The sequence below is a fragment of the Pseudomonas sp. TWI929 genome (assembly GCF_039673335.1).
Taxonomy (GTDB): Bacteria; Pseudomonadota; Gammaproteobacteria; order Pseudomonadales; family Pseudomonadaceae; genus Aquipseudomonas.
The window spans coordinates 1-55,579 of record NZ_JBDJLK010000017.1 but is presented as its reverse complement, the minus strand read 5'-3'; the positions used below and the strand labels follow the sequence as shown (position 1 = coordinate 55,579).

Genomic DNA, 55,579 nt, shown 5'->3' with positions numbered 1-55,579 from the left:
GGTTTCCGGGTCGCCAAAACGGCAGTTAAACTCGATGACCTTGGGGTTGCCCGCCTTGTCGATCATCAGACCAGCGTAGAGGAAACCGGTGTAGACGTTGCCTTCCTCGGCCATGCCGCGCACGGTCGGCCAGATCACCTGGTCCATCACGCGCTGGTGCACGTCGGCAGTCACCACTGGGGCAGGGGAGTAGGCACCCATGCCGCCGGTGTTCGGGCCAGTGTCCTGGTCGCCGACGCGCTTGTGGTCCTGGCTGGTGGCCATGGGCAGCACGTTGTGGCCATCGACCATGACGATGAAGCTGGCTTCCTCGCCGTCGAGGAACTCTTCGATCACCACACGCGAACCGGCTTCACCGAAGGCGTTGCCGGCCAGCATGTCACGCACGGCGGCTTCGGCTTCTTCGAGGGTCATGGCGACGATCACGCCCTTGCCTGCGGCCAGGCCGTCGGCCTTGATCACGATCGGCGCGCCTTTCTCTTGCAGGTAGGCCAGCGCCGGCTCGATCTCGGTGAAATTCTGGTAGTCGGCAGTCGGGATCTTGTGACGCGCCAGGAAGTCCTTGGTGAAGGCCTTGGAGCCTTCCAGTTGGGCTGCGCCCTTGGTTGGGCCGAAGCAGTCTAGGCCGCGGCTGCGGAACAGGTCGACCACGCCGATGACCAGCGGTGCTTCAGGGCCGACGATGGTCAGGTCGACGTTCTTCTCGGCGAAGTCGGCCAGTTGCTCCAGGGCGCAGACGTCGATGGCGACGTTTTCGCACTTGGCTTCAATGGCGGTGCCGGCGTTGCCCGGGGCAACGAAGACTTTCTCGACGCGAGGGTCCTGGGCGACTTTCCAGGCCAGGGCGTGCTCACGGCCGCCGCTGCCGATGATCAAAACTTTCATGTCAAAACCTCGAATTCTGTTTGGCGCCGATCCCGGTTCTGATGTGGGAGCGGCCTTGTGTCGCGAAAGGGCCGCAAAGCGGCCCCGGCAATTTCTGCTGCGAAGCTGAAAACCTGGGGGCGCTTCGCACCCCTTTCGCGACGCAAGGCCGCTCCCACAAACAGGGCCGAGGTTCGGCCGGCCATCTTGATTAGTGGCGGAAGTGGCGCATACCGGTGAAGACCATCGCGATACCTGCCTCGTCGGCAGCGGCGATGACTTCGGCATCACGCATCGAGCCACCCGGCTGGATCACGGCGCTGATACCCACTTTAGCGGCATTGTCGATGCCGTCACGGAACGGGAAGAACGCGTCCGAGGCCATGACCGCGCCCTGTACCTGCAGGCCAGCATGCTCGGCCTTGATTGCAGCAATGCGAGCGGAGTTGACGCGGCTCATCTGGCCGGCGCCAACGCCGATGGTCTGGCGCTGCTTGGCGTAGACGATGGCGTTGGACTTTACGAACTTGGCCACTTTCCAGGCGAACACCAGGTCATGGATCTCTTGCTCGGTCGGCGCGCGCTTGGTGACGATTTTCAGGTCATCGGCGGTGATCATGCCGATATCGCGGCTTTGCACCAGCAGGCCACCATTGACACGCTTGAAGTCCCAACCAGCAGCACGTTCGGCTGGCCACTCGCCGCATTCCAGCAGACGTACGTTCTGCTTGGCGGCAACCACGTCGCGGGCAGCCTGGGAGATTTTCGGGGCGATGATCACTTCGACGAACTGGCGGTCGACGATGGCCTTGGCGGTTTCGCCGTCCAGTTCACGGTTGAAGGCGATGATGCCGCCGAACGCCGACTCGGTGTCGGTGGCGTAGGCCAGGTCGTAGGCCTTGCGGATACCGCCTTCTTCTTCAGGCACTACAGCCACGCCGCATGGGTTGGCGTGCTTGACGATGACGCAGGCTGGCTTGACGAAGCTCTTCACGCACTCCAGCGCGGCGTCGGTGTCGGCCACGTTGTTGAACGACAGCTCCTTGCCCTGCAGCTGCACGGCAGTGGAAATGCTGGCTTCGCCTTTTTTGGCTTCTACGTAGAACGCCGCGCTCTGGTGCGGGTTCTCGCCGTAGCGCATTTCCTGGGCCTTGACGAACTGGCTGTTGAAGGTGCGCGGGAACTCGCTGCGATCTTCAGTGGTCAGGGTGTCCTTGGCCTGGTCGATGGTGCCCATGTAGTTGGCGATCATGCCGTCGTAGGCGGCAGTGTGCTCAAACGCCTTGAGCATCAGGTCGAAGCGCTGGGCGTAGGTCAGGCCACCGGCCTTGAGGCCTTCGACGATGCCGGCGTAGTCGCTGGCGTTGACCACGATGGCCACGTCCTTGTGGTTCTTGGCTGCCGAACGGACCATGGTCGGGCCGCCGATGTCGATGTTCTCGATGGCAGTCGGCAGGTCACAACCAGGCTTGGAAATGGTGGCTTCGAACGGGTACAGGTTGACCGCAACCAGGTCGATCGGCTTGATGCCGTGCTCGTTCATGATGGCGTCGTCGGTGCCACGACGGCCGAGGATGCCACCGTGAATCTTCGGGTGCAGGGTCTTGACCCGGCCATCCATCATTTCGGCGAAGCCGGTGTAGTCGGCCACTTCCACCGCGTTCACGCCGTTGTCCTTGAGCAGCTTGTAGGTGCCGCCGGTGGACAGGATCTCGACACCGAGCTGCTGCAGCTCACGGGCGAATTCGAGGATACCGGTCTTGTCGGAGACGCTGATCAGGGCGCGGCGGACTGGCAGGCGGGTAGTCTGGTCGGTCATTTCGGGTTCCAATAACGCGGTGGAGTCAGCAAAAAAGGCGCCTCTGTTCAGGGAGCCGCCTTTTCTGGTTGGGATTCTGGCTTACAACAAGTCGTACTGCTTGAGCTTCTTGCGCAGGGTACCTCGGTTCAGCCCGAGCATCTCGCTGGCCTTGGTCTGGTTGCCCTTCACGTAGTTCATCACGCTTTCGAGCAGGGGCGCCTCGACTTCGGAGAGCACCAGGTTGTACACGTCCGTCACGGTCGCGCCTTCCAGGTGGGCGAAGTAGTTGTGCAGCGCCTTCTCGACGCTGTCGCGAAGGGTCTGGCCCTCTTCGCTCGGCGTGTTGAGGTGCTGTTTCAGGTTGGCGTTGTCGCTCACGGGCGTTGTTCCACTCACAAAATTCTCGGTCATCATCGTCATGCGGCCACCCCTTGTCCGTCCTCTGTCTCAAGGCTCTGTCGACGTTCGTTGAAAAACGCGCGAACGTTGGCGCACTGCGCTTGTGTATCTTCCAAAGCGTTGAACCGGGAGCGAAACTCCTTGCCGCCGGGTCGTGTTGCCAGGTACCAGCCAACGTGCTTGCGGGCGATACGTACGCCCATCACATCGCCATAGAAGGCATGCAGCGCGGCCAGGTGCTCCAGCAGGATGCGTTCCACTTCGTCCAGTTGCGGCGCTGGCAGGTGTTCGCCAGTGCGCAGGTAGTGCTCGATCTCGCGAAAGATCCATGGCCGCCCCTGGGCGGCCCGGCCGATCAACAGGCCATCGACCCCGGTGGCGTCCAGCACCGCCTGGGCCTTTTCTGGCGAGGTGATATCGCCGTTGGCAAAAACCGGGATCGACACCGCCTGCTTGATGGCAGCGATGGTGTCGTATTCGGCTTCGCCGGTGTACAGGTCGGCGCGTGTGCGGCCATGCACCGCCAGCGCCTGGATGCCGGCCTGTTCGGCGATTTTCGCCACGTTCAGGCCGTTCTTGTTCGCCCGGTCCCATCCGGTGCGGATCTTCAGGGTCACCGGGACGTCCACGGCGCCGACCACGGCGTGGAGGATCTCGCTGACCAAGGCTTCATCTCTCAATAAAGCAGAGCCTGCAGCTTTGTTGCAGACTTTTTTTGCCGGGCAGCCCATGTTGATATCGATGATCTGGGCACCCGCTTCGACGTTGGCCTTCGCTGCCGCTGCCATCATCTGCGCATCACCGCCAGCGATCTGTACCGAGCGTGGCTCGGGATCACCTTCATGGATGCGGCGCAGGCTCGACTTGCGGCTGTTCCACAGGCTCATGTCGCTGCTGACCATTTCCGATACCACCATGCCGGCGCCCAGGCGCTGGCAAAGCGTGCGGAAAGGCTGGTCCGTGACCCCGGCCATGGGCGCGAGGATCAGGTTGTTACGTAGTGTGTATGGGCCGATGCGTACCGCCGACATAGGTGATCCCTGTTGTGGGGCCGAATCTTGGAGTTCGAAAAAGGGTTGGCATGATACCCGCTCTCGGTGACCGGATAAAGATGGATTTGGATAAAATCTGAACAGTTGTCGGCTTATGACATTTGGTGCGGGTGAGGGCTTGGGGCTGCTTTGCAGCCCTGTCGCGACACAAGGCCGCTCCCACAGGGAATGCGAACCCCGGCCAATCCTTTATTCCGGCGAACGGAAGCTCAAGCTGTAGTTCACCGCCTTCGGCCCTGGGTCGAGGATGTCCAGGGCGATGTGGATCGGCGTCTGGCTGGGCATTTCGCCACGCCCGGCCAGTTCACCGGACAGGTACTCGCTGGGCTTGAAGCGCCGGCTGGCGATCAGTTGGCCATTGAGGTCGGCGAAGCGCAGCTCCAGCAGTGGGAACGGCTGGGCGAACGGCGCGCGGTTATAGATGATTGCGTCAACAATCAGTGCGCCCTTGAAGTCCGGGTGGCTGCGTACCACCAGGTTGCTGCTTTTGATCCGTGCGATATCGACGCGGGTGGGTACCTGGCAGCCGACCAGCGGGCAGATTTGCTGGAAGATCGGCCGGTACTGGTCCTGGCGGGCCATCTCGTCGAAATGGAACCACACATACTGGAACGCCAGCAGGCCAGCGGCCAGCAAGGTCAGCAAGCCCCACAGCAGGCGTTTTCCCCAGTTGGGCGCCGGCTTTTCCCAGCCCAGTTGAAGCGGGTCGTCGACCACATCTACCAGCGGCTCCTTGCGCGCCGGTCGCTCGCTTTTGCCGGCAAAGCCTGGTTCCAGGCGCTCGCCGGGAAGCGGTTCGACATGGTCGTCGTCGTGCACCGACAGGTGCAGCGGTAGTGGCTCATCATCCCGGGCGCTCAGGCCTTTCTCGGCGATTTCGTCTTCACTGGCGTGCAGTGGTTCACTGAACGCGTCGGGCTCATCGATTTCGGCAGCCCGGCGCACCGGCGGCTCGTCGTCGATGTCCAGGTCCAGATTGCCGCCCAGGGTCGGTTCGGTGCGATCGCCGGGGGCAGGCTCCAGGTCCAGCTCCAGCTCCAGGGGCTCCGGCGCCAGCAGTACTGGCTCAGGTTGTGCTTCGCGTTGCGGCTCGAAGGGCTCACCGGTGGCCGTACCGAACAGATCCTCGACATGCTCGTCCGGCTGCTGCTCGTCGCGACGCGCCTGCAGCCCGTCATCCAGGTTGGCTGGACGTGCCGGGGCCGGTTGGCCGCGACGTTCCAGGCGTTCCAGTTCCTTGTCGAGGTCGAGCTCGTCCAGTGCCTGGGCGGTAAGCGCCCAGTCCTCGTCAGCGGTGCTGCTGTGCGCACTGATGGCAGGTTCGGCGGCGAGCGCCGGCTCGGCCAGTGGTTCGGCAGGCGCAGCAGGTACCGGCGCAGGCACCACAGGGGTGCTGGCGGTAGCAGTGCGGTTCTGCTCCAGCAGCTGCTTGGCGGCGTTGAACACCTGCAAGCAGTGGCCGCAGCGCACCACGCCGCGTGCCACGCTCAACTGCTGGTGGGTGACGCGAAAGCTGGTCTGGCAATGCGGGCACTGGGTGACGAAACTGTCGGTCATGCGGCGATCCGGGAACTGTGCAGAAAAGTATTCTAGGCCTGCTTAACGGCGGCGACCACTGATGCGCACCCAGCCGTCGCGCACGACGATCGGGTCCAGCTCGAAGTCGGCGGCGTAGGCAGCGGCCACTTCCTCACCCTGCTCGGCGAGGATGCCCGACAGTGCCAGCAGGCCACCTGGGCGGACCAGGCCGGACAGCTGCGGTGCCAGCGACACCAGCGGGCCGGCAAGGATGTTGGCGACCAGCACGTCGGCCTGCATCGCCGGCATATGTTCGGGCAGGTACAGCGCCAGCTTGTCATCGGCAATACCGTTGCGCTGGGCGTTGTCACGCGACGCCTCGATGGCCTGCACGTCGATGTCGGTACCGACCGCTTCACGGGCGCCCAGCAGCAGCGCGGCGATGGCCAGGATGCCCGAGCCACAGCCGAAGTCCAGCACCTGGGTGCCGTCCAGTTGCTGGCCGTCGAGCCATTCCAGGCACAGGGCGGTAGTAGGGTGGGTGCCGGTGCCGAAGGCCAGGCCCGGGTCGAGCAGTAGGTTCACCGCGTCCTTTTCCGGGGCATCGTGCCAGCTAGGCACGATCCACAGGCGGCGGCCAAAGCGCATCGGCTGGAAGTTGTCCATCCAGCTGCGCTCCCAGTCCTGGTCCTCGATCACCTCGGCCTGATGCTCGGGCAGCTCGGCGCCGGTCAGCAGGCGCAGGTGGGCGAACACCTGCTCAGGATCGGCATCGGCCTCGAACAAGGCCAGCAGGTGGGTGTGCGACCACAGCGGGGTGGTGTTGAGGTCTGGCTCGAAGATCGGTTGATCTTCGGCATCCATGAACGTGACCGAGACGGCGCCTACTTCGAGCAGGGCGTCTTCGTAGGTTTCGGCTTGTTCCGGGCTGATGGCCAGGCGTACTTGCAGCCAGGGCATGGCGGGCACCTTTGGTAAATCGACAGGGGCAGCCCTAGGCTGCGCGAAGGCTGGCAGTTTACGCGAGTGCGGTGGGTTTGTAGAGAAGGCCGGGCATGGACCGTGTGGGAGCGGCCTTGTGTCGCGATCGGGCTGCGGAGCAGCCCCAGGATCTCAGTATCATGCCGAGATTGCCGGGGCCGCTTTGCGGCCCTTTCGCGACACAAGCCGCCCACAGAGGCCGTGGTACATCAGACAAAACAGAGCGAAAGCGACTCAGCTATATATGCAGGCTTCTCTTCACCTTCGATCTCCAGCGTGGCAATCGCTTTGAGCAGCCACTGACCAGGCTTCTTCTCCGTCACCTGGGCCAGCTCCAGCTTCAACCGCACCTGGCTGTCGACCTTGACCGGCTGGATGAAGCGCACGCTGTCCAGCCCGTAGTTCACCACCATCTTCAGCCCTTGCGGCAGGACCAGGATGTCCTCCATCAGTACGGGAATCAGCGACAACGTCAGGAAGCCATGGGCGATTGTGCAGCCAAACGGGGTTTTTGCCGCCTTTTCCGGGTTGACGTGGATGAACTGGAAATCACCCGTCGCCTCGGCGAACAGGTTGATGCGTTGCTGGTCGATCCTCAGCCAGGCGGAGTGGCCCAGTTCCTTGCCAACGTACTGCGAAAGCTCTGTAACCGGTACATAGGGCATCGCGGACTCTCCATGTTGTAAGTTGGTACGAAAGTGCAAGATCAGCACGGCAAGCCGTTTCAGTCAAGTTGCCTGCTTTTCGGCGAATATCGGTATATGGCTGCACGTGCTTATAATGGCCGTGATGCCCGAGGGAGATGCTTATGCTGTTGCGTGGTTTGACCTGGCTGGTGCTGTTCCAGCTGCTGGGGACGGCGATCAATCACCTGTTGGTGCCGTTTCTGCCGGGGCCGATCATCGGCCTGTTGCTGCTGTTGTTCTTCCTCATGGCCCGTGGCGAGGTAGGCAAACCGCTGAACGAGGCTGCCAGCAGCCTGCTGCGCTACCTGCCGTTGTTGCTGGTGCCGCCGGCGGTAGGCGTGATGGTGTATGCCAAGGACATCGCCGCCGACTTCTGGGCGATTGCCGGGGCCTTGCTGATTTCCTGCCTGGTGACGCTGGTGTTTGTCGGGGTGTTGATGCAAAAGCTCATCCACCGCCAGGGCAAGCGTGAGGGGCAGCCATGATGCTCGACTGGCAAGGCGCGCTGGATGCGGTGGTTCACCATCCCTTGTTCGGTATCGGCATCACGCTCGGGGCCTACCAGGTGGTGCTGGCGGCCTTTGAAAAGACCCGCTGGATCTTCCTGCAGCCGGTATTGGTGTCGATGTTGCTGGTGATCGGCGTGTTGCTGCTGTGCGGCATCGGCTACAGCGAATACCGCAAGAGCACCGAAATCATGAACATTCTGCTGGGACCGGCCACCGTCGCCCTGGCCGTGCCGCTGTACCTCAATCTGCGGCGGATCCGCCAGCTGTTCTGGCCCATCTTTACTACGCTGGTAATCGGAGGCCTGTTCGCCACGCTGTGCTGCCTGCTGCTGGGCTGGTGGTTTGGTGCCGAACACATGATCCTGATGACCATGGCGCCAAAGTCGGTGACTTCGCCGATCGCCATGCTGGTGGCCGAGCAGATTGGTGGCGTGGCGGCCCTGGCAGCAGTGTTCGTGCTGATCACCGGAGTGATCGGGGCTATCTTCGGCCCGGCGCTGTTGAGCCGCTTTGGTGTGCACAGCCCCGAGGCGCGCGGCATGTCGCTGGGTGTGACTGCGCACGCGGTGGGCACTTCGGTGGCCCTGCAGGAAAGTGACGAATGCGGCGCCTTTGCCGCGCTGGCAATGAGCCTGATGGGGGTGGCCACAGCGGTGTTCCTGCCGCTGGCGGTCAGCCTGGTGGCTTGAGGAATTGTGATGACGCTACCGTTGTTTCCGCTCAATACCGTGCTGTTTCCTGGCTGCTTCCTTGATTTGCAGATTTTCGAGGCGCGCTACCTGGACATGATTGGGCGCTGCATGAAGCAGGGCGAAGGGTTTGGTGTGGTGTGCATCCTGGAAGGCGAGCAGGTCGGCAAGGCACCGCCGGTGGTCGCCTCGATCGGTTGCGAGGCGGTGATCCGCGACTTCGTGCAGCAAGACAACGGTTTGCTGGGTATACGGGTTGAAGGTGTGCGGCGCTTCAACCTGGAGAGCACCGAGGTACAGAAGGACCAATTGCTGGTCGGGCAGGTGCAATGGCTACCGGAGCAGGCGGACAGCCCGTTGCTTGAGGCCGACGATGACCTGCTGGCGTTGCTGGTGGCCCTTGGCGAGCACCCGATGGTCGAAGCGCTGGACATGCCGCGCCCGGTGGACGGGCGCCAGGCGCTGGCCAACCAGCTGGCGTACCTGCTGCCGTTCATGGAAGAGGACAAGCTGGATTTGCTGACCCTTGACTCGCCGCAGCAGCGGCTGGGCGAGATCCAGAAGCTGCTGGAGCGGATTCAGGGTGAGTTGTTTGCCTGATGGTTCTGTAATGCCTGTGCCGGCCTCTTCGCGGGTAAACCCGCTCCCACAGGTGCCGCACAGGTTTTGAGCTCTGCGAAATACCTGCGGATTTACCCGCGAAGAGGCCAGCGCAGGCAACATCAATACTGATAGCGCAGCAAAGCCTGCGGCAGCGCATGCATGGCAAAGAACGCCAGCAACGCCACGCATGCCGGCAACACCAGCCACCACACCCGTTGCGGCAAGGCTGGCAGCGTCTGCTGGTGTTGCATCAGTGCCAGGTTAAGCGCACATACGCAACACGCCAGCAAAGCCCCGGCAAGGATGTCAGTCGGCCAGTGCGCCCCCAGGTACACCCGCGACAGGGCAATCGCCAGCGCTGGAATGCAGCCCAGCGTCACCCAGGTCAGGCGCATTCGCGGCGGCTGCCCGCGCCCGGCCAGTACTGCCATCACCAGAAAGAACGCAAACGACGCCGAACTGTGCCCGCTAGGCATGCTGTAGCTGGTCAATGGATCGCTCAAAACCTCAGGTCGGGCGCGGGAGAACAGCCATTTCAGCGTGCCATTGGCAACTGCCGTGCCCATTAGCGCGCCCGCTGCGAACATGGCATGCCGCCACTGCCGCGCCAGCAGCAACAGCCCGGTCAGCAGGCCGCCGAGGAACAGCTGGGTGCGGAAATCACCCAGCCGGGTCACCAGCACCACAGCGCCATCAATGGCCTGGCTGCGGTGCTCTTGCACCAAGGTCATCACGCCCTGGTCGAACTCATTCAGGTACGGCCAACCCAGGAACAAACTGGCCAGGGCGACGAAGCTCAGGCCGGCAACCAGCCGGGTGCCATGGCGCTGGTCGCGCAGGCTGCTGTTCAGGCTCAGGCCAATCAGCACGGCCAAAGTACCGGCGATGATGCCGGCATCCAGCCAGAAGCCTTCCGGCAGGGGCAGGCGCATGGCTGCGCCGGTGGCCCAGCCGGGCAGCAGGTAGGCTACCGACCAACCGGCGCCGGCCACCAGGCTGACAGCGATGAAGCGCGGCAGTGGCATGTCGAACATGCCTGCGACCATCGGCAGCATCGGCCGCAACGGCCCTATGAAACGCCCCACCAGCAGGCTGGCGATGCCATAGCGCTGGAAGTAGCTTTCGGCGCTGCCGATCCATTCCGGGTGATGGCGCAGTAGTGGCAGGCGGCGGATGTTCTGGTGGAAGTACTTGCCTACCGTGTACGACAAGGCGTCGCCCAAAAGGCCGCCGAGAAAGCCCAGCAGCAGCGTTTCGCCCAGGGTAAATGCACCGCTGCCCGCCAGTACCGCGACGGCGAACAGCAGCACCGTGCCCGGCACGATGATGCCGGCAATGGCCAGGCATTCGATGCAGGCCACCAGGAATATCGCCAGGCCAAGCCACTGCGGGTTGGCGCTGAGCCAGCCGGTCAGGCTGTCGAGCCATTGGCCCATGGTTCAGCTTCCTTGTTCGAGAATGAAGAAATCGCGGCCTTCGAGTTGGCCGCGGCGTAACGGGTTGCGCGTGCAGAAGCGCGCGTATTCGGCGTCGACGAAGCGATAGGGCAGGTGCTCGTCGCGCCCATGCGGGATGCCCAGGCGGGCGGCCTGGATCACCCGTGGCACGGCGTTGCCGCAGTCTTCCACGTACAGGCGCTCGGCGTCGAAGCGTTGGGCGTCCCAGTGCGGCACCTTCAGGCCCAAGGCTCGGCACAGCAAGGTCTGGCCGGCGCACAGGCGCTCATCGGTGCGCAGCTTGCCGCTGGCGTCGGGGTTGTTCAGTTGCATCTGCGCCAGGCTGTTGGGCCCCGAGAGGGCGTCCTGCCAAGGATAGGCAGACTTGATCAGCACCGCGTTGCCGGGGCCGTGGGCGCTAAAATTCAGCGAGTCGCCGCCGCGGGCGTAGTACATGTAGATGTGCCCGCCGTCGAGGAACAGCGCCTTGCGCTTTTCGGTGTAGCCGAGCGAGGCATGGCTGCCTTTGTCGGTGAGGTAGTAGGCCTCGGTCTCGATAATGCGCGCGGCCAGCCACAGGTCGCCGTGGCGATGGCGAATGACCTTGCCCAGCAGGGCCTTGGCCAAGGTCTGGGCGTCACGGTCGAAAAAGCTGTCGGGCAGGGCAGGCATGCGAGCGATTCGTGGCTGGAAAGGCGGGGATGATAGCAATGAATGGCTTAATCGAGGCTGAATCGGATGGTGATGTTGGCAGGGCCGGCCCTTTCGCGGGCACGCCCGCTCCCACAGGTACAGCATATGACTCAGGCCTTGTGCAGGCCCTGTGGGAGCGGGTTTACCCGCGAAGAGGCCACAACAGGAGAAAGAAGTTTCGATAACCCCGGTTACATCTTTCCTGCACATTGCCCCAGCCATTTTCTACCATCCGCCACCCGCCGCTGGGCGTACACCTGCGCGGCAGTTATAATCAGCCGATTTCCCCTTCGCCAAGACACCGAACCCATGACTGAGTCCGTTCTTGACTATATGACCCGCCTGGGTCGCGCTGCCCGAGAGGCCTCCCGGGTGATCGGCCGTGCCAGCACCGCGCAGAAGAACCGCGCCCTGCAAGCCGCCGCCGATGCACTGGACGCTGCCCGTGCCGAGCTGACCGCCGCCAACGAGCTAGACCTGGCCGCTGGCCGCGCCAATGGCCTGGAGCCGGCGCTGCTCGACCGCCTGGCGCTGACCCCGGCGCGTATCGATGGCATGATCACCGGCCTGCGCCAGGTGGCCAGCCTGCCGGACCCGGTCGGGGCCATCCGCGACATGAGCTACCGCCCATCGGGTATTCAGGTCGGCAAGATGCGCACGCCGCTGGGGGTGATCGGGATCATCTACGAGTCGCGCCCGAACGTGACCATCGATGCGGCCAGCCTGTGCCTGAAGTCGGGTAATGCGACCATCCTGCGTGGCGGCTCCGAAGCCATCCATTCCAACCGCGCCATCGCCACCTGCATCCAGCGTGGCCTGGCTGCTGCCGGCCTGCCGGCGGCGGTGGTGCAGGTAGTCGAGACCACCGACCGCGAAGCCGTAGGCGCGCTGATCAGCATGCCGGAGTTTGTCGATGTCATCGTGCCGCGTGGCGGCCGGGGCCTGATCGAGCGCATCAGCCGCGATGCCCGCTTGCCGGTGATCAAACACCTGGACGGTATCTGCCACGTCTATGTCAGCCAGCACGCCGACCTGGACAAGGCCTGGCGCGTGGCGTTCAACGCCAAGACTTACCGCTACGGCATCTGTGGCGCCATGGAAACCCTGCTGGTCGACCAGCTGGTGGCCGAGCGCTTCCTGCCGGAAATGGCCCGCCGCTTCCAGGAGAAGGGCGTCGAGCTGCGCGGCTGCGAGCGTACCCGCGCGTTGATCGAGGCCAAACCGGCTACTGAAGACGACTGGCACACCGAGTACCTCGACGCGATTCTGTCGATCCGCGTCGTGGATGGCCTGGACCAGGCCATCGAGCACATCAACCACTATGGCTCGCACCACACCGACTCGATCATCAGCGAACACCAGGGCGAAGCCCGCCAGTTCATGGCTGAGGTCGATTCGGCGTCGGTCATGCTCAACACCCCGACCTGCTTCGCCGACGGCTTCGAGTACGGCCTGGGTGCGGAAATCGGTATTTCCACCGACAAGCTGCACGCCCGCGGCCCGGTCGGCCTGGAAGGCCTGACCTGCGAAAAGTACGTGGTAATCGGCGACGGCCAGCTGCGCGGCCAGGAGTCCTGCTGAGTTGAGCAAGGCCCAGGCAGTCCGGCGCATCGGCATTCTAGGCGGCACCTTCGACCCCGTGCACATCGGCCACCTGCGCAGCGCGCTGGAAGTGGCCGAGCTCATGGGGCTGGACGAGTTGCGCCTGCTGCCCAATGCCCGGCCGCCGCACCGCGATACCCCGCAGGTAGCTGCGCAGGATCGCCTGGCCATGGTCCGCCAAGCGGTGCAGGGCGTGGCGTGCCTGAGCGTCGATGCCCGCGAGCTTGCGCGCGACAAGCCGTCGTACACCATCGATACGCTGGAGTCGGTCCGCGCCGAGCTGCGCGCCAACGACCAGCTGTTCCTGGTGCTGGGCTGGGATGCCTTCTGTGGCCTGCCCAGCTGGCACCGCTGGGAAGAATTGCTGCAACACTGTCACATCCTGGTGCTGCAACGCCCGGATGCCGACGTAGAACCCCCTGACGAGCTGCGCAACCTGCTGGCTGCGCGTTCGGAGAGCGATCCCACCGCCATGTCCGGCCCGGCGGGAAATATTTCGTTCGTCTGGCAGACGCCGCTTGCGGTGTCGGCTACACAGATCCGACAGCTGCTGGCCAGCGGCAAATCGGTGAGGTTCCTGGTGCCGGACGCCGTACTGGCCTACATCGAGGCGCACGAACTGTATCGTGTGCCCAACTGACGGTGCCTCTGGCGCCTCATCCAACGAGTTGAACGAGTTTTATATGACCAAGCAGAAAATTTACGGCGAAGAACTGGTCGCAGTGACCAAGGCCGCGCTGGAAGACGTCAAGGCCCAGGACATCCAGGTCATCGACGTGCGTGAGAAGCACAGCCTGACCGACTACATGATCATCGCCACCGGTACCTCCAACCGCCAGATCAACGCGATGGCCGAAAAGGTTCGCGAAGCGGTCAAGGCCAAGGGTGCCCAGCCACTGGGTGAAGAAGGCAAGGGCGACAGCGACTGGGTGCTGCTGGACCTGAACGACGTCATCGTGCACATGATGACCGCTGCAGCCCGTCAGTTCTACGACCTGGAGCGCCTGTGGCAGGGTGCCGAGCAAAGCCGTGCCGCCGATGGCAAGCACCACAGCCCGGACCACGCTCACGAGTACTCCGACAAGCTCAAAGACCGCGAATAAGGAAAGCGCTGTGCGTTTGCGCCTGATCGCGGTCGGCTCGCGCATGCCGAAGTGGGTCGAGGAAGGCTGGCATGAATATGCCAAGCGCCTGCCCGCCGAGCTGTCGCTGGAGCTGGTGGAAATCCCGCTGAACACCCGTGGCAAGAATGCCGACGTCGCCCGCCTGATCCGTCAGGAGGGCGAAGCCATGCTGAGCAAGGTTCAGCCTGGGGAACGCATCGTCACCCTCGAGGTCCATGGCAAGCCCTGGAGTACCGAGCAACTGGCGACCGAGCTGGACCGCTGGCGCCTGGATGCGCGCACGGTGAATTTGATGGTGGGCGGCCCGGAAGGCCTGGCACCTGAGGTCTGCGCGCGCGCCGAGCAACGCTGGTCGCTGTCGCCGCTGACCCTGCCGCACCCGTTGGTAAGGATACTCATCGGCGAGCAGATCTACCGCGCCTGGACCGTGTTGTCCGGGCACCCTTACCACAAATGAGCCTGTAAGCAGTCCGATGTCGCAGCCGATCCGTCTCAAGGACCACGAGAAAGACGCCCGCCTGGTGCGCAACCGCGTCGTGGTCGGCGCGGTTGCGATCATGCTGCTTATTTGCGTGCTGATTGCGCGGCTGTACTACCTGCAGATCATCCAGTACGACTATCACTCGACGCTGTCGGAGAACAACCGGGTGCATGTGCAGCCGATCCCGCCGACCCGCGGGCTGATCTTCGACCGCAACGGGGTGATCGTTGCCGACAACCGGCCCAGCTTCAGCCTGTCGATGACCCGCGAACGTGCGGGTAACTGGCAGGAAGTACTGGATACCATCGTCGAAGTGCTGGAACTGACGGATGATGACCGGGCGTTGTTCGAGAAGCGCATGCGCCAGGGCCGCCGGCCGTTCGAGCCGGTGCCGATCCTGTTCGAGCTCAATGAGGAGCAGATCGCCCGCGTGGCGGTGAACCAGTTCCGCCTGCCGGGTGTTGAGGTGGTGGCCCAGCTGGTGCGCCACTACCCGCAGGGTGCGCATTTCGCCCATTCGGTAGGTTATGTGGGGCGGATCAACGAGAAAGAGCTGAAAACGCTCGACCCGGTGAACTACAGCGGCACCCACCATATCGGCAAGACCGGCATCGAGCGCTTCTACGAAGACGCCCTGCATGGCCAGGTGGGTTACGAGGAAGTCGAGACCAACGCGCGCGGTCGTGTGCTGCGGGTGCTCAAACGCACCGACCCGAAACCGGGCAAGGACATCGTGCTGAGCCTGGACATCAAGCTGCAGGAAGCCGCGGAAGCCGCCCTGGGTGGCCGGCGCGGCGCGGTGGTGGCGCTCGACCCGCGTACCGGCGAAGTGCTGGCGATGGTCAGCCAACCCAGCTTCGATCCCAACCTGTTCGTCACCGGCATCAGCTTCAAGGCCTACGCCGAGCTGCGCGATTCGATCGACCGGCCTCTGTTCAACCGTGTGCTGCGCGGCCTGTACCCACCGGGTTCGACCATCAAGCCGGCGGTGGCCATTGCCGGCCTGGACAGTGGCGTGGTCAATGCCAGCAGCCGGGTGTTCGACCCGGGCTACTACCAGCTGCCCAACTACGACCACAAATACCGTAACTGGAACCGCACCGGCGATGGCTGGGTCGACCTGGACACCGCGATCATGCGTTCCAACGACACCTACTTCTACGACCTTGCGCACAAGATGGGCATCGACCGGTTGTCCAGCTACATGAACAAGTTCGGCATCGGCCAGCGGGTTTCCCTCGACATGTTCGAGGAGTCTGCCGGGCTGATGCCATCGCGCGAATGGAAGCGCGCTACCCGTCGCCAAGCCTGGTTCCCCGGTGAAACCTTGATTCTCGGCATCGGCCAGGGCTACATGCAGGCCACGCCGCTGCAACTGGCCCAGGCCACCGCCTTGATCGCCAACAAGGGTGTGTGGAACCGCCCGCACCTGGCCAAGACCATCGAAGGCCAGCCGCCGGTGGACGACAACCCGATGGAAGACATCGTGCTGCGTGACAAGTCTGACTGGGCCAAGGTCACCCATGGCATGGAGCAGGTGATGCACAACGCCCGCGGTACCGCGCGCAAGGCTGCCGCCGGCGCCCAGTACCGCATTGCCGGCAAGAGCGGTACCGCCCAGGTGGTGGCGATCAAGCAGGGCGAGAAGTACGACCGCAACAAGCTCCAGGAGCGCCACCGCGACCATGCCCTGTTCGTCGCCTTTGCCCCGGCCGAGGCGCCGAAGATCGTGGTCTCGGTGATGGTCGAGAACGGTGAGTCCGGCTCGGGTGTCGCCGCACCGGTGGTACGCCAGATCATGGATGCCTGGCTGCTCGACGAAAACGGCCGGCTCAAGCCCGAGTTCGCGCCAGCTACCGTTACCCAGGAATCGGCCCTGTGATGAACAATTTCGATCGCATGCTCTCCAGCGAGGATGTGATGCGTCGGCGCGCCAGCTTTCTGCAGCGCATCCATATCGACGGCCCCTTGCTGGTCATTTTGCTGACCCTCGCGGCTGGCAGCCTGTTCGTGCTCTATTCGGCCAGTGGCAAGAACTGGGACCTGCTGCTCAAGCAGGCGACCTCGTTCGGCATCGGCCTGGTGTCGATGTTCATCATCGCCCAGCTGGAGCCGCGCTTCATGGCCCGCTGGGTGCCGCTGGCCTACCTGGCCGGGGTGCTGTTGCTGGTGGTGGTGGACGTGATGGGCCACAACGCCATGGGTGCCACGCGCTGGATCAACATCCCTGGGGTGATCCGCTTCCAGCCTTCGGAATTCATGAAGATCATCATGCCGGCGACCATCGCCTGGTACCTGTCCAAGCGCACCTTGCCGCCGCACCTGAAGCACGTGGCGATCAGCCTGGTGCTGATCGGTGTGCCGTTCATCCTGATCGTGCGCCAGCCCGACCTGGGCACGGCGCTGCTGATTCTCGCCTCGGGTGCCTTTGTGCTGTTCATGGGCGGCCTGCGCTGGCGCTGGATCCTCAGCGTGCTGGCGGCGGCGGTACCGGTGGCGGTGGCGATGTGGTTCTTCGTCATGCACGACTACCAGAAGCAGCGGGTACTGACCTTCCTCGACCCGGAAAGCGACCCGTTGGGTACCGGCTGGAACATCATCCAGTCCAAGGCGGCGATCGGCTCGGGCGGGGTGTTCGGCAAGGGCTGGCTGCTGGGCACCCAGTCGCACCTGGACTTCCTGCCGGAAAGCCACACCGACTTCATCATCGCCGTGCTCGGCGAGGAATTCGGCCTGGTTGGCATCTGCCTGCTGCTGATTGTCTACCTGCTGCTGATCGGCCGTGGCCTGATGATCACTGCTCAGGCCCAGACCCTGTTTGGCAAGCTGCTGGCAGGCAGCCTGACCATGACCTTCTTTGTATACGTGTTCGTCAATATCGGTATGGTCAGCGGCCTGCTGCCCGTAGTGGGCGTGCCGCTGCCCTTCATTAGCTATGGCGGAACTTCGTTGGTGACGCTGCTGTCAGCGTTTGGCGTTCTGATGTCGATCCATACGCACCGCAAATGGATCGCGCAGGTTTGAATAAGGTGAACAATTTCATGCAAGCAGTGCGTAACTGGGCTGCCCGTTGTGCGCCGTGGATCGGCGCGGTGGGCCTGTTCGGCGCTGTACAGCTGGCCCATGCCGGCGATTACCAGAACTCGCCCCAGGTGGCCGAGTTCGTTGGCGAAATGAGCCGCGACTACGGCTTTGCCCCCGAGCAGCTGATGGGCGTGTTCCGTGAGGTGCAGCGCAAACAGTCGATCCTCGATGCCATTTCGCGCCCGGCCGAACGGGTCAAGCCGTGGAAGGACTACCGGCCGATGTTCATCACCGACGCGCGCATTGCCCGCGGTGTCGACTTCTGGCGCCAGCATGAGGCGGTGCTGGCCCGCGCCGAGCAGGAATACGGCGTACCGGCGCAGTACATCGTCGCGATCATCGGTGTGGAAACCTTCTTTGGCCGCAACACAGGCAACTACCGGGTGATCGACGCCCTGTCGACCCTGGGCTTCGATTACCCGCCACGGGCCGAGTTCTTCCGCAAGGAACTGCGCGAATTCCTGCTGCTGGCCCGCGAAGAACAACTCGACCCGCTGACGCTCAAAGGCTCCTATGCCGGCGCCATGGGCCTGCCGCAGTTCATGCCGAGCAGCTTTCGCAACTATGCGGTGGACTTCGACAGTGACGGCCACATCAATATCTGGAACAACCCGGACGATGCCATTGGCAGCGTGGCCAGCTACTTCAAGCGCCATGGCTGGGTGGCCGGCGAGGGTGTGGTCAGCCGCGCCTGGGTGGACGGCGAGCGCGCTGACGAAGGCCTGACCACCGGCATCGAGCCGGTGAAGACGGTAGGGGAGTTGCGCACGCTTGGCTGGTCGGTTCATGATTCGCTGCGCGATGATCAGCCGGTTACCGCCTTCCGCCTTGAGGGTGACAATGGCCCCGAGTACTGGTTGGGCCTGAAGAACTTCTACGCGATCACTCGCTACAACCGCAGCGTGATGTATGCCATGGCGGTGCATCAGCTATCGGAACAGCTGGTTCAAGCACGGGGCGTCAAGTAATGCGCGCAATCATCTCTGCCAATTCTTTCAAGCTGCTCACCTGCCTCGCTGTTGGCGTGGTGCTGGCCAGCTGCTCTTCCAACCGCCCGACCCAGCAAAGCAGTGGCAACGTCGTGCGCAGCCAGCCGGGCCTGGACATCAACCGGGCGCACAAGGACGGCGCGCCGTGGTGGGACGTGGATGTGAACAAGATTCCCGACGCCACGCCGACTGTGCACACCGGCAACTACAAGGCCAACCCGTACACGGTGCTGGGCAAGACCTACTACCCGATGCAGGACTCGCGCAACTACCGCGCCGAGGGCACGGCGTCGTGGTACGGCACCAAGTTCCATGGGCAGAACACCGCCAACGGTGAGCTGTACGACCTGTACGGTATGAGTGCGGCGCACAAGACCCTGCCGCTGCCGGCCTACGTCAAGGTGACCAACCTGGCCAACGGCCGCAGCGTGATCCTGCGGGTGAACGACCGTGGCCCGTTCTACTCCGACCGCATCATCGACCTGTCTTACGCCGCGGCGAAAAAGCTCGGCTATGCCGAGATCGGCACTGCGCATGTGCGCGTCGAGGGCATCGACCCGCAGCAATGGTGGGCCCAGCGTGGCCAGACACCACCGATGGTGCTGAAAGAGCCGCAAGTGGCCCAGACCCAGGCGATTCCGGCCACTACCGGGCGCGTCGAGCAATGGACCCCACCGCCGCAGCAGCATGCAGCGCCGGTAGTGCCGGTGCAGGTGGGCGGCAACAACGTACCGGGCGGTGCCGGTGGCAGCTTCCTGCAGGTGGGTGCCTTCGCCAACCCGGACGCCGCCGAGTTGCTGCGCTCCAAGCTCAGCACCATGGTCAGCGCGCCGGTGTTCATCAGCTCGATCGTGCGTAACCAGCAGACCCTGCACCGCGTGCGCCTGGGGCCGATCAGCAGCCAGGGCGAGATCCAGCAAGCACAAGACAGCATCCGACTGGCGAACTTGGGGCAGGCCAAGCTGGTCACAGCTGTCTGCCCGCGTCGCCTTCTCCGCGGGTTAACCCGCGCCCACCGGGTTGTGCATGGCCTGTGGGAGCGGGTTCACCCGCGAAGAAGGCAACACCAAACTGTCGGTTTTGTCATGAATTGCCGGGCGCGGCCATGTACAATGTCGGCTTTTGCCCGCAGCGACATAAAGCCGCACTTTGATTTACAAGTGCCGGCGGGCCAGGCCTACGGCCATAAAACTAGACTGACTGGCGCTGGGCACACGATCTTGCCCAGGGAACATCAGACCATTAGCGATTTTCGAGAGACGGATGAACATCACCAACCTTGCCAAACGACTTTGCCTGCCTGTACTGCTGATGATCACGCCTGCCGCCTTCGCGGCTGAGCAGATGACGCCGGCGCCACCGCAACTGGCAGCCAAGTCCTACGTACTCATGGACGCGTCCAGCGGCAACGTGCTGGTCGAGAACAACGGTGACGAGCGCCTGCCGCCAGCCAGCCTGACCAAGCTGATGACTGCCTACATCGCCACCCTGGACATCCGTCGCGGCCAAATCGGCGAGAACGACCCGGTTACCGTCAGCGAAAACGCCTGGCGTACTGGCGGTTCGCGCATGTTCATCAAGGTGGGTAGCCAGGTTACCGTCAGCGACCTGCTGCACGGCATCATCATCCAGTCCGGCAACGATGCCTCGGTCGCCCTGTCCGAGCACATCGCCGGCAGCGAAGATGCCTTCGCCGACATGATGAACAAGACGGCTGCCGACCTGGGCATGAGCAACAGCCACTTCATGAACCCTACCGGTCTGCCGAACCCGGAGCATTACTCGTCGGCCCACGACATGGCGATCCTGGCCCGTGCGATCATCAACGTCGACCCGGCCCACTACGCCATCTACTCGCAGAAAGAGTTCTTCTGGAACAACATCAAGCAGCCTAACCGCAACCTGCTGCTGTGGCGTGACAAAACCGTCGACGGCCTGAAAACCGGCCACACCGACGAAGCCGGCTACTGCATGGTGGCTTCGGCCGTTCGCGATGGCCAGCGCCTGATCGCCGTGGTATTCGGTACCAACAGCGAGCAGTCGCGTGCTGCCGAGACCCAGAAGCTGCTGACCTATGGCTTCCGCTTCTTCGAAACCCAGACCTTCTACCAGAAGGGCACCGAGCTGACCCAGGCTCCGGTCTGGAAAGGCGCTGCCGGTATCGTCAAGGCGGGCCTGGCAGACGACCTGACCATGACTATGCCTAAAGGCCAATTGAAGCGCCTGCAGGCTTCGATGACCATGAACCCACAAATTACCGCGCCAATCGCCAAAGGTGACGTAATCGGCAAAGTGGAAGTCAAACTGGACGAGCAAGTGGTTCACAGCGCCGACCTGATCGCCCTCGATGGCGTCGAGGAAGGTGGTTTCTTCCGCCGTATGTGGGATAGCATCCGTCTATTCTTCTATGGCTTGTTCAACTGATACGTGACCGGCAAGCCCCCGCACATCCTGCGGGGGCCTTGTTGTTGCCACGGCTTACGAGGCCGTTTCCGCCATGAGCGAACCAGACGTAAAGTCGCACAAGATCGAATTCCCTTGCGACGATTACCCGATCAAGGTAATCGGCGATACCGTTGTTGGCTTCAAGGACACGGTCATCGAGATTCTCAGCAAGCACGCCAAGGTTGACCTTTCCACCCTGGCCGAACGCCAGAGCAAGGAAGGCAAGTACACCACCGTGCAATTGCACATCGTTGCCGAAAGCGAGAACCAGCTGCACGATATCAATAGCGCCTTGCGTGCTACCGGCATCGTGAAAATGGTGCTCTGATGTCCGCCTGCCTCGGTTTTCGCGAGCTTGGCCTGCAGCCCTACGAACCGGTGCTGGAGGCCATGCGTCGCTTCACCGAGCAGCGCAGCCCGGACAGCCAGGATGAAATCTGGATGGTCGAGCACCCCGCGGTCTTCACTCAGGGCCAGGCCGGCAAGGCCGAGCACCTGCTGGTGCCGGGCGACATCCCGGTGGTGCAGACCGACCGCGGTGGCCAGGTGACCTACCATGGCCCCGGGCAGCTGGTGGCCTACCTGCTGCTGGATGTACGCCGGCTGGGCTTTGGCGTGCGCGAGCTGGTCAGCCGTATCGAGCAGACCCTGGTTGATCTGCTTGCCAGTTACGACGTCCAGGCTGCGGCAAAGCCCGATGCCCCGGGTGTCTATGTCGATGGAGCGAAAATCGCCTCCCTCGGCCTGCGAATTCGCAACGGCCGTTCGTTCCACGGCCTTGCCCTGAACGTGGACATGGACCTTGCGCCATTCCGCCGAATCAACCCCTGCGGATATGCGGGGCTGGCCATGACCCAGCTGCGCGACCTGGCAGGCCCGATCGAACTCGACGAGGTCAGGACAAGGCTGCGCGGACAGCTGGTCAAGCACCTCGACTACGCTGAGCAGACGACCCTCACGGGCGGAATCGACTGAATATGACAACTGTGCAAGAAGCCGTGCCGAACCTGATACCTACCCAGGATGCCACCCCGCGCCCAGCGCCGAAGAAGGTGGAAGCTGGGGTCAAGCTGCGTGGCGCCGACAAGGTCGCGCGCATCCCGGTAAAGATCATCCCTACCGACGAGCTGCCGAAGAAGCCCGACTGGATTCGCGTGCGTATCCCGGTGTCGCCTGAGGTAGACCGCATCAAGCAACTGCTGCGCAAGCACAAGCTGCACAGCGTGTGCGAAGAAGCTTCCTGCCCGAACCTGGGCGAGTGCTTCTCTGGCGGTACTGCCACCTTCATGATCATGGGTGACATCTGCACCCGTCGCTGCCCGTTCTGCGACGTCGGCCACGGCCGACCGAAGCCGCTGGACCTGGACGAGCCGAAAAACCTGGCGGTCGCTATCGCCGACCTGCGCCTGAAGTACGTGGTGATCACCTCGGTGGACCGCGACGACCTGCGCGACGGTGGTGCCCAGCACTTCGCCGACTGCATCCGCGAAATCCGCGCGCTCTCGCCTGGCGTGCAGCTGGAAACCCTGGTGCCGGACTACCGTGGCCGTATGGACGTTGCCCTGGAGATCACCGCGCAAGAGCCGCCGGATGTGTTCAACCACAACCTCGAGACAGTACCGCGCCTGTACAAGGCCGCGCGCCCGGGTTCGGACTACGACTGGTCGCTGGACCTGCTGCAGAAGTTCAAGCAGCTGGTACCGCACGTGCCGACCAAGTCGGGCCTTATGCTCGGCCTGGGCGAAACCGACGAGGAAGTGATCGAAGTGATGCACCGCATGCGCGAGCATGACATCGATATGCTCACCCTTGGCCAGTACCTGCAGCCGTCGCGCAGCCACCTGCCGGTGCAGCGCTTTGTTCATCCGGACACCTTCGCCTGGTTCGCCGAGGAAGGTTACAAGATGGGCTTCAAGAACGTTGCTTCTGGCCCGCTGGTGCGTTCTTCGTACCATGCTGACCAGCAGGCTCACGAAGCCAAGATCAAGCTCTGAGCCAAGCGCAGAGCCACGCATGCCGATGCGCGCCGAAAGGCGGCATCGGCATTTTTGTTTGTGTTCCACGTGCAGCAAGGAGCCGCAATGAATTGCGCCGAAACCGTCCCACTCAGCCTGCCAGCCGCGCTGCCGCCTGATGCCTGCTTTGCCATCGTCGCCCCAGCGGGTGCGGCGCGGCTGGATACGCACAAGGTCAGCCAGTGGTTTGCTGACCGCGGCTACCGTTGCCGTATCTACCCGGGTGCACTGCAGGCCCAGGGCTACCTGGCTGGCCCGGACCAGCAGCGCCTGCAAGACCTGCACGATGCTTTTGCCGACCCGGCCATCGACGCCATCCTGTGCATGCGCGGGGGCTACGGCAGCATGCGCCTGCTCGACCAACTGGATTTCGAGCTGATCCGGCGCAACCCCAAGCCGTTGGTTGGCTACAGCGACATCACCGCGCTGCACACGGCGATCTACCGGCACAGCGGGCTGGTTACCTTCCACGGCGGGATGCTCAATGCCGACCTGTTGGGGGGCAAGTTGGCGCCGACCGAGTCGTCATTGCTGGCGCAGCTGGGCGGGCATGTGCGGGCGGGCGGGCAGATCGAGCACCCGGTGGACCATGCCTTGAGCAGTGTGCTGCCGGGCGTGGCCAGCGGGCCACTGCTGGGCGGCAACCTGTCGATGCTGGGGGCGACCATTGGCACACTTGCCGAGCTGGATACCCAGGGCTGCATCCTCTTCATCGAGGACGTCAACGAGCCGCTGTACCGGGTGGACCGGCTGCTGACCCAGCTGCGCCTGGCGGGCAAGCTGGAAGGGGTCAAGGGCGTGCTGGTGGGGGATTTTGCCGGGATTACCACGGCGGCGCTGATACCGTTGCTGGAGGAGACCTTCGGCCCGCTGGGCGTGCCGGTGCTGGCCGGGTGGCGCAGTGGGCATTGTGACCCGAATGTGTGCTTGCCGCTGGGGGCTCGGGTCAGGTTGGACAGTGGTCGGCAGAGTTTGGTGTTGGAACAGGACCTGTTCAGGGCTTGAGATTTTTGGGGCTGCTTTGCAGCCCATCGCAGGCAAGCCAGCTCCCACAGGGTTTGGCGCGATACCTGTGGGAGCGGGCGTGCCCGCGAAGGGGGCGCAACGCGCCCCCGGCAATCTCACTGGCTACGCAGGCTCTCAAGCAGCTTGTGGGTCGGGTACCCATCCGCCGGCCAGCCCAGTCCCTGTTGGGCATTGCGGATGGCCTTGCGGGTATTGGCGCCGATGATGCCATCGGCATTGCCCGCCTCATGGCCACGGCTGTTCAACAGGTTCTGCAGCTCCATGCGCTCGCTGCGGCTGAGCGGCAGGTCTTCCTTCGGCCAGCTGCCGGCAATGAAGCCCCAGCCACTGAAGCGATCACCCAGCAGGCTTACAGCCAGCGCGTAGGACGACGAGTTGTTGTATTTGAGGATGGCGCGGAAGTTGTCCAGCACCAGGAATGCCGGGCCACGCGCGCCCGCAGGCAGCAGCAGGGCGGCAGACAGCTGGTTGCTACCTGGCGGCAGCTGAGTACCTGCAGGCAGTTTCACCCCCATCGCCAGCCACTCGCTGACCGGCTTGCGCAGCGCGCCATCGGCCTGCCAGAAATCGAAGCCTGGCGGCACCTGCACCTCGAAGCCCCATGGTTGGCCACGCTTCCAGCCCGAGCTCTGCAGGTAGTGCGCAGTCGAGGCCAGGGCGTCCGGGGTGCTGTTCCAGATATCGCGGCGGCCATCGCCGTCAAAGTCCACGGCATGGGTGTTGTAGGTGGTGGGGATGAACTGGGTCTGGCCCATGGCGCCGGCCCACGAGCCACGCATGGCTTCAGGCTGGATGTCACCATGCTGGATGATCTGCAGCGCGGCGATCAGCTGGTCCTGGGCGAACTGCGGGCGACGGCCTTCATAGGCCAGGGTGGCCAGCGAGCGGATCACCGACTTGTTGCCCTGGAACTGGCCGAAGTTGCTTTCCATGCCCCACACCGCCACCAGCACCTGCCGGTCGACGCCATAGCGTTGCTCGATACGTGTCAGCAGCTCGGCGTTCTGCTCCAGCAGCTTCTTGCCATTGCGCACACGCAGGGGCGAAAGGGCGCCTTCGAGGTACTCCCACACCGGGCGGGTGAACTCCGGCTGGCTGCGGTCGGCCTTGATCACATCCAGGTCGGGGGTGACGCCGAGGAAGGCGAGGTCGAAGGTGCTCGGCGAAATGCCGGCCTGCAGGGCCTGCTGGCGGAAGCCGGCCTGCCATTGGGCGAAGGTTTGCAGGGGCTGGATTTCAGTGCTGGTGTCGGGCGTTGTGCCGGGTAGGGTTACCACTGGGGCGGGCTGGGCGGGGGCCAGCGGCAGGGCATCGGCAGCGGTGGGCTTTTCCGCGCAGGCCACGAGCAGGATGAAACTGGAGGCCGCGATCAGCTGACGGGTTTTCCAGCGGGGGAGAAGACTGAGGAGCATGCACAGATCCAGAATTGCAGGTCAGGTGACGACCATACCATGCCTGCGCTTGTGATGCTTTCATGCGGCCAAAAAGTAAGAAGCCTCCCAATCTCTCGATTGGAAGGCTTCGCGGCGGTAGCTGCCTTTGCCCTTGTTCGGTTGTTCCTGGCGGCAGCGGAACAGGGGCTGGGCGATGATCGACTTGGCCTTGTTGGGGCCGTGCTTCTTCGGCTTTTTGCTCATGGCGGGGTTCCCGGCTGGTGAATTTCGGGCGGACTTTAGGCCTTCGGGCAGGGTGGGGCCAATTGATTGTGTATATGGCTGAGATCCTGGGGCTGCTTTGCAGCCCTTTCGCGACACAAGGCCACTCCTACAGGAGATCGCATTTCCTTGTAGGAGCGGCCTTGTGTCGCGAAAGGGGCGCGAAGCGGCCCCGGCTATTCCGAAGGAAGCGCTAGTCTTTGCCCGGCCATCAACAGCGCCAACCGCGACAACCCGGTCCAGGGCGAGCCTTCGGCCTGGCCCTTGATCTGCGCATCGATGCGTTGGGCATCCTGCAGCAACTGCGCCCAGCGCTGTGCCGACAGGCGCTGCAGGGCCTTGCTGACCAGCGGTCGGCGCTTGTCCCAGATTGGCGGGCGGGCCTGGCTGAAAGCTTTGTCCAGTGGCACACCCTGGCTGAACTGCTGGGCCAGCCCGGCCAGCTGGCGCAGCTCGCGGGCCAGGGCCCAGAGGATCACTGGCGGCTCCACACCCTCACCGCGCAAGCCTTCGAGCATGCGCAAGGCGTGCGCGGCTTCGCCGTTGAGAATTGCATCGACCAGGCCGAAGACATCGAAGCGGGCACTGTCGGCGACGGCGGCCTGCACGGTTTCGACGGTGATCTGGTTGCCTTCGGCCAGCAGCTTGAGCTTTTCGATTTCCTGCGCGGCTGCCAGCAGGTTGCCTTCCACGCGTGCGGCAATCAGGTCGACGGCGTCACGCTGTGCCGACAGGCCGGCTTGCTGCAGGCGCTGGTTGATCCACTGCGGCAACTGGTGCACATCCACCGGCCAGATCTGGATGAACTGGCAGTGGGCGCCTTCGATCAACGCCTTGCCCCACTTGGTCTTTTGCGCGCTGCCGTCAAGCTTGGGCAAGCTGATTAGCAGCAGGGTGTCTTCGGCAGGGTTGGCGCAGTATTCCATCAGCGCTGCGGCGCCCTTGTCGCCGGGCTTGCCCGAAGGCAGGCGCAGCTCCAGCAGGCGGCGTTGGGCGAACAGTGACAGGCTGGCGCCGGCCTGGAGCAGGGTGCCCCAGTCGAAGTTGGCGTCGGCACTGAACACCTGGCGTTCGTCAAAACCTTGCTGGCGCGCGGCGTTACGAATGGCGTCGGCGGCTTCCTGGCACAGCAGCGGGTCGTCGCCGCTGACCACGTAAACCGGTGCCAGGGCGCCTTGCAGGTGCTTGTTGAGTTGGGCGGGTGCGAGTTTCATGGGAAACAGGCGGGGCACCCGAGGGTGCCCCGCACGGGCTTAGTTGCCCGGTACTTCCAGTGGCGACTGCTGAGGCGTTTCGGCTTGCTGGCGGCGCGCGGCCTCCAGCGCAGCCGCTTCGGCCTTGGCACGTTCGTCGGCTTTACGCTGCATTTCGTCCAGCTGCGTCGGGCTCAGCAGCTGCAGGCGGACGACCATGGCGTTGACCAGGTCGCGACGCATTTCTTCACGGGCACGATTGGCTTCCTGCTCGGAACCGGTAATGTTCGAGCCGTCACGCACGTAGATCTTGCGCACTTCCAGCTTGTCGCTGATCAGCTCCAGGTTGTTCAGGCCCAGGATGCTGTAGTTGAGCACGGTGGTCAGTTCGTACTCGGCGGTACGGTTGCCACTGTTGTAGGTCGCCGAGCGCTCGCGCTCCTGCTCGTTGGTCAGCACCAGGCGGTAAGGCGCGCCGGCATGCACGTTGACGCCGCTACGCTCCAGTACTTCACGCAGCTGGACCACGGTCGGGCCGTAGGCGTTGCGTGCGCTGACGTCCATTTCCTTCACGCTCAGCTCGGTGGAGCCGGTGCCGCGCAGCTGGAAACCGCAGGCGCTGAGCATGACCGCCAGGCCGATTACCAGCAAATTGCGTTTGATCATGTTGTTGCTCCCTTGTGGGCCTGTTCCGCCCGCCCGCAGTGGCTGCGGGCGGGCGTTGCCATCAGTTGGCGACGATGTTGACCAGCTTGCCCGGTACCACGATGACCTTGCGGATGGCCAGGCCATCAATGAAGCGCAGGACGTTCTCGTTGCTGCGCGCGGCAGCTTCGATTTCTTCGCGGCTGGCAGCGGCCGGCATTTCGACCTGGCCACGCAGCTTGCCATTGACCTGCACTACCAGGGTGACGGTGTCCTGTACCAGGGCTGCGTCGTCGACGGCTGGCCAGCCGGCGTCGATGACTGCCTGCTGGTGGCCCAGTTGCTGCCACAGTTCATGGGAGATATGCGGGGTGATCGGTGCCAGCAGCAGGGTAACGGCTTCAAGGCCTTCCTGCAGCAGGGCACGGTCCTGTTCGCTGGCTTGCGGGGCCTTTTCCAGTACGTTCATCACGGTCATCACCTGGGCGATGGCGGTGTTGAACTTGTGGTACTGGCCGACGTCGGTGCTGGCCTGCTTGATGGCAGCGTGGATGGCGCGGCGGATGACCTTCTGCGCGTCGTCCAGTGCGGCGACATCCAGCTTGCCCGGCAAGCCTTGGGCCACGTGGGCCTGGGCCAGGCGCCATACACGGCGCAGGAAACGGCTGGCACCCTCGACGCCGGAGTCGGACCATTCCAGGCTCGCATCGGGCGGCGAGGCGAACATCATGAACAGGCGGCAGGTGTCGGCGCCGTATTGGTCGATCATCGATTGCGGGTCGACGCCGTTGTTCTTCGACTTCGACATCTTCTCGGTGCCACCGATTTCCACCGGCAGGCCGTCGCTCTTCAGGCGGGCGCCAATGATCTTGGCCTTGGCGTCGCGCTCGATCTCGACATCGGCCGGGTTGAACCAGTCCTTGCCGCCGTTGCTGGCAACGCGGTAGTAGGTGTCGGCGACCACCATGCCCTGGGTCAGCAGGTTCTTGAACGGCTCGTTCGAGGTAACCAGCCCTTCGTCACGCATCAGCTTGTGGAAGAAGCGCGCGTACAGCAGGTGCAGGATGGCGTGCTCGATACCGCCGATGTACTGGTCGACCGGCAGCCAGTGGTTGGCCGCTTTCGGGTCGACCATGCCACCTTCGTAGTTAGGCGAGGCGTAGCGGGCGAAGTACCAGGACGACTCGACGAAGGTGTCCATGGTGTCGGTTTCGCGCTTGGCCGCAGCGCCGCATTTCGGGCAGCTGCATTCGTAGAACTCAGGCATGCGCGCCAGTGGCGAACCGGCGCCGTCCGGCACCACGTTCTCCGGCAGGGTGACCGGCAGCTGGTCTTCCGGCACCGGTACATCGCCGCAGGACGGGCAGTGGATGATCGGGATCGGGCAGCCCCAGTAGCGCTGGCGGCTGATGCCCCAGTCGCGCAGGCGGAACTGGGTGCGCGACTTGCCCAGTTCCTTGCGGATCAGGGCGGCTTCGATGGCGTCGAAGGCACCGGCGAAGTCCAGGCCGTCGAATTCACCGGAGTTGATCAGCTGGCCGTGCTCGCCATAGGCGGCCTGCCACTCGCTGCCGACTTCATCGCCAGCGTTGGTGCGCACCACGGCCTTGACCGGCAGGTTGTACTTGTGGGCGAACTCGAAGTCGCGCTCATCGTGGGCCGGTACGGCCATCACGGCACCATCGCCGTAGTGCATCAGCACGTAGTTGGCGACCCACACCGGCAGCTTCTCGCCGGTAAGCGGGTGCTCGACCAGCAGGGAAGTGGCCATGCCCTTCTTCTCCTGGGTGGCCATGTCGGCTTCGGCAACGCTGCCGCTCTTGCACTCGTCGATGAACGCCTGCAGCGCCGGGTTGCCCTGGGCGGCCTGGGTGGCCAGCGGGTGCTCGGCGGCGACAGCGACGTAGGTGGCGCCCATCAGCGTGTCGGGACGGGTGGTGAAGACCTTGAGGGCGCCTTCGTGGCCGATGCTGGCCTGGTCGTACGGGAACTGCACTTCCATGCCGCGCGACTTGCCGATCCAGTTGCGCTGCATGGTCTTGACCTGCTCAGGCCAGCCCGGCAGCTCGTCGAGGCTTTCCAGCAGCTCGTCGGCGTAGTCGGTGATGCGGAAGTAGTACATCGGGATTTCGCGCTTCTCGATCAGCGCGCCCGAACGCCAGCCACGGCCGTCGATGACCTGCTCGTTGGCCAGTACGGTCTGGTCCGCCGGGTCCCAGTTCACGGTACCGTTCTTGCGGTAGATGATGCCTTTCTCGAACAGGCGGGTGAACAGCCACTGTTCCCAACGGTAGTAGTCGGGCTTGCAGGTGGTGACTTCACGTGCCCAGTCGATGGCCAGGCCCAGGCTCTTGAGCTGGGTCTTCATGTAGTCGATGTTTTCGTACGTCCACTTGGCCGGGGCGACGTTGTTCTTCATCGCCGCGTTTTCCGCGGGCATGCCGAATGCGTCCCAGCCCATCGGCTGCAGGACGTTCTTGCCCAGCATGCGCTGGTAGCGGGCAATCACGTCACCAATGGTGTAGTTGCGCACGTGGCCCATGTGTAGCTTGCCGCTCGGGTACGGGAACATCGACAGGCAGTAGTAGGTGTCCTTGCCTGGCTGTTCGGTAACAGCGAACGATTGTTGCTCGTCCCAGAAGTTCTGGGCGGCGGCTTCGATATCACGGGGCGTGTATTGTTCGTGCATGGCTACTTTTTGCTGAGAGAGAAGAGACCTTGTTCCAGGCAGCGGAACCTCGCTGCGTCCGGCACTCCGGTGTCGTTTAGAGTGAACGCCGTAGCATACAGCAGCGCTGCGCATCGTGGGAAACCTTCGTTGCGAATGCCCGCTGGTCGCGGCGCACAGCTGCTTTTTGCAGTGACGCTAAGCTCAGGTGTGGGGGGAGATATTCTTACCTTCAATGAGGTGAACGGATGGGAGAGACGCAGCTACCCGTAATCAGACCGGAGCTATACGAGCGCCTGATCGACCGGCTCGGCCTGGCACTGGAAACGGCCAGGACCTCGGTGCGATTGCGCGACGAGATGCCAGCCGAGCTGGAGTTGCGTGGCCTTAGCCACGCAGAGTTCGAAGTGATCAAGGCCTACCTGGATTCCCTCCCGGAGCGCCAAAATGCCTCTGTCGGCAGTTACCCACAAGCGGAGCCGACATCGGCCAAGATCATCTGGCTCAAGGACAAGAAACGCCCCGCCAACACGGCGAGATCCAGGACGCTGCCACATCGCTAGCCGTTCAGGACGCCAGGCGCAGGCAATCGCGCGCCGGTTCTTCAAAACATGTACATCTCACGATCGGCGCCGGCCGCACCCTTGTTGACCGGCGCCGATCCTCTTAGGCTGCACGCCTGCCAAGGAGGTGTGGCCGATGCCGATCCGATTCTTCATCAAACAATGGCTGATGCCGCCGGGCGTCCTGTTCTTGCTGCTACTTGCGGCGTGGTGGCTGCGCAGCCGCCGGCCCAGGTTGGCAGCGCTGTGCTTTGCCGTGGGCCTCGGTGGCCTGTGGCTGATGAGCCTGCCGCTGGTAGTGCAGGAAACCGCCCGTGTGCTGGAAAGCGAGGCGCCGCTGGCGGTGAGCGGCTGGTCGGGCCTGGCAAGCCGGGCGGACGCCATTGTGGTGCTGGGCGCGGGGCGTGAACGCGGCGACCCGGCCTGGGGTGGCAGCGACCAGCCTACTGCTACGGCGCTGGAGCGCCTGCGCTTTGCCGCGCGGCTGGCCAAGGCATCGGGCTTGCCGGTGCTGACCAGTGGCGGGCTGCACTACGGCACGCCACCAAGCGAAGCACGATTGATGGCGGATCGCCTGCATGAAGACTTTGCTGTCGAGGTGAAGTGGCGGGAGGAGGGTAGCCGCACGACCTGGGAGAACGCCCAGCTGACGGCCAAGGTGCTGCAGCCGTTGGGCATTCGCCGGGTGGTGCTGGTGACCCAGGCCTGGCACATGCAGCGCTCGCGCTGGAGTTTTGAACAGGCAGGGTTCGAGGTGGTGCCGGCGCCTGTGGGGTTCCTCGGGCGCGATCATGCGCGGCCGTTTGGCGGGTTGCTGCCGGAGAGCCGGGCGATGTGGCAGAGCGGGCAGTTGCTCAATGAGGTGGTGGGGTTGGTGGGGTACCGGGTGTTCTATTGAGCCCCAGGATTTCAGCGTCGATGCATGGCTTGCCGGGGCCGCTTCGCGGCCCTATCGCGACACAAGGCCGCTCCCACAGGACCGCGTAACGCCAGCTAGACGGTTTTGGCTATGCGCCCGGCCAGCAATGCCCAGCCCAGCAGCAGCACACAGACAATCGCCAGCGGCCATGAGCGCCATTGCAGGTACGGCGTCAGCTGCTGCATCGGCACCACCTCGCCATACAGCACCGCCTGCTGGAATTGTGGTACTTGCGTGGTGATACGGCCAAACGGGTCGATCAGCGCGGTCACGCCGTTGTTGGTGGCGCGGATCATCCAGCGGCCAGCTTCCAGTGCGCGCATCTGGGCCATCTGCAGGTGCTGCAGCGGGCCGATCGAGGTGCCGAACCAGGTGTCGTTGCTGATGGTCAGCAGCAGGTCGCTGCGCGCGGCCAGGCCGGCCGCGAATTCGGGGTAGACCACCTCATAGCAGATATACGGCGCGATCTGGTAGCCCTTGGCCTGCAGCAGCGGCTGGTCTTCCGGCCCGCGGGCGAAGTCCGACATGGGCAGGTTGAAGAACTCGATAGCGCCACGCAGCATGTCTTGCAGCGGCACATATTCGCCGAACGGCACCAGTTTCTGCTTGAGGTAGGTGCCATCGCCTTCACCGGTGACGGTGATGCCGTTGTAGTAGCGGCGCTGGTGGTGCACCACTTCCCGCACCGGTACGCCGGTGATCAGCGCCGAATGCCGCTCGGCGGCGAAACGGCCCATCACGTCGATGTAGCCCTGGGCCTGGTCCTTGAGCACCGGCACTGCGGTTTCCGGCCAGATCAGCAGGTCCACCGGTTTGGAGCTGAAGCTCAGGTCACGGTACAGCGCCAGTTGCGCGTCGATGTGCGCCGGGTCCCATTTCAGGTCCTGCTCGACGTTGCCCTGGATCGCCGCGACCTTGAGCGGGTCGCCTGCCGGCTTGGTCCAGGCATGGCCCTTGAGCGCCAGGCCCAGTACCCATGGGGCCAGCAACAGCAGGCAGGCCGCGGCCAGGAACGAGGGGCGGGCGCGCAGACGGTGCAGGTTGCACAGCAAGGCGGCGCTCAGGGCCAGGGTGAACGAAATCAGCCACACGCCACCCAACGGCGCCAGGCCGGCCAGCGGGCCGTCCAGCTGGCTGTAGCCCGCGTAGAGCCAAGGGAAACCGGTCAGGAACCAGCCACGGAAGGCCTCTTGCAGCAGCCACAGGGCGGCGAAGCACAGGGCATCGGCCAGTGGCGCTTCATTGCGCCGCAACCAGCGTGCCCATAGCCAGGTGGGCAGGGCGAAGAACCAGGCCAGGGCGGCGAAGAACGCCAACAGCAGCACAATCGCCAGCAACGGCGAGGCGCCGCCATAGGTGTTCATGCTGACGTAGATCCACCAGGTGCCGGCGCCGTACAGGCCGAATCCGAACCACCAGCCACGCCACATGGCCTGGCGCGGGCTGAGCTCGCGCAGGCCAAGGTAGAGCAGGGCGATGGACACCACGGCCAGCGGCCAGATGTCGAACGGCGCCAGGGCCAGGAGGGTGGAGGCACCGGCCGCCAGGGCCAGCAGGTTACCGGGCCAGCCGGGGCGGGTGATCCAACGCATGTTTGTCCTTAACGGGTGATCGGGGTCAGGCGCAGCAAGTGTATCCGCCGGCTGTCGGCATTGAGAATACGGAACTTGTAGGGCCCGATCTCGGTGGTTTCGTTGCGCTTGGGCAGGTGGCCAAAGGCGCTCATCACCAGGCCGCCGACCGTGTCGAACTCGTCATCGGAGAACTCGCTGTCGAAGAACTCGTTGAAGTTCTCGATCGGGGTAAGCGCCTTGACCAGGAAGTCACCGCTGGGCAGCGGCTTGATGTAGCTGTCTTCCTCGACGTCGTGTTCGTCCTCGATATCGCCGACGATCTGCTCCAGTACGTCTTCGATGGTGACCAGGCCAGCCACACCGCCGTACTCGTCGATGACGATGGCCATGTGGTTATGGTTGGCGCGGAACTCGCGCAGCAGCACGTTCAGGCGCTTGGACTCGGGCACGAAGGTGGCCGGGCGCAGCAGGTCCTTGATGTTGAAGCTGTCGCCGTTTTCCTTGAGGATCAATGGCAGCAGGTCTTTGGCGAGCAGGATCCCGAGCACATCGTCGTGGCTTTCGCCGATCACCGGGTAGCGCGAGTGCGCGGCGTCGATCACCGCCGGCAGGAACTCGCGCGGCGACTGGCTGGCCTTGATGCTGATCATCTGCGAGCGCGGCACCATGATGTCGCGAACCTGCAGGTCGGCCACCTGGATGGCGCCTTCGACGATGGTCAGCGCTTCGCTGTCCAGCAGTTTGTTCTGATGGGCTTCGCGCAGCAGTTCAAGCAGCTGCTGGCGGTTTTTCGGCTCATGGGCAAAAGCCTGGGTCAGTTTACCCAGCCAGGACTTCTGCCCGTTGCTCGATCGATCTTCGCTCATGGCGGTTCTCGTGATCCTTCGTGTATCAGTGTGTGATTGTGTCGGTTTCATCGTCGGCGTACGGGTCAGGGTGACCCAGTTCTGCCAGCAATTCCCGTTCCAGGCCTTCCATTTCCTCGGCTTCCTCATCCTCGATGTGGTCGTAGCCGAGCAGGTGCAGGCAACCGTGTATGACCAGATGCGCCCAGTGGGCCTCGAGCGACTTGCCTTGTTCGGCAGCTTCGCGCTCGACCACAGCGACACAGATCACCAGGTCGCCCAACAGCGGGATATCGAGCAGGTCGTCAGGCACATCGGCCGGGAACGACAGCACATTGGTCGCGTAGTCCTTGTGCCGGTAGGTGTGGTTCAGCTCGCGGCCTTCGGCTTCGTCGACCAGGCGAATGGTCATTTCCGAGTCGGCACTGCGCTGGCGCAGGGCCAGTTCACACCAGCGGCGGAAGGCGGCGTCATCCGGGGCGGCAGCATCCGTGGCCCGTTGGATATCAAGTTCAAGCATCTTTGCCGGGCGCCTCGGGCTTGGCCTGGCGGGCATCGAAGCGGTCGTAGGCCTCGACAATGCGCTGCACCAGTGGGTGACGAACCACATCTTTGGGTTGGAAGTGGGTAAAGCTGATCCCCGGAACGTCCCTTAGCACCTCGATGACGTGCGCCAGGCCCGACTTGGTGCCACGTGGCAGGTCGACCTGGGTGATGTCACCGGTGATCACCGCCGTGGAGCCGAAGCCGATACGGGTGAGGAACATCTTCATCTGCTCGAGCGTGGTGTTCTGGCTTTCGTCGAGGATGATGAAGCTGTTGTTCAGGGTGCGGCCACGCATGTAGGCCAGCGGGGCAATCTCGATTACCTGGCGTTCGATCAGCTTGGCCACATGTTCGAAGCCGAGCATTTCGTACAGGGCGTCGTACAGCGGGCGCAGGTACGGGTCGATCTTCTGTGCCAGGTCGCCGGGCAGGAAGCCGAGCTTTTCGCCTGCTTCGACCGCCGGGCGTACCAGCAGGATGCGGCGCACCTGTTCGCGCTCCAGCGCGTCCACGGCGCAGGCCACGGCCAGGTAGGTCTTGCCGGTACCGGCCGGGCCGATGCCGAAGTTGATGTCGTTGGCCAGGATTTCCTTGACGTAGCGTTGCTGGTTGAGCCCGCGCGGGCGGATGTTGCCCTTGCGCGTGCGCAGCGAAACGCTGACCTCGTTGACGGCCGGGTTGTCGATGTTCTCGACGGCCGACTCCTGCAGGTACAGGTGCACGGTTTCTGGCGACAGGTCGTTGGCCTTGGTCTCGCGGTAGAGACGGCGCAGCAGCTGTTCGGCAGCGGAGGTTGTCTTGGGTTCGCCGATCAGTTCGAACTGATTGCCGCGGTTGCGGATCTCGATGGCCAGGCGCTGTTCGATCAGGCGCAGGTGCTCGTCGAACTGGCCGCACAAGTTGGCGAAACGGTGGGCCTCGAAAGGTTCGAGGATGAAACGATGGGGTTGTATGGGTGCGTTCAAGGTCGTTTTTAGCCGCTCGACGGCAATGGAGTTGATCTCAAGAATAACCCTTGAATGGCAGTGGCGAAAGCACTGAAACGTTCAACGGTATGTACTGCCTGTTCCGGCCTCTTCGCGGGTAAACCCGCTCCCACAGGTACTGCGCCGTTTTCAAGGCCGGTGGAGAAGCTGTGGGAGCGGGTTTACCCGCGAAGAGGCCGGCACTGCTATGATGCGCCCCTTTTCTTACGCATGTGTTATTCCGCCAAACATGAGCAAACGCGAACCTGCCATCTATAAAGTGATCTTCCTCAACCAGGGACAGGTCTTCGAGATGTACGCCAAGCAGATTTACCAGAGCGACCTGTGGGGTTTCCTGGAAATCGAGGAGTTCGTGTTCGGCGAGCGCTCGCAGTTGGTGGTAGACCCGAGCGAAGAGAAGCTCAAGAGCCAGTTCGAGGGGGTTATCCGCAGCTTCGTGCCGATGCACTCCATCGTGCGCATCGATGAGGTGGAGCGCCTGGGCACGGCGAAGATCAGCGAAGCCAAGGGCGGCGGCAATGTGATGCCGTTCCCGATGCCAATGCCGGAAAAGTAACCCTCAGGGGAGTGGCGAGAATGGCGTGCGCCCTTCGGCGTTCTGCAGTTCCAGCAGGTACTTGCGGAAGATCTGGCCGAGCACCTGGGTGGCATGCTCCAGTTCGTCGCGGGGCATTTGCTCGGTCACTTCGTCGGCCATGTCCAGCGCATCTTCGGCGCCGTTGACCGCGGCCATCTTCAGCAGGATATAGGCCTGCACGTTGTTGGCCTTGACCCCTTCGCCATGGAAGAACATGGCGCCCAGGCGGTATTGGGCGTCGGCGTGGCCTTGCAGCGAGGCCTTTTCGAACCAGTCCAGGGCCTTTTTCAAGTTCTTTGGCGTTTGCGTGTAGTAGTACTCGCCCAGTTCGAATTGCGCCTGGGCATCCCCGGTCGCCGCAGTTTGCTCACAGGCTTTCAGCGCGTTCTGCAGGTCTTCTGGCTGAACATTGAGCGTGCAGCGCCCCGTTGCCGGAATCAGCAACGAGTTACCGCCCTCCGCCAGAGCCAGCAGGGGCTGAAGAAGCAACAGGCAGCCCAGGGTCAGGGCGCGGCCGGTGCGGTTCATGGGGATCGACTTACCTCTGCAAAGCTGCGGCCAATGTCTCTGGTGGCACATTATGGGATAAGCAGCGCCAACCTTACAAAGTTTTACTCGAAATTCTGCTCGGTTGGGGAAGTCAGCTGATTGTGCACGGGTATTTATTTCCTGTACCGGCCCCTTCGCGGGTGAACCCGCTCCCACAGGGACGGCGCCTGTAGGAGCGGGTTTACCCGCGAAAGGGCCAATACAGGCACTACATTACTTCAGGGCAGCAAAGGCCTTCTCAGCCGCATCCAGGGTGATCTGCAGCTCCTTGTCGCCATGGGCGATGGAGGTGAAGCCCGCCTCGAACGCGCTCGGTGCCAGGTACACGCCACCGTCGAGCATCAGGTGGAAGAAGCGCTTGAAGCGCTCGGCATCGCTTGCCATCACGTCTTCGAAGGTGACGATGTCGTCGGCACCGCTGAAGTACAGGCCGAACATGGCACCGGCCTGGGTCGTGACGAATGGCACGCCAGCGGCATCGGCGCGCTGCTGCAGGCCGTCGAGCATGCGGCTGGTGTAGTCGGTCAGTTCGGCATGGAAGCCCGGGCGGCTGATCAGCTTGAGGGTGGTCAGGCCGGCGGCCATGGCCAGCGGGTTGCCCGACAGGGTGCCAGCCTGGTAAACCGGGCCAAGCGGGGCAATGCAGCCCATGATTTCGCGCTTGCCGCCGAAGCAGCCGACCGGCATGCCGCCGCCGACGATCTTGCCGAAGGTGGACAGGTCCGGCTTGATGCCATAGTGGCCTTGAGCACCACCCAGGGAAACGCGGAAGCCGGTCATCACTTCGTCGAAGATCAGCACCACGCCGTGCTTGTCGCACTGCTCGCGCAGGCCTTCAAGGAAGCCCGGCGCCGGTGGTACGCAGTTCATGTTGCCGGCCACTGGCTCGACGATGATGCAGGCGACGGTCTGGCCGACTTCGGCCAAGGTCTTCTCGACGGCGGCGATGTCGTTGAACGGCAGGGTCAGGGTGTGCTTGGCGAAGTCCGCCGGCACGCCTGCCGAGCTTGGCACGCCCTGGGTCAGCAGGCCGGAGCCGGCTTTTACCAGCAGGCTGTCGGAGTGGCCGTGGTAGCAGCCTTCGAACTTGATGATGGCGTCGCGGCCAGTGTAGCCACGGGCCAGGCGGATGGCGCTCATGGTAGCTTCGGTGCCCGAGCTGACCATGCGCACCATTTCCATCGACGGCACGATCGAGCAGACCAGGTCGGCCATTTCGGTTTCCATGGCGGTTGGTGCGCCGTAGGACAGGCCGTGCTCCAGCTGCTTGCGTACCGAGTCCAGCACGTCCGGGTGGCCGTGGCCAAGGATCATCGGGCCCCAGGAGCCAACGTAGTCGACGTAGCGTTTGTCGTCCTCGTCAACAACGTAGGCGCCTTCGGCATGCTTGAAGAACAGCGGCGTGCCGCCAACGCTCTTGAAAGCGCGGACCGGCGAGTTGACGCCACCGGGGATGTGCTTCTGGGCTTGGGCGAACAGGGCTTCGGAACGGGACATGGGAGTTCTCTCGAATCAGGATGCGAACAAGGCGTTGAAGGCGCGGGCGCGGCGGGTGACTTCCTGCGCGCTGTCGGCACCGAACAGGCCGTGGATCACCGCCAGCAGGTCGGCGCCATGGGCGACCAGCGGGGCGGCGTTGTCGAGGGTAATGCCGCCGATCACCGCAATCGGCAGTTTCACCTGGGCGCGGGCCTGCTCCAGCAGTTCGACGTTGGCAGCGGGGGCGCCCGGTTTGGTGACGGAATTGAAGAAACGGCCAAAGGCCACATAGCTGGCGCCTTCGCTGGCAGCCTGGGCGGCCAGGTCGAGGCTGGCGTGGCAGGTGGAGCCAATGATTGCCTGGCGGCCGAGCAGGGCGCGGGCCGGGGTCAGCGGGCCGTCAGTCTGGCCCAGGTGTACGCCCACGCCCAGGCGCGCGGCCAGTTCGGCGTCGTCGTTGATCAGCAGCTGGGTGCCGTAGCGCTCGCACAGCTTCAGCAGCCCTTCGGCTTCGCGCAGGCGGCGCGCCGCGTCGTCGCTTTTGTCGCGGTATTGCAGCAGGCACACGCCGCCTTCCAGGGCCGCCTCGACATGGGACAGGAAACGGCCGGCGAGCAGCTGGCTGTCGGTGATGGCATACAGACCACGTAGCTTCATTGAAAGCCTCGTATCAGGAGCAGAAGTCCAGGGGCAGGCGGCGCGGCACGTACTGGCCCTTGCCCAGCTGCTCGGCGTCACGCAGGGTGCGCCAGGTGTAGTCCAGGGCGCTGCGCACGGCACTTTCCAGCTGCTCGCCGAGGGCCAGGCGGCCGGCCAGGGCGCTGGCCAGGGTGCAGCCCGAGCCGTGGTAGCTGCCGGGCAGGCGCTGGCAGGTCCAGGTATGTTGTTGGCCGTCCTGGGTGTACAGGCGGTTGTGAATTTCGTCTTCGTCGCCGTGACCGCCGGTAATCAGCAGGTGTCTACAGAACGGCAGCAGTTTCTCGGCACACTCGTCGGCGCTGCCTTCGGGCAGCTCGGCGAGGATGCGCGCTTCAGGCAGGTTAGGCGTGGCGATGGTCGCCAGCGGCAGCAGGCGTTCGCGCAAGGCGTAGCCCACTTCGTCCTTGCCCAGGCGGCCACCGCCACCGGCGCGCAGCACCGGGTCGCAGACCAGCGGCAGGTGCGGGTGGGCGGCAAGCAGTTCGGCGACGGTATCGACCATCTCGATCGAGCCGAGCATGCCCAGCTTGACGGCGGCCACCGTGGAGTCGGCCAGCACGGCATTGGCCTGGGCCAGTACCCACTCGCGGTCGAGCACGCGGAAGTCGGAAACGTTGACGGTATCCTGTACGGTCAGGGCGGTCACCGTGGGTGCGGCGTGACAGCCTTGGGCGATCAGGGCTTCGATATCTGCCTGCAAGCCGGCGCCGCCACTTGGGTCGTGGCCGGAGAGACAGAGGACAACGGGGCGGGAGCTGTAGGTATTCATGGTCGGCGAGCTTACCACCAAACCTGTTTGGACGGATCGTCCGACAAACGAGTTTTGCTGATCGATCGGTCAGGTATGTATTGGTGTTTGCTCTGAAAGTATTGATTTAGAGCCTTTTCTTTGTGTTTTGATATGGCCGATTGCCAGGTCGTGAAGCTATGCTAGAGTGCTCGGATAACTCGACAAACGGGTTCTGCTGGATCACGTCGTCTCAAACGGATGGGAGGCAACCACGACGCAACCGGACAGGCCATGCTGGGGCTGTATGCGCTATTTGCTGATTGTGCTTCTGGGCTTGCTGCCCGTGCTGGCCGGAGCGGTCGATTTTGACGACGCTACCCGGCATCTTCCGCTGGGCAAGGCCATGCAGGTTTATGAAGACCTCGGCGGCAGTGCCAGTATTGCCCAGGTCAGTGCGCCCGGGTTCGCCAAACACTTCCGCGCCCATCACGAAGACGTGCTGAACGCCGGGTACTCTACCTCGGTGTTCTGGCTCAAGGTCGAGCTGCGCCCTGTCGCCGCCCCCAGCGCCGCCCCGCGTCAATGGCTGCTGGAGCTGGCTTACCCACCGCTGGACCACCTTGAGCTGTACTTGCCCGACCGCAGTGGCGTCTACCGCCTGGCCCAGCGCACTGGCGATGCGTTGCCCTACGACAGCCGGCAGATCCGCCAGAACAACTACCTGTTCGAACTGCAGCTGCCGCCTGGCCAGGTGACTACCGCCTACCTGCGCCTGCACAGCCAGGGCTCGGTGCAGGCGCCGCTGGCGCTGTGGTCCCCTGAAGCCTACCTGGAGGAGCAGCCCACGCGCCTGTATGTGCTGGGGATGATCTACGGCGTGCTTCTGGTGATGCTGGTGTACAACCTGTTCATCTACCTTAGCGTGCGCGATGTCAGTTACCTCTACTACATCCTCTATATCGCTTCGTTCGGTTTTTACCAGGTGTCGGTGAACGGGGCGGGCGTGGCTTACTTGTGGCCAGACAGCCCGTGGTGGGCGAATGCCTCGACGCCCTTGTTCATTGGTGCTGCCGGCCTGTTTGGCTGCCAGTTTGCCCGCCACTTTCTGCAGCTAGGCCGCATCAGCCATGGCTTCGACCGGCTATTGCAAGTGCTGATGCTGGGTGGCGCGCTGGTCATGGTGCTGGCAGTGAGCATGCCGTATGGCCTGGCCTTGCGCATGGCCACGCTGCTGGCGCTGCTGTTTACCGTAAGTATCTTCAGCGCCGGGCTATATGCCTGGTGGCGCGGCTTGCGCGTGGCGCGCTGGTTCATTATTGCCTGGACGGCGTTTCTGCTGGGTGGCCTGGTCAACACGCTGATGGTGCTGGGCTATCTGCCCAATGTGTTCATCACCATGTATGCCAGCCAGCTGGGCTCAGCGCTGGAAGTGGCACTGCTGTCGCTGGCGCTGGCTGACCGCATCAACAGCCTGCGCGAGCAGCAGGCGCAGACCTTGCGTGAGACTGGCCGCACGCTGGAGCAGCTGAACCTGCAGCTGGCCAGGAGCAACCGGCTGAAGGATGAGTTTTTGGCCAGTGTGACCCATGAGCTGCGCACCCCGATGAATGGTGTGATCGGCTCGCTGGAATTGATGCACACCCTGCCGATGGAGGCCGAGATGGCCCAGTACCATCGTACGGCGGTGGGGTCGGCGCAGGGCATGATGGACATGGTCGATGCGATTCTTACCCTGTCTGAACTGCAGGCCGGCCGCCTGCGTGCACTGCCTGCGCCGTTCAGCCTGCGCACGCTGTTGCAGGGCCTGCGTGCCGGGTATGCCGGGCAGGCTTTGGGCAAAGGCTTGTACCTGAGCCTGGATATCCCGGCTGATCTGCCGGATGGGCTGCTGGGTGACGGGCAGAAGCTGGCGCGCTGCCTGGGGTGCCTGGTGGACAATGGGTTGAAGTTCACCCATCAGGGTGGGGTGATGATACAGGTGCGTGGGCGCCGGGTGGGGCCGGATGACCTGGCGTTGACCTTTACGGTGAGTGACAGCGGGATCGGCTTTGATGACCTGGAACAGTCGACCTTGTATCAGCGGTTCTTCCAGGTGGATGGCTCGATGACCCGGCGCTATGGCGGGTTGGGGATCGGGTTGTCGATCTGCCGGCAGATGGGGGAATTGCTCGGGGCCCGGTTGGCGCATGAGTCGACGCGGGGGTTGGGGAGCCGGTTTGAGTTGAGTATGAACATGGCGGTTTCGCAGGTGCAGATGCCGGTGAATATGCTGCAGGCGCGGCGTTCGCTTTGAGGAGTTGGGTCAGGGCTGAAAGGTGTTCACCGAGACATTTTCAGCGCCTATGAGATTGAGCGCCGCGCGGGCGGCGCTCGATCTCATAGGCGCTGCAACTGTTGTGGCGAACATCTGTCAGCCCTGATGCCGGCTCAAGACATGCATCTGCAAGCGCTGACTCAACCCATGCCCCCACCACCACACCTTTAGTCACGAATGCCACTTTGACTCCCCCGCAGGGAGTGCTTCACTGGGTCTCTCAAGCCTACCCGGATCCAGGAGCCCCCGATGAACCTGCACCAGTACGCTGAAACCCACGAAGTCACCAACCAGCCGCCATCCCTCGACGGTGCCAACCTGTACCGTCTCGACCTGCCACTCCAGGAGTGGTCGCGGCGTTTCGGCGCCGGCTGGGCCGAGTCGCGGATCGATGCCTACGGGGCCCTGGCCGGCGGCCCACTGATGCAGGCAGGCTTCCTGGCCAACACGCACAAACCCGAATTCAGCAGCCACGACCGCTATGGCCATCGCATCGACCTGGTCGAGTTCCACCCGGCCTACCACGAACTGATGCGCACCGCCGTCGAGCATGGCCTGCCTTCGCTGCCCTGGGCCGAACCCCGCGCCGGCGCCCATGTGGCCAGGGCCTCGATGACTTACCTGCACAGCCAGGCCGAGGCCGGCACCGGCTGCCCGCTGACCATGACCTTCGCCGCCGTGCCGGCACTGCGCCTGCAACCCGAGTTGGCCGAATACTGGCTGCCGAAAATCCTCGCCTGCGAATACGACCCGCGCAACGTCGGCGACCGGCACAAGGCTGGGGTCACCCTGGGCATGGCCATGACCGAGAAGCAAGGCGGCACCGATGTGCGAGCCAACACCACCCGGGCCTACCCGGTCGGTGCGCCGGGGCCAGGCCAGGCCTACGAGCTGGTCGGCCACAAGTGGTTCTGCTCGGCGCCCATGTGCGATGCCTTCCTCACTCTGGCGCAAACCGAAAAAGGCCTGAGCTGCTTCCTGCTGCCGCGCCACCGCCCGGACGACAGCCGCAACCAGTTCTATATCCAGCGCCTGAAGAACAAGCTGGGCAACAGCTCCAACGCCTCCAGCGAGGTGGAGTTCCGTGGCGCGCTGGCGTGGATGATCGGCGAAGAAGGGCGCGGTGTGCCAACCATCATCGAGATGGTGGCAATGACCCGTTTCGATTGCATGGTCGGCTCCAGCGCGCTGATGCGTCAGGCGCTGACCCAGGCCACCCACCACTGTGCCCACCGCAAGGTTGGCGGGCGGCTGCTGAGCGAGCAGCCATTGATGCAGAACGTGCTGGCCGACCTGGCCCTGGAAAGTGAAGCCGCGCTGGCCTTGAGCCTGCGCATGGGGCAGGCGCTGGAGCAACTCGACGACCCGCAGCAGGCGCATTTCGCCCGGCTGGTGACGGCGGTGGGCAAGTACTGGATCTGCAAGCGCGCGCCGGCCATGATCAACGAGGCTGCCGAGTGCCTGGGCGGCGCCGGTTATGTGGAAGACAGCATCCTGCCACGGTTGTACCGCGAAGCGCCGGTCAACTCGACCTGGGAAGGCTCGGGCAACGTGCAGTGCCTGGATGTGCTGCGGGCGTTGTCCAAGGAACCGGGGGTGCTCGATGCGTTGTTCGCGGAGCTGGGTGATGGGCATGGCGACCCGCGGTTGGCGGCGCATATCGGCAACCTCAAGGGGGCGTTTGCCGATACCGGCGACATGCAGTACCGCGCACGGCAGTTGACTGAGGACATTGCCCTGGCGTTGCAGGCCAAGCTGTTGCTGGAGGCGGGGAATGCGCTGGTCAGTGATGCATTCATTGGCAGCCGGTTGGCGGGTGGTGGCCGGGTGTATGGGGCTTTGCCGCGAGGTGTGGATGTGGAGGCCCTGGTGGCCAGGGCTACACCAGCACAGAGCCTGTAGGAGCGGCCAGTGCTGGCCTGCTGATTAACACCGATCAATGGGGGTGTATTTAGCCAAGAAGGCAGGCAAGATGCTTCACATGGATGTCCAGACAGGAAGCACAGTGTGAGCCAAGCTTTTGTAGTCGTTGATACCCCCGAACAGGCCGTCGATCGTCTGGCGGCCCTACATGAACAGGCCACCGGGGCCCTTAGCCAGGCCCTCAAGCGTTACCTGAAGGACCGTACCGAGCCCGGCGCCGAAGAGCGCGATTTGTTCCGCTACCCGGCGATACGCCTGACCTATTACAGCCATGGCGAAGTCGCCGCCACCACCCGCGCCTACGCCAAGGTCCAGGTGGCCGGCACCTACAGCGTCACCGTCACTCAGCCAGCCGCGTTTCGTGGCTACTTGCTGGAGCAACTGCGCCCGTTGATGCACGACTACACCGTCACGGTGGAGGTCGGTGTCAGCGAACAGAACATCCCGTACCCCTACGTGGTCGACCAGGGCGACGAACTGGCTGGCAGTGGCATTACCGCCGCGCAACTGGCGCGGGTGTTCCCCAGCACCGACCTGTCTGCCGCCACCGACAACATCGCCGACGGCCTGTGCGACTGGGAACGTGCCGAAGTCCTGCCGCTGGCGCTGTTCGATGCCGCGCGCGTCGACTTCTCGCTGCGCCGCCTGGTGCACTACACCGGCAGCGACTGGCGCCATGTGCAACCGTGGATCCTGCTGACCAACTACCATCGCTATGTCGACCAGTTCATCAGTCATGGCCTGGAACAACTGCGTGACGACCCGCGTTTCGTACGCATGGTGCTACCGGGTAACGTGGTGATCGAGAAGGGCATGGACCACGGTGAGACCCAGGCGCTAGTGGCCAGTGTGGTCTGGCACCGCTACCAGATGCCGGCCTACCACCTCATCGCAGGTGATGGTGACGGCGTTACCCTGGTCAACATCGGTGTGGGGCCGTCCAACGCCAAGAACATCACCGACCACCTGGCCGTGCTGCGCCCGCACTGCTGGCTGATGATCGGCCACTGTGGCGGCCTGCGGCAGTCGCAGACCATTGGCGACTACGTGCTGGCCCATGCCTACATGCGCCGCGACGGTATTCTTGACCGCGTCGTGCCGCCAAATATCCCGATTCCGGCCTTGGCCGAAGTGCAGCTGGCCTTGCAGGAGGCCGCCGCGCAGGTCACCGGCGAGCGTGGCGAGCAGTTGAAGAAGCGCCTGCGCACCGGCACCGTGCTGACCTACGACGACCGCAACTGGGAGCTACGCTGGGCCCAGGAACGGCCGCTCATCAACCTGTCGCGTGCTGTGGCGGTAGACATGGAAAGCGGCACCATTGCCGCCCAGGGTTACCGCTTGCGCGTGCCTTACGGCACCTTGCTGTGTGTGTCCGACAAGCCGCTGCATAGCGAGATCAAGCTGCCGGGTTCGGCCAACGCCTTCTATAACCGGGCGGTCAGCCAGCACCTGAAGATCGGTATTGCTGCCCTCGACCTGCTGCGCACCGAGCTCAACTCGCTGCACTCGCGTAAACTGCGCAGCTTCGATGAGCCGCCGTTCCGCTGAGGATCCATGTCACTGCCACCCCGTAACCAGCCGCGCCGTCCCCAGGCGCGGCCTGCCGCCGGCCCGCGTCGCCAGGCCAAGGCGCCGCCGGCTGAGCCGCGCCTGATCCTGTTCAACAAACCGTTCGACGTGCTGACCCAGTTCAGCGACGGCGAAGGGCGCGCGACCCTCAAGGACTTCATTGACATCCCGGGTGTGTACCCGGCCGGGCGGCTGGACCGCGACAGTGAAGGTTTGCTGTTGCTGACCAACGATGGCAGCCTGCAGGCGCGAATTGCCGACCCCAAGCACAAGCTGGCCAAGACCTACTGGGTGCAGGTGGAGGGCGAGCCGAGCGACGAGCAGTTGCAGCGCTTGCGTGATGGCGTGGAGCTGAACGACGGGCCGACCTTGCCAGCCGAGGCGCGGCGCCTGGACGAGCCGGAGCTGTGGCCACGCAACCCGCCGGTGCGCTTTCGCAAGAGCGTGCCGACCAGTTGGCTGGAGCTGGTGATTCGCGAGGGGCGCAACCGCCAGGTGCGGCGGATGACGGCGGCGGTGGGGTTGCCGACCTTGCGCCTGGTGCGGGTGCGGATTGGTGACTGGGCGCTGGATGGGTTGGAGCAGGGCTGCTGGCGCGAAGTTCCGGCGAAATTGCAGCGCTAGAGGGGCCGCTCCTACAGGACAGCGCAAGCTCAGGCATTGTGCGATCCCCTGTAGGAGCGGCCTTGCGTCGCGATGGAGCGCAAGGCGCTCCCGGCTTTCTTGAGCGCTACACCCCTTCCAGAAACCCCACTACCACGCTCTTGATGATAAAGGCCAGCACCCCGAGCCCCAGCACGAAGAACAGGATCAGCGTACCGAACTTGCCCGCCTTGGACTTTTTCGCCAGGTCCCAGACGATGAACCCCATGAAACCGATCAGCACGGTGACCAGGATGATCATCATCCACTCTTCGAATACGGCGGGATCCATCGGTGTTCTCCAGGCGGGTTGAGCGTTCGATTATACGCCTGCTGGCGTGAGCATTTAACGCAGGTGGGTCAATGGCAGCTCGGTGCTGGCCAGCACCTGGTTGAGCACGAAGCTCGAACGCACGCTGGTGACGCCGTCGATACGAGTCAGGCTACCTAGCAGCAGTTTCTGGTAGTGGTCCATGTCTGGCACCACCACTTTCAGCTGGTAGTCGGCATCCATGCCGGTGACCAGGCTGCATTCGAGCACCTGTGGCAGGTTGCGGATGGCCGCTTCGAAGGTTTCGAAACGTTCCGGGGTGTGGCGGTCCATGCCGATGAGTACATAAGCAGTCAGGCTCAGGCCCAGCTTCTTGCGGTCGAGCAGGGCTACCTGGCGCGAGATGTAGCCGTCGTCTTCCAGTTGCTTGACCCGACGCGAGCATGGCGAAGGCGACAGGCCGATGCGCTCGGCCAGTTCCTGGTTGGAAATGCGCGCATCGCGCTGCAATTCGGCGAGGATGCTCAGGTCGTAGCGGTCAAGTTTGCTCATGGCATTTGCCTTTTCTGTTCGGATTGCGGTGAATTATCAATCCTGGGTGAAAAATTGCGCAAGTGCTATTTATCCGAGCAATCTTCGCAATCCTCTGTCGCAACCCGTCCGGTATCTTTATCAACAGAATCACTGCCCGGACATCAGTCCACGGCGACGCGCCCTAGGCGGGCGGTCGCGGCCAGCCATCCAACAGGATCTGCAGGCCCCCGGGCTACACACCCTCCAGAAGACGGTGTGAGGTGAGCCGGCGCCACAAGTGCCGAGCACGGACGACATTTCCTGAAGGGAGGCCCTACGGCCTCCCTTTTTTCATGTCTGGAATTTTAATTGGCCTGTGTGATAGGCGCGGTAGACTGGCTGTGGTCGCAGTTTTTTCTACCGTGAGGAACAACATGAAGTCGCGCATCTGGCAGTTGGCAGGTGTTGGTTTGTTGGGTTTGGGCATCAGCCTTGGGGCCATGGCCGAAGGGCCGGGCGAGGGGCATGGTGAACACGGTCAGCAGGTGCAAAGTGAAGGTGGGCCCGGTCGCTCGCTCAACTCGCGCGACGAAGTGCGTCAGACCCAGCCGCCACGCCAGGGCTATTACCAGGACATTCCACGCCGTCATGGTGATGACCCCCACTGGCAGGGGCGCCCGGATGGCCACGGCAATGGCTGGGGCCCAGGGCCGCAGTATCGCCCAGGGCATACCATCGATCATTTCCCCGACCGCTACTGGAAAGTGCCCTACCGTGGTGATGACTATTTCTACTCCGGTGGATACTGGTATCGCCCGCATGGGGGCAGTTACGTAGTGGTGACCCCGCCCTATGGCGTGCGGGTAAATTACTTGCCGCCCTATGCGCAGGAAGTCTGGCTGGGTGGTGCGCTGTTCTTCCTGGTGGCCGATACCTATTACCAGTACCTGGCTGACAGCCAGGAGTATGTGGTGGTCAACCCGCCCGTCGCCGCGCCGGCAAATGGTGGGTATGACGTGGTGGCTTATCCGATGCATGGCCAGGGGCAGGAGCAGCAGGAGCAGGACCGCTACCAGTGCCACCGCTGGGCGGTGAGCCAGTCAGGGTTTGACCCGGCGACGGCAACGTACGCGCCGCCGGCCAATGTGCTCAGCATTTACCAGCGGGCGCTGGGGGCCTGCTTCAGCGGGCGGGGGTACAGCATCAACTGAAGCCGGCAAGGCCGCTCCTACAACGGTCGCGTGTGGCTTGAGAGATTTACACCGGGTCCGCATGCACCATCACATCGGCCTGTGGATAACGCTGGCGGATCACGCGCGAGGCCTCGACGCATAGCCCATGCGCCTGATCCAGCGGCAACTGCCCCGGCAGCTCAAGGTGCAACTGCACGAACCACTGGTTGCCCGACACCCGCGTACGCAGGTCATGCACGCCTTTCACCCCAGGAATGGCCAGCACTCGCGCGGCCATGTCTTCGCCAACATCGCCGGGCAGTTCCTTATCCATCAGGATGGCTGTGCTTTCGCGGGCGATTTGCAGCGCGCTCCAGAGGATGTAGAAAGCAATGCCCAGGCCGAACAGTGCATCCAGCTGCGGCCAGCCAAAGCGCGCCAGCAGCAGGGCCAGCAGGATGCTGCCATTGAGCAGCAGATCCGAGCGGTAGTGCAGGGAGTCGGCGCGCACGGCGGTAGAGCCGGTCAGGCGGATGACCTTGTGCTGCAAGGCCAGCAAGGCAACAGTCAGCACCAGCGACAGCACCATCACCGCGATGCCGATGGCGGTATCACCCAGCGGTTGGGGGCTGTGCAGGCGCTCGACCGCCTGCACCCCGATCAGCACCGCACTCACGCCGATGAACAGCGCCTGCGCCATGCCGGCCAGGGCTTCGGCCTTGCCATGGCCGAAACGGTGATCGTCGTCGGCCGGGCGCAGGGCGTAGTGCACCGCCAGCAGGTTGAGGAACGAGGCCACGGCGTCCAGCGCCGAGTCGGTCAACCCGGCCAGCAGGCTGACCGAGCCGCTCAGCCACCAGGCCAGTGCCTTGCTCAGCACCAGGATACTGGCCACCGCCAGTGACGCGCGGGTGGCCAGGCGTAGCAGGCGTTGGTGTTCAGCCGGGGTGGTGGTCATCCGTGGTCAGTGTCCTTGTGGCTTAGGCCGCAGGTACCAGTCCCAGGCTGGCCAGCTGTTCGATGCTGCCGCGGTGCTGGATCAGCCGTGGGTCGTCCAGCGGCAGGCGCTGGCCCAGTTCGCTTTCGAGAATGGCCTGCAACTTCAGGTTGTCGACTTTGCCATCAGGGCTGACGGCTTCTTGCAGTTTGGCCGGGTCGACCTGGGCACTGCGCCCCCCTGGGTAGTAGATGGCGCCCGTGGCGAAGTCGATGCCGAAGGCGATCAGCCCCGGGATCACATAGAACAGGATGCCGATGGCATCCATTGCGGCAACCACTGGGTCGATCTTGCCGCCGATCTGGCCGCGACGGTCGGGGTAGAAGATGGTGCCGCAGGCCGTCAGTTGAGTCAGCAAGGTGACGATGAGGGCGCCACCGATGACGCGGGTTGGGATGCGCATGTAAATCTCCGAGAAGGTATTCAGCAGGGCAAGCGAAACGCCTGCGCCTGATGCTAAGACCATGATAGAGCAGGCTGGGTTCGCCGTTATACTCGCGAGACTGTTCGAGGACCACCATGATTTCATTACCCATTGATGCTGCCTTGCCCGCTTTGCGCCAGGCCCTGGAAAACCGTGACGAAGCGGTGCTCGAAGCACCGCCCGGTGCGGGCAAGACCACCCGTGTGCCGCTGGCGCTGCTGCACGAGCCGTGGCTGGCCGGGCAGACCATCCTGATGCTTGAACCGCGGCGCCTGGCGGCGCGAGCGGCCGCCGAGCGGCTGGCCAGCGAACTGGGCGAGCAGGTGGGTGAAACGGTGGGTTACCGCATTCGCCTGGACAGCAAGGTCGGGCCGAAAACCCGTATCGAAGTGGTGACCGAAGGTATCCTTACCCGCCGCCTGCAGGCCGACCCGGCGCTGGAAGGCGTGGGTTTGCTGATTTTTGACGAATACCACGAACGTAGCCTGGATGCCGACCTGGCCCTGGCGTTGAGCCTGAATGGTCGCGAGTTGCTCCGCGATGACCCGCCGCTGAAGATTCTGCTGATGTCCGCGACCCTGGAGGGCGAGCGCCTGTCGCGGCTACTGGGCGACGCCCCGGTGGTCAGCAGTGAAGGGCGCATGCACCCGGTGGATATCCGCTGGGGCCGGCCGTTCCAGCCTGGCGAATTCATCGAACCACGGGTGGTGGACAGCGTGCTGCAGGCGCTAGCCGACCAGGCCGGCAGCGTGCTGGTATTCCTGCCCGGCCAGGCCGAGATCCGCCGGGTGCACCAGAGCTTGCAGGAGGCCTTGGGTGAGCGGCCTGAGATCCTGCTGTGCCCGCTGCACGGTGAACTTGACCTGAACGCCCAGCGCGCCGCCATCGATCCACCGGCCAAGGGCCTGCGCAAGGTGGTGCTGGCCACCAACATTGCCGAGACCAGCCTGACCATCGACGGCGTGCGTGTGGTGATCGACGCCGGCCTGGCACGGGTGCCGCGCTTTGACCCTGGCAGCGGCATGACCCGCCTGGACACCCAGCGTATTTCCCGCGCCAGCGCCACCCAGCGCGCCGGCCGTGCCGGCCGCCTGGAACCGGGCGTGTGCTACCGGCTGTGGTCCGAGGCCCAGCATGATCAACTCGCCGCCCATGGCAGCGCCGAAATCCTCCAGGCCGACCTGGCCGGGTTGGCCCTGCAACTGGCGCGCTGGGGTGTTACCCCTGAACAGTTGCGCTGGCTTGACCAGCCACCGGCTGCCGCATTCGCCCAGGCCCAGGACTTGCTGGTGCGGCTCAGTGCCTTCAAGCCCGGCAGCCGTGACAACCTCAGTGAACATGGCCAGGCCATGGCCGAACTGCCGGCCCATCCACGTATCGCGCATTTGCTGCTGCGCGGGCAGGACCTGGGCCTGTCACAGATGGCCTGCGATGTGGCGGCCTTGCTGGGCGAGCGCGACATCCAGCGCGGTGGCGGCGCCGACCTGCACAGCCGGCTGGTGCTGGTCAGTGGCGAGAGCAAGGCTGCGCGCGGTGCCCAGGGTGGCGTGCAACGTGCGCGGCAACTGTCCCGTCAGTACCGTGGCCTGCTGCGTGGCAAGGCCGGCGCGCCGGTCGCCGACCCGGCCCACCCGCGCTGGCTGGGCGCGCTGCTGGCACTGGCCTACCCCGACCGCGTCGCCCAGCAGCGCCGCGAGGGTGGTGCGGAGTACCGGCTGGCCAACGGCCGCGCGGCGCTGTTTGCCGAGGTCGATGCGCTGATGAAATGCCCATGGTTGGTGATCGCCGACCTGGGTAGCCGCCAGGGCCAGCGTGAAGAGCGTATCTATCTGGCAGCAGAGTTCGAGCCGGGCCTGCTCGATGGTGTGCTGGCCGAGCAGGTCGAGCGGGTCGATATCCTTGACTGGGACGAGCGCGAGCAGGTGTTGCGCGCCGAGCGACAGGTCAAGGTTGGTGAGCTGGTCCTCAGCCGTGAGCCGTTGCCTGGCCTGGATGACGATGCCAAGGCCCGGGCCCTGCTTGGCCTGGTACGGCGCAAAGGCCTGAACCTGCTGACCTGGACACCGGAACTGCGCCAGTGGCAGGCCCGGGTGGCACTGCTGCGCCAGCTGGATCTGGACAAGGAAGGGCAAAGCGAGTGGCCCGACCTGGCTGACGAGGCCCTGCTCGCCAGCCTGGAAGACTGGTTGCAGCCCTATTTGGGCAAGGTATCGCGGCTCAGCCATTTTGCCGCGTTGGATCTGTCTTCGATGCTGCGCAACCTGTTGCCTTGGCCGCTGCCGCAGCGCCTGGAAGAGCTGGCCCCCGCGCACCTGGCCGTGCCGTCCGGGTCCAATATTCGCCTGGATTACAGCGAAAACCCGCCGATACTCGCCGTGCGCCTGCAAGAGCTGTTCGGCCTGGCCGACACCCCGCGCATTGCCAATGGCCGCCAACAGGTCAAGTTGCACCTGTTGTCACCGGCCCGGCGGCCGGTGCAGGTGACTCAGGATCTGGCCAACTTCTGGCGTACCACTTATGCCGAGGTGAAGAAGGACCTGAAAGGGCGCTATCCGAAGCATTACTGGCCGGATGACCCGCTGGTGGCCGAGGCTACCGCACGGGCCAAGCCCCGTGGGACCTGATTGTGTCGCCGGGACCGTTCAATCGGCCGCTACCAGCAGGAAGGTGTACGGCTCACCTTCATCGACGTTGAGCAGCGCCACCCAATCACCGCTTTTGTGTGGGGCATCCGCGATGGCGCCCACCCTGTGGCCGCGGTGATCGCGCAGGTAGCAGATCAGCCCTTCATCGGCGAGCTGCAGCGGTTCGATTTTCCAGTAATCGGTGACCTCGGCATTCCAGTAGAAGCCGAGGTAGCCGTTGCGACTGACGCCCAGCTTTTTGGCTTTTGGGCGCCCTGGAATGCTGATGTGATAGTGCAGGCGATCATCGGTACGCGAATCGTAGTGGAAACTCATCACCGGGGAGTCATGCCGTCCACCGGCCTGCAGCCAGTCATCTTCAGGGGTGACACCCCAATTGAATTTGTCGTCGCTACGGCTCAGGCGCAGTGGGATGTTTCCGTCAACCGCACGCATGTACAGTTTGCCGCGAAACGAGCAGGCGAACTCCGCCAGAATGTCTTCATGCATGGTATTTTCCTCAAATGGCAGTGAAGGTTCTGCACCCTATTGCCAAAGGTGGTCACACCGCAGATTGAAGACTTTCCCTCGTTGCCTCAGGCGTTGGCCTCACCCTCCAGTAGCATGAACAGACGGTACAGCACCACGGTGCTGAACAACTGCAGGAAGCCGCTGAGGCTGTCCATGGCCAGTTCCATGCCGGGTGATGGCTCGGGGAAGGCCATCAGCAGTAGCCCGTCGATCAGCCAGATCGGTGCCAGCACAGCGACTACGCAGATCATGATGCGCATGAAGTGCCCGGTGGTCATGCTGGCGCTTTCGCGCATCGCCAGCATCACCGGGCGGCCGCGCAGTACCAGCAGGTACTCGGCGAACACCAGGTTGATCATGATCCACACGCCCGGGAAGATGAACAGCGCCAGGCCCGCCATGATCAGCAGCGAGCTGATCAGGATCAGCAGGGCCAGTTGCGGCCACAGCTGCAGGGCGCGGGCGAACAGGTCGCGCTTGGCGATGTGCTGGCCGTTGCTGCGGGTGTCCAGGTACAGGATCAACGCGGCGCTGTACAGCGGGTAGAACAGCAGGCTGACCAGCATGCCGTAGGCCGGCGATGCCTGGTCGCCCAGCTGGCGGTACAGCAGTTGGGTGAGCAGGGCTTCCAGCACCACCAGCGGCAGGCACAGCTGGAGAATGTTCGGCAAGTGGCGGCGGAAGAAGTACAGGGAGTCGCGCAGAACGCTCAGCGGATTCATCAGTCAACATCGCATGGCAGTAAAAACAGGGGCATAACTTTAGCCCAAAGCAGGCTTGGGGCTGTCACTTGCTGAAAAAAGTTTCACACCGCCAATGATTGAATCCCGCGCCTGCACGCCCCATCTTTGACGCTGTCCGTTGTCCCGCTACCCCACGAGGTCGCCCCATGAACACTGAAGAACAAACCCTGATCGACGGCCTGTTCGGCCGCATCAAGCAAGCCGAAGACCCAAGGCAGCCGCGTGACGCGCAGGCCCAGGCGTGCATCGAGGAGCATGTGCGTCAGCAGCCGGCGGCACCTTACTACATGGCCCAGGCGATCCTGGTGCAGGAGGCCGCGATCAAGCGCCTCGACGAGCAGAACAAGCAGCTGGAAGCCGAGCTCAAGCAAGCCCGTGCCCGCGCCGAGGCCGCACAAGCCAGCAATAGCGCGCCGAGCAATGGCGGCGGTGGTTTCCTGTCCAGCATCTTTGGCTCGGGTGGGCGCAATGCGGCCCCGGTGGTGCAGCCTCAGCGTCCCGCTGCCGCCCCGGTAGCATCGAGTGGAGGCTGGCGTGAGCCATCGGCCCCAGGCTTCTCCCAGCCGCAGGCGCAACAGCCTGGCTTTGGTGCCGCGCCAGCGCGCGGTGGTGCCAGCAGTTTCCTCGGCGGTGCCATGCAGACTGCAGCCGGTGTGGCGGGCGGTGTATTGCTGGCGCAGGGCATCAGCAGCCTGTTCAACCACAACTCGCAGCCTGAAGAGGTGGTCGAGGTGATCAAGGAAGAACCGGCGCCAGCCAGTGACAGCGGTGGCTGGAATGACCAGGCGGGGCAGCAGCAAGTGGCTGACAATGGTGGCTGGGGCAGTGACCAGGGTGGTTACGCCGACACCGATTACGGCAGCGATGATGGCGGGTTCTTCTCGGACGACGATTCGTACGTCTGACAGGTCTGGCATACTGCTGGCAATTTTGGGGGCGCTGTGCGCCCCTTTCGCGACGCAAGGCCGCTCCTACAAGGGTACGTGATCCCCTGTAGGAGCGGCCTTGTGTCGCGAAAGGGCTGCAAAGCAGCCCCCAGCATTATCAGGCCGACCAAGAGGTTCCCAGGTGAAAAAGATCGCGCTGTTCGCCGATGTGCAGAACCTCTACTACACCGTGCGCCAGGCCCACGGTTGCCATTTCAACTACACCGCCCTGTGGGCTGATGTCAGCCGCGAAGGCCAGATCGTCGAGGCCGTGGCCTATGCCATCGACCGTGGCGACAGCAAGCAGCAGCAGTTCCAGCAGATCTTGCGCAACCTCGGTTTTGACGTGCGCCTCAAGCCGTTCATCCAGCGCAGCGATGGCTCGGCCAAAGGTGACTGGGATGTGGGCATTACTCTGGATGTGATCGACGCGGCCAGCCGCGTCGACCAGGTGGTGCTGGCCTCTGGTGACGGTGATTTCGACCTGCTGCTTGAGCGTGTAATCCAGCGCCATGGTACTGAAGCGGTGGTGTATGGTGTGCCTGGGCTTACGGCACTGTCGCTGATCCGTGCCGCCACCCGCTATGTACCCATCGAGGGTACGCTGTTGCTCAAGCACTGAGGTTTTTCGTGGAACGCATCGCTGTCATCGACTTTGAAACCACCGGCATCTCACCCGGCGCCGGCTGCCGCGCCACCGAGGTGGCGGTGGTGATGCTGGAGGGCGGGCGCATCGTCGAGCGCTACCAGAGCCTGATGAACGCTGGCGTGCCAGTGCCGGCTTTCGTTGCCGGGCTGACCGGCATCACCACCGCCATGCTGCGCAGCGCGCCGCCGGTGGACAAGGTGATGAACGAAGTGGCCGAATTTGTCGGCGGCACTCCGCTGCTGGCCCACAACGCCGCCTTCGACCAGAAGTTCTGGGACTACGAACTGAGCCGCATCGGCCGTAGCCGCAGCCAGTCCTTCGCCTGTTCCTTGCTGTTGTCACGGCGCCTGCTGCCGGCGGCGCCAAACCACAAGCTGGGTACCCTGACGCGCTGGGCCGGGCTGCCAGATACCGGTACCGCGCACCGCGCCATGGCCGATGCGGAAATGGCGGCCAACCTGTTGCAACACCTGGCTGGCGTATTGCGCCAGGACCATGGGGTGCAACAGCTTTCGCATGAGCTGCTCTGTCGGTTGCAGAAAACACCAGCGGCGAAAGTTCGCGAGGCGTTGACGAGGTATTGTTGAGGGCTTACAGGTGTTCGATTTGAGGGTTGTGTTGCCTGAACTGGCCTCTTCGCGGGTAAACCCGCGAAG

The 55,579-nt window shown here is 63.8% G+C and carries 55 protein-coding genes and 1 pseudogene (1 of these 56 cut by a window edge); 28 read left to right on the top strand and 28 right to left on the bottom strand.

All coding sequences use genetic code 11. From position 1 onward, the window contains the following. The 7 genes from purD to ABE456_RS10165 form a co-directional block, all read right to left on the bottom strand. On the bottom strand, positions 1–885 hold the 5' portion of the coding sequence (gene purD / locus ABE456_RS10195; protein WP_346643780.1) for a phosphoribosylamine--glycine ligase. The gene continues 411 nt to the left of window position 1, outside the view; 885 of the gene's 1,296 nt are visible here — the first part of the coding sequence; it begins with the start codon at positions 883–885; the stop codon falls past the left edge of the window. Between the two features lie 190 nt (positions 886–1,075). Continuing rightward, positions 1,076–2,683 (bottom strand): bifunctional phosphoribosylaminoimidazolecarboxamide formyltransferase/IMP cyclohydrolase, encoded by a 1,608-nt coding sequence (gene purH, locus ABE456_RS10190; RefSeq protein ID WP_346643779.1) that lies wholly within the window; start codon positions 2,681–2,683, stop codon positions 1,076–1,078. An 81-nt stretch (positions 2,684–2,764) separates the two neighbouring features. Further along, positions 2,765–3,085 carry a DNA-binding transcriptional regulator Fis gene (gene fis / locus ABE456_RS10185; protein ID WP_003249693.1) on the bottom strand — a complete coding sequence of 107 codons (321 nt, stop codon included), beginning with the start codon at positions 3,083–3,085 and terminating at the stop codon, positions 2,765–2,767. Further along, positions 3,082–4,095, bottom strand: coding sequence for a tRNA dihydrouridine synthase DusB (gene dusB / locus ABE456_RS10180; RefSeq protein WP_346643778.1), 1,014 nt, complete (start codon positions 4,093–4,095; stop codon positions 3,082–3,084). The genes fis and dusB overlap by 4 nt, the downstream gene beginning before the upstream one ends. Positions 4,096–4,305: 210 nt before the next feature. Next, complete coding sequence (locus ABE456_RS10175) at positions 4,306–5,673, bottom strand: DUF3426 domain-containing protein (RefSeq protein WP_346643777.1); 1,368 nt, start codon at positions 5,671–5,673, stop codon at positions 4,306–4,308. Between the two features lie 42 nt (positions 5,674–5,715). Further along, complete coding sequence (gene prmA / locus ABE456_RS10170; protein ID WP_346643776.1) at positions 5,716–6,594, bottom strand: 50S ribosomal protein L11 methyltransferase; 879 nt, start codon at positions 6,592–6,594, stop codon at positions 5,716–5,718. A 230-nt stretch (positions 6,595–6,824) separates the two neighbouring features. Beyond that, complete coding sequence (locus ABE456_RS10165) at positions 6,825–7,280, bottom strand: MaoC family dehydratase (RefSeq protein ID WP_346643775.1); 456 nt, start codon at positions 7,278–7,280, stop codon at positions 6,825–6,827. Positions 7,281–7,423: 143 nt separating this feature from the next. On the opposite strand from ABE456_RS10165, the gene ABE456_RS10160 reads away from it, so the two are divergent. Genes ABE456_RS10160 through ABE456_RS10150 form a run of 3 tightly spaced genes read left to right on the top strand, consistent with a single transcriptional unit; the run spans position 7,424 to position 9,099 of the window. After that, positions 7,424–7,786: a CidA/LrgA family protein gene (locus tag ABE456_RS10160; RefSeq protein ID WP_346643774.1), complete on the top strand. Its 363-nt coding sequence runs from the start codon at positions 7,424–7,426 to the stop codon at positions 7,784–7,786. Continuing rightward, on the top strand, positions 7,783–8,499 hold the full coding sequence (locus ABE456_RS10155) for an LrgB family protein (protein ID WP_346643773.1): 717 nt from the start codon (positions 7,783–7,785) through the stop codon (positions 8,497–8,499). The genes ABE456_RS10160 and ABE456_RS10155 overlap by 4 nt, the downstream gene beginning before the upstream one ends. Positions 8,500–8,508: 9 nt before the next feature. After that, positions 8,509–9,099, top strand: coding sequence for an LON peptidase substrate-binding domain-containing protein (locus ABE456_RS10150; RefSeq protein WP_346643772.1), 591 nt, complete (start codon positions 8,509–8,511; stop codon positions 9,097–9,099). Between the two features lie 122 nt (positions 9,100–9,221). Here ABE456_RS10150 and ABE456_RS10145 read toward each other — a convergent pair whose 3' ends face one another. Next, a complete protein-coding gene (locus ABE456_RS10145; RefSeq protein ID WP_346643771.1) occupies positions 9,222–10,538 on the bottom strand; it encodes a bifunctional DedA family/phosphatase PAP2 family protein in 1,317 nt (438 codons plus the stop codon). A 3-nt stretch (positions 10,539–10,541) separates the two neighbouring features. Further along, on the bottom strand, positions 10,542–11,210 hold the full coding sequence (locus ABE456_RS10140) for a DNA-3-methyladenine glycosylase (RefSeq protein WP_346643770.1): 669 nt from the start codon (positions 11,208–11,210) through the stop codon (positions 10,542–10,544). 330 nt (positions 11,211–11,540) lie between these two features. Here ABE456_RS10140 and ABE456_RS10135 point away from each other — a divergent pair, with 330 nt between their 5' ends. From ABE456_RS10135 to ABE456_RS10075, 13 genes and pseudogenes are all read left to right on the top strand, one after another. Further along, positions 11,541–12,812 (top strand): glutamate-5-semialdehyde dehydrogenase, encoded by a 1,272-nt coding sequence (locus ABE456_RS10135; RefSeq protein WP_346643769.1) that lies wholly within the window; start codon positions 11,541–11,543, stop codon positions 12,810–12,812. Between the two features lies 1 nt (position 12,813). Next, a complete protein-coding gene (nadD, locus tag ABE456_RS10130; protein WP_346643768.1) occupies positions 12,814–13,473 on the top strand; it encodes a nicotinate-nucleotide adenylyltransferase in 660 nt (219 codons plus the stop codon). A 43-nt stretch (positions 13,474–13,516) separates the two neighbouring features. After that, a complete protein-coding gene (rsfS, locus tag ABE456_RS10125; protein WP_009685825.1) occupies positions 13,517–13,936 on the top strand; it encodes a ribosome silencing factor in 420 nt (139 codons plus the stop codon). 10 nt (positions 13,937–13,946) lie between these two features. Then, positions 13,947–14,414 (top strand): 23S rRNA (pseudouridine(1915)-N(3))-methyltransferase RlmH, encoded by a 468-nt coding sequence (gene rlmH, locus ABE456_RS10120; RefSeq protein WP_003249722.1) that lies wholly within the window; start codon positions 13,947–13,949, stop codon positions 14,412–14,414. Between the two features lie 16 nt (positions 14,415–14,430). Continuing rightward, the gene (mrdA, locus tag ABE456_RS10115; RefSeq protein WP_346643767.1) at positions 14,431–16,320 is read left to right on the top strand and encodes a penicillin-binding protein 2; all 1,890 of its coding nucleotides are present in this window, start codon (positions 14,431–14,433) and stop codon (positions 16,318–16,320) included. Between the two features lie 38 nt (positions 16,321–16,358). Further along, positions 16,359–17,462 (top strand): rod shape-determining protein RodA, encoded by a 1,104-nt coding sequence (rodA, locus tag ABE456_RS10110; RefSeq protein WP_346643812.1) that lies wholly within the window; start codon positions 16,359–16,361, stop codon positions 17,460–17,462. 17 nt (positions 17,463–17,479) lie between these two features. Beyond that, positions 17,480–18,490 (top strand): lytic murein transglycosylase B, encoded by a 1,011-nt coding sequence (gene mltB / locus ABE456_RS10105; protein WP_346643766.1) that lies wholly within the window; start codon positions 17,480–17,482, stop codon positions 18,488–18,490. After that, positions 18,490–19,485, top strand: a pseudogene (locus ABE456_RS10100) (septal ring lytic transglycosylase RlpA family protein); the annotation flags it as partial. The gene mltB and the pseudogene ABE456_RS10100, both read left to right, overlap by 1 nt. Positions 19,486–19,774: 289 nt before the next feature. Continuing rightward, positions 19,775–20,935, top strand: coding sequence for a D-alanyl-D-alanine carboxypeptidase family protein (locus ABE456_RS10095; RefSeq protein WP_346643765.1), 1,161 nt, complete (start codon positions 19,775–19,777; stop codon positions 20,933–20,935). A gap of 73 nt (positions 20,936–21,008) precedes the next feature. After that, the gene (locus tag ABE456_RS10090; protein ID WP_003249736.1) at positions 21,009–21,284 is read left to right on the top strand and encodes a DUF493 domain-containing protein; all 276 of its coding nucleotides are present in this window, start codon (positions 21,009–21,011) and stop codon (positions 21,282–21,284) included. Next, positions 21,284–21,931, top strand: coding sequence for a lipoyl(octanoyl) transferase LipB (gene lipB / locus ABE456_RS10085; RefSeq protein WP_346643764.1), 648 nt, complete (start codon positions 21,284–21,286; stop codon positions 21,929–21,931). The genes ABE456_RS10090 and lipB overlap by 1 nt, the downstream gene beginning before the upstream one ends. A gap of 2 nt (positions 21,932–21,933) precedes the next feature. Continuing rightward, on the top strand, positions 21,934–22,950 hold the full coding sequence (lipA, locus tag ABE456_RS10080) for a lipoyl synthase (protein WP_003249742.1): 1,017 nt from the start codon (positions 21,934–21,936) through the stop codon (positions 22,948–22,950). Positions 22,951–23,037: 87 nt separating this feature from the next. Next, a complete protein-coding gene (locus tag ABE456_RS10075) occupies positions 23,038–23,976 on the top strand; it encodes an LD-carboxypeptidase (RefSeq protein ID WP_346643763.1) in 939 nt (312 codons plus the stop codon). Between the two features lie 116 nt (positions 23,977–24,092). Here the strand turns inward: ABE456_RS10075 and ABE456_RS10070 are convergent, their stop codons facing one another. The 5 genes from ABE456_RS10070 to leuS form a co-directional block, all read right to left on the bottom strand. After that, complete coding sequence (locus ABE456_RS10070) at positions 24,093–25,409, bottom strand: lytic murein transglycosylase (RefSeq protein ID WP_346643762.1); 1,317 nt, start codon at positions 25,407–25,409, stop codon at positions 24,093–24,095. A 60-nt stretch (positions 25,410–25,469) separates the two neighbouring features. Continuing rightward, positions 25,470–25,634, bottom strand: coding sequence for an alternative ribosome rescue factor ArfA (gene arfA, locus ABE456_RS10065; RefSeq protein WP_003257578.1), 165 nt, complete (start codon positions 25,632–25,634; stop codon positions 25,470–25,472). A 194-nt stretch (positions 25,635–25,828) separates the two neighbouring features. After that, positions 25,829–26,866 carry a DNA polymerase III subunit delta gene (gene holA, locus ABE456_RS10060; RefSeq protein WP_346643761.1) on the bottom strand — a complete coding sequence of 346 codons (1,038 nt, stop codon included), beginning with the start codon at positions 26,864–26,866 and terminating at the stop codon, positions 25,829–25,831. A 39-nt stretch (positions 26,867–26,905) separates the two neighbouring features. Beyond that, the gene (gene lptE, locus ABE456_RS10055) at positions 26,906–27,511 is read right to left on the bottom strand and encodes an LPS assembly lipoprotein LptE (protein ID WP_346643760.1); all 606 of its coding nucleotides are present in this window, start codon (positions 27,509–27,511) and stop codon (positions 26,906–26,908) included. Between the two features lie 61 nt (positions 27,512–27,572). Then, entirely contained in the window at positions 27,573–30,179 is a 2,607-nt protein-coding gene (gene leuS, locus ABE456_RS10050; protein WP_346643759.1) for a leucine--tRNA ligase, read from the bottom strand. Positions 30,180–30,406: 227 nt separating this feature from the next. Between leuS and ABE456_RS10045 the strand changes: the two genes are divergently transcribed. Both ABE456_RS10045 and ABE456_RS10040 read left to right on the top strand, forming a co-directional pair. Further along, positions 30,407–30,721, top strand: coding sequence for a hypothetical protein (locus tag ABE456_RS10045; RefSeq protein ID WP_346643758.1), 315 nt, complete (start codon positions 30,407–30,409; stop codon positions 30,719–30,721). A gap of 136 nt (positions 30,722–30,857) precedes the next feature. After that, positions 30,858–31,619, top strand: coding sequence for a YdcF family protein (locus ABE456_RS10040; RefSeq protein ID WP_346643757.1), 762 nt, complete (start codon positions 30,858–30,860; stop codon positions 31,617–31,619). Positions 31,620–31,714: 95 nt separating this feature from the next. Here the strand turns inward: ABE456_RS10040 and lnt are convergent, their stop codons facing one another. The 4 genes from lnt to ABE456_RS10020 are packed head-to-tail and all read right to left on the bottom strand — an operon-like array spanning position 31,715 to position 35,570. Next, a complete protein-coding gene (gene lnt, locus ABE456_RS10035; RefSeq protein ID WP_346643756.1) occupies positions 31,715–33,232 on the bottom strand; it encodes an apolipoprotein N-acyltransferase in 1,518 nt (505 codons plus the stop codon). A gap of 8 nt (positions 33,233–33,240) precedes the next feature. Next, entirely contained in the window at positions 33,241–34,080 is an 840-nt protein-coding gene (locus ABE456_RS10030) for an HlyC/CorC family transporter (RefSeq protein ID WP_003257584.1), read from the bottom strand. Positions 34,081–34,105: 25 nt separating this feature from the next. After that, entirely contained in the window at positions 34,106–34,579 is a 474-nt protein-coding gene (ybeY, locus tag ABE456_RS10025; RefSeq protein ID WP_346643755.1) for an rRNA maturation RNase YbeY, read from the bottom strand. After that, positions 34,572–35,570, bottom strand: coding sequence for a PhoH family protein (locus tag ABE456_RS10020; RefSeq protein WP_346643754.1), 999 nt, complete (start codon positions 35,568–35,570; stop codon positions 34,572–34,574). The genes ybeY and ABE456_RS10020 overlap by 8 nt, the downstream gene beginning before the upstream one ends. 250 nt (positions 35,571–35,820) lie before the next feature. Between ABE456_RS10020 and ABE456_RS10015 the strand changes: the two genes are divergently transcribed. After that, on the top strand, positions 35,821–36,147 hold the full coding sequence (locus ABE456_RS10015; protein ID WP_016489346.1) for a DUF1820 family protein: 327 nt from the start codon (positions 35,821–35,823) through the stop codon (positions 36,145–36,147). Positions 36,148–36,150: 3 nt separating this feature from the next. On the opposite strand, the gene ABE456_RS10010 is transcribed toward ABE456_RS10015, so the two are convergent. From ABE456_RS10010 to ABE456_RS09995, 4 genes are all read right to left on the bottom strand, one after another. Next, entirely contained in the window at positions 36,151–36,696 is a 546-nt protein-coding gene (locus ABE456_RS10010; protein WP_346643753.1) for a tetratricopeptide repeat protein, read from the bottom strand. 234 nt (positions 36,697–36,930) lie between these two features. After that, complete coding sequence (gene hemL / locus ABE456_RS10005; RefSeq protein WP_003249773.1) at positions 36,931–38,214, bottom strand: glutamate-1-semialdehyde 2,1-aminomutase; 1,284 nt, start codon at positions 38,212–38,214, stop codon at positions 36,931–36,933. A 15-nt stretch (positions 38,215–38,229) separates the two neighbouring features. Beyond that, positions 38,230–38,853 (bottom strand): thiamine phosphate synthase, encoded by a 624-nt coding sequence (gene thiE / locus ABE456_RS10000; RefSeq protein ID WP_346643752.1) that lies wholly within the window; start codon positions 38,851–38,853, stop codon positions 38,230–38,232. Positions 38,854–38,866: 13 nt separating this feature from the next. Further along, positions 38,867–39,664 carry a hydroxymethylpyrimidine/phosphomethylpyrimidine kinase gene (locus tag ABE456_RS09995; protein WP_346643751.1) on the bottom strand — a complete coding sequence of 266 codons (798 nt, stop codon included), beginning with the start codon at positions 39,662–39,664 and terminating at the stop codon, positions 38,867–38,869. Between the two features lie 265 nt (positions 39,665–39,929). Between ABE456_RS09995 and ABE456_RS09990 the strand changes: the two genes are divergently transcribed. From ABE456_RS09990 to ABE456_RS09975, 4 genes are all read left to right on the top strand, one after another. Next, positions 39,930–41,918: a 7TM diverse intracellular signaling domain-containing protein gene (locus ABE456_RS09990; protein WP_346643750.1), complete on the top strand. Its 1,989-nt coding sequence runs from the start codon at positions 39,930–39,932 to the stop codon at positions 41,916–41,918. Between the two features lie 270 nt (positions 41,919–42,188). Next, positions 42,189–43,841, top strand: coding sequence for an acyl-CoA dehydrogenase family protein (locus ABE456_RS09985; protein ID WP_346643749.1), 1,653 nt, complete (start codon positions 42,189–42,191; stop codon positions 43,839–43,841). A 105-nt stretch (positions 43,842–43,946) separates the two neighbouring features. After that, positions 43,947–45,410: an AMP nucleosidase gene (gene amn / locus ABE456_RS09980; RefSeq protein ID WP_346643748.1), complete on the top strand. Its 1,464-nt coding sequence runs from the start codon at positions 43,947–43,949 to the stop codon at positions 45,408–45,410. 6 nt (positions 45,411–45,416) lie between these two features. Then, entirely contained in the window at positions 45,417–46,055 is a 639-nt protein-coding gene (locus tag ABE456_RS09975; RefSeq protein WP_346643747.1) for a pseudouridine synthase, read from the top strand. A gap of 106 nt (positions 46,056–46,161) precedes the next feature. Here ABE456_RS09975 and ABE456_RS09970 read toward each other — a convergent pair whose 3' ends face one another. Together ABE456_RS09970 and ABE456_RS09965 are read right to left on the bottom strand one after the other, a co-directional pair. Continuing rightward, positions 46,162–46,365 (bottom strand): DUF2788 domain-containing protein, encoded by a 204-nt coding sequence (locus tag ABE456_RS09970; protein WP_003249787.1) that lies wholly within the window; start codon positions 46,363–46,365, stop codon positions 46,162–46,164. A gap of 54 nt (positions 46,366–46,419) precedes the next feature. Beyond that, complete coding sequence (locus ABE456_RS09965; protein ID WP_125462492.1) at positions 46,420–46,896, bottom strand: Lrp/AsnC family transcriptional regulator; 477 nt, start codon at positions 46,894–46,896, stop codon at positions 46,420–46,422. Between the two features lie 395 nt (positions 46,897–47,291). On the opposite strand from ABE456_RS09965, the gene ABE456_RS09960 reads away from it, so the two are divergent. Beyond that, entirely contained in the window at positions 47,292–48,068 is a 777-nt protein-coding gene (locus ABE456_RS09960; protein ID WP_346643746.1) for a DUF6515 family protein, read from the top strand. Between the two features lie 46 nt (positions 48,069–48,114). Here ABE456_RS09960 and ABE456_RS09955 read toward each other — a convergent pair whose 3' ends face one another. Both ABE456_RS09955 and ABE456_RS09950 read right to left on the bottom strand, forming a co-directional pair. Further along, positions 48,115–48,987 carry a cation diffusion facilitator family transporter gene (locus ABE456_RS09955; RefSeq protein ID WP_346643745.1) on the bottom strand — a complete coding sequence of 291 codons (873 nt, stop codon included), beginning with the start codon at positions 48,985–48,987 and terminating at the stop codon, positions 48,115–48,117. A gap of 22 nt (positions 48,988–49,009) precedes the next feature. Beyond that, entirely contained in the window at positions 49,010–49,429 is a 420-nt protein-coding gene (locus tag ABE456_RS09950; RefSeq protein WP_346643744.1) for a polyribonucleotide nucleotidyltransferase, read from the bottom strand. A gap of 116 nt (positions 49,430–49,545) precedes the next feature. On the opposite strand from ABE456_RS09950, the gene hrpB reads away from it, so the two are divergent. Continuing rightward, positions 49,546–52,074, top strand: a complete 2,529-nt coding sequence (hrpB, locus tag ABE456_RS09945) for an ATP-dependent helicase HrpB (protein WP_346643743.1) — start codon at positions 49,546–49,548, stop codon at positions 52,072–52,074. An 18-nt stretch (positions 52,075–52,092) separates the two neighbouring features. On the opposite strand, the gene ABE456_RS09940 is transcribed toward hrpB, so the two are convergent. Beyond that, positions 52,093–52,584 carry a hypothetical protein gene (locus ABE456_RS09940; RefSeq protein ID WP_346643742.1) on the bottom strand — a complete coding sequence of 164 codons (492 nt, stop codon included), beginning with the start codon at positions 52,582–52,584 and terminating at the stop codon, positions 52,093–52,095. A gap of 86 nt (positions 52,585–52,670) precedes the next feature. Beyond that, positions 52,671–53,327 carry a YciC family protein gene (locus ABE456_RS09935; RefSeq protein WP_346643741.1) on the bottom strand — a complete coding sequence of 219 codons (657 nt, stop codon included), beginning with the start codon at positions 53,325–53,327 and terminating at the stop codon, positions 52,671–52,673. A 167-nt stretch (positions 53,328–53,494) separates the two neighbouring features. On the opposite strand from ABE456_RS09935, the gene ABE456_RS09930 reads away from it, so the two are divergent. The 3 genes from ABE456_RS09930 (at position 53,495) to ABE456_RS09920 (ending at position 55,510) form a co-directional block, all read left to right on the top strand. Then, the gene (locus tag ABE456_RS09930; protein WP_346643740.1) at positions 53,495–54,253 is read left to right on the top strand and encodes a DUF2076 domain-containing protein; all 759 of its coding nucleotides are present in this window, start codon (positions 53,495–53,497) and stop codon (positions 54,251–54,253) included. 163 nt (positions 54,254–54,416) lie between these two features. Next, on the top strand, positions 54,417–54,896 hold the full coding sequence (locus ABE456_RS09925) for an NYN domain-containing protein (protein ID WP_346643739.1): 480 nt from the start codon (positions 54,417–54,419) through the stop codon (positions 54,894–54,896). An 8-nt stretch (positions 54,897–54,904) separates the two neighbouring features. Continuing rightward, entirely contained in the window at positions 54,905–55,510 is a 606-nt protein-coding gene (locus ABE456_RS09920) for a 3'-5' exonuclease (RefSeq protein ID WP_346643738.1), read from the top strand. Positions 55,511–55,579: the final 69 nt, after the last annotated feature.

What these genes read in the sequence shown, in the direction of transcription:
- purH (WP_346643779.1), bottom strand. Translation starts at nt 2,683, where the DNA reads ATGACCGACCAGACTACCCGCCTGCCAGTCCGCCGCGCCCTGATCAGC.
- fis (WP_003249693.1), bottom strand. Translation starts at nt 3,085, where the DNA reads ATGACGATGATGACCGAGAATTTTGTGAGTGGAACAACGCCCGTGAGC.
- dusB (WP_346643778.1), bottom strand. Translation starts at nt 4,095, where the DNA reads ATGTCGGCGGTACGCATCGGCCCATACACACTACGTAACAACCTGATC.
- ABE456_RS10175 (WP_346643777.1), bottom strand. Translation starts at nt 5,673, where the DNA reads ATGACCGACAGTTTCGTCACCCAGTGCCCGCATTGCCAGACCAGCTTT.
- prmA (WP_346643776.1), bottom strand. Translation starts at nt 6,594, where the DNA reads ATGCCCTGGCTGCAAGTACGCCTGGCCATCAGCCCGGAACAAGCCGAA.
- ABE456_RS10165 (WP_346643775.1), bottom strand. Translation starts at nt 7,280, where the DNA reads ATGCCCTATGTACCGGTTACAGAGCTTTCGCAGTACGTTGGCAAGGAA.
- ABE456_RS10160 (WP_346643774.1), top strand. Translation starts at nt 7,424, where the DNA reads ATGCTGTTGCGTGGTTTGACCTGGCTGGTGCTGTTCCAGCTGCTGGGG.
- ABE456_RS10155 (WP_346643773.1), top strand. Translation starts at nt 7,783, where the DNA reads ATGATGCTCGACTGGCAAGGCGCGCTGGATGCGGTGGTTCACCATCCC.
- ABE456_RS10150 (WP_346643772.1), top strand. Translation starts at nt 8,509, where the DNA reads ATGACGCTACCGTTGTTTCCGCTCAATACCGTGCTGTTTCCTGGCTGC.
- ABE456_RS10145 (WP_346643771.1), bottom strand. Translation starts at nt 10,538, where the DNA reads ATGGGCCAATGGCTCGACAGCCTGACCGGCTGGCTCAGCGCCAACCCG.
- ABE456_RS10140 (WP_346643770.1), bottom strand. Translation starts at nt 11,210, where the DNA reads ATGCCTGCCCTGCCCGACAGCTTTTTCGACCGTGACGCCCAGACCTTG.
- ABE456_RS10135 (WP_346643769.1), top strand. Translation starts at nt 11,541, where the DNA reads ATGACTGAGTCCGTTCTTGACTATATGACCCGCCTGGGTCGCGCTGCC.
- rsfS (WP_009685825.1), top strand. Translation starts at nt 13,517, where the DNA reads ATGACCAAGCAGAAAATTTACGGCGAAGAACTGGTCGCAGTGACCAAG.
- mrdA (WP_346643767.1), top strand. Translation starts at nt 14,431, where the DNA reads ATGTCGCAGCCGATCCGTCTCAAGGACCACGAGAAAGACGCCCGCCTG.
- rodA (WP_346643812.1), top strand. Translation starts at nt 16,359, where the DNA reads ATGCGTCGGCGCGCCAGCTTTCTGCAGCGCATCCATATCGACGGCCCC.
- mltB (WP_346643766.1), top strand. Translation starts at nt 17,480, where the DNA reads ATGCAAGCAGTGCGTAACTGGGCTGCCCGTTGTGCGCCGTGGATCGGC.
- ABE456_RS10095 (WP_346643765.1), top strand. Translation starts at nt 19,775, where the DNA reads ATGAACATCACCAACCTTGCCAAACGACTTTGCCTGCCTGTACTGCTG.
- ABE456_RS10090 (WP_003249736.1), top strand. Translation starts at nt 21,009, where the DNA reads ATGAGCGAACCAGACGTAAAGTCGCACAAGATCGAATTCCCTTGCGAC.
- lipB (WP_346643764.1), top strand. Translation starts at nt 21,284, where the DNA reads ATGTCCGCCTGCCTCGGTTTTCGCGAGCTTGGCCTGCAGCCCTACGAA.
- lipA (WP_003249742.1), top strand. Translation starts at nt 21,934, where the DNA reads ATGACAACTGTGCAAGAAGCCGTGCCGAACCTGATACCTACCCAGGAT.
- ABE456_RS10075 (WP_346643763.1), top strand. Translation starts at nt 23,038, where the DNA reads ATGAATTGCGCCGAAACCGTCCCACTCAGCCTGCCAGCCGCGCTGCCG.
- ABE456_RS10070 (WP_346643762.1), bottom strand. Translation starts at nt 25,409, where the DNA reads ATGCTCCTCAGTCTTCTCCCCCGCTGGAAAACCCGTCAGCTGATCGCG.
- arfA (WP_003257578.1), bottom strand. Translation starts at nt 25,634, where the DNA reads ATGAGCAAAAAGCCGAAGAAGCACGGCCCCAACAAGGCCAAGTCGATC.
- holA (WP_346643761.1), bottom strand. Translation starts at nt 26,866, where the DNA reads ATGAAACTCGCACCCGCCCAACTCAACAAGCACCTGCAAGGCGCCCTG.
- lptE (WP_346643760.1), bottom strand. Translation starts at nt 27,511, where the DNA reads ATGATCAAACGCAATTTGCTGGTAATCGGCCTGGCGGTCATGCTCAGC.
- leuS (WP_346643759.1), bottom strand. Translation starts at nt 30,179, where the DNA reads ATGCACGAACAATACACGCCCCGTGATATCGAAGCCGCCGCCCAGAAC.
- ABE456_RS10045 (WP_346643758.1), top strand. Translation starts at nt 30,407, where the DNA reads ATGGGAGAGACGCAGCTACCCGTAATCAGACCGGAGCTATACGAGCGC.
- ABE456_RS10040 (WP_346643757.1), top strand. Translation starts at nt 30,858, where the DNA reads ATGCCGATCCGATTCTTCATCAAACAATGGCTGATGCCGCCGGGCGTC.
- lnt (WP_346643756.1), bottom strand. Translation starts at nt 33,232, where the DNA reads ATGCGTTGGATCACCCGCCCCGGCTGGCCCGGTAACCTGCTGGCCCTG.
- ABE456_RS10030 (WP_003257584.1), bottom strand. Translation starts at nt 34,080, where the DNA reads ATGAGCGAAGATCGATCGAGCAACGGGCAGAAGTCCTGGCTGGGTAAA.
- ybeY (WP_346643755.1), bottom strand. Translation starts at nt 34,579, where the DNA reads ATGCTTGAACTTGATATCCAACGGGCCACGGATGCTGCCGCCCCGGAT.
- ABE456_RS10015 (WP_016489346.1), top strand. Translation starts at nt 35,821, where the DNA reads ATGAGCAAACGCGAACCTGCCATCTATAAAGTGATCTTCCTCAACCAG.
- ABE456_RS10010 (WP_346643753.1), bottom strand. Translation starts at nt 36,696, where the DNA reads ATGAACCGCACCGGCCGCGCCCTGACCCTGGGCTGCCTGTTGCTTCTT.
- hemL (WP_003249773.1), bottom strand. Translation starts at nt 38,214, where the DNA reads ATGTCCCGTTCCGAAGCCCTGTTCGCCCAAGCCCAGAAGCACATCCCC.
- thiE (WP_346643752.1), bottom strand. Translation starts at nt 38,853, where the DNA reads ATGAAGCTACGTGGTCTGTATGCCATCACCGACAGCCAGCTGCTCGCC.
- ABE456_RS09995 (WP_346643751.1), bottom strand. Translation starts at nt 39,664, where the DNA reads ATGAATACCTACAGCTCCCGCCCCGTTGTCCTCTGTCTCTCCGGCCAC.
- ABE456_RS09990 (WP_346643750.1), top strand. Translation starts at nt 39,930, where the DNA reads ATGCGCTATTTGCTGATTGTGCTTCTGGGCTTGCTGCCCGTGCTGGCC.
- ABE456_RS09985 (WP_346643749.1), top strand. Translation starts at nt 42,189, where the DNA reads ATGAACCTGCACCAGTACGCTGAAACCCACGAAGTCACCAACCAGCCG.
- ABE456_RS09975 (WP_346643747.1), top strand. Translation starts at nt 45,417, where the DNA reads ATGTCACTGCCACCCCGTAACCAGCCGCGCCGTCCCCAGGCGCGGCCT.
- ABE456_RS09970 (WP_003249787.1), bottom strand. Translation starts at nt 46,365, where the DNA reads ATGGATCCCGCCGTATTCGAAGAGTGGATGATGATCATCCTGGTCACC.
- ABE456_RS09965 (WP_125462492.1), bottom strand. Translation starts at nt 46,896, where the DNA reads ATGAGCAAACTTGACCGCTACGACCTGAGCATCCTCGCCGAATTGCAG.
- ABE456_RS09960 (WP_346643746.1), top strand. Translation starts at nt 47,292, where the DNA reads ATGAAGTCGCGCATCTGGCAGTTGGCAGGTGTTGGTTTGTTGGGTTTG.
- ABE456_RS09955 (WP_346643745.1), bottom strand. Translation starts at nt 48,987, where the DNA reads ATGACCACCACCCCGGCTGAACACCAACGCCTGCTACGCCTGGCCACC.
- ABE456_RS09950 (WP_346643744.1), bottom strand. Translation starts at nt 49,429, where the DNA reads ATGCGCATCCCAACCCGCGTCATCGGTGGCGCCCTCATCGTCACCTTG.
- hrpB (WP_346643743.1), top strand. Translation starts at nt 49,546, where the DNA reads ATGATTTCATTACCCATTGATGCTGCCTTGCCCGCTTTGCGCCAGGCC.
- ABE456_RS09940 (WP_346643742.1), bottom strand. Translation starts at nt 52,584, where the DNA reads ATGCATGAAGACATTCTGGCGGAGTTCGCCTGCTCGTTTCGCGGCAAA.
- ABE456_RS09935 (WP_346643741.1), bottom strand. Translation starts at nt 53,327, where the DNA reads ATGAATCCGCTGAGCGTTCTGCGCGACTCCCTGTACTTCTTCCGCCGC.
- ABE456_RS09930 (WP_346643740.1), top strand. Translation starts at nt 53,495, where the DNA reads ATGAACACTGAAGAACAAACCCTGATCGACGGCCTGTTCGGCCGCATC.